The organism is Planktothrix serta PCC 8927 (assembly GCF_900010725.2).
In the GTDB taxonomy this organism is placed as follows: Bacteria; Cyanobacteriota; Cyanobacteriia; order Cyanobacteriales; family Microcoleaceae; genus Planktothrix; species Planktothrix serta.
The window spans coordinates 31319-88989 of the sequence record NZ_LR734885.1; the positions used below are offsets into that span (position 1 = coordinate 31319).

Here is a 57671-nt window from a genome sequence, read left to right on the forward strand (position 1 = left end):
AGTCCGTTAAAATTAGTATTTGTGGAGTTACCCAAATTTAATAAAACTTTGGAAGAATTGATTAATATTACGGATAAATGGCTTTATTTTTTACGCAAAGCACCAGATTTAGAAGTCGTGCCAGAATCGATGTTAATTGTACCCGAAATTGAGAAGGCTTTTGCGATCGCGGATCGGGTCAACTTAAGTTTAGAGGAAATAGACGATTTGGAGAAACGAGAACAGTTTGAACGGGAAAGAATAGGTGCTATTGAGTTGAGTAAGGCTGAAGCTCGGGCTGAAGGGTTGACTCAAGGGTTGACTCAAGGGTTGACTCAAGGGTTGACTCAAGGACGGGCTGAAGGACGGGCTGAAGGTATACAAATTGGTCAAATAAATCTGATTAAACGCCAATTAAAACGGCAATTAGGTGAACTAAATCAATCAATAGAAGATAGTTTATCACAGCTATCATCAGAGCAATTATCAGCTTTGGCTGAAGCTATTTTTGACTTTTCTAGTCTAGGTGATTTATCCAGTTGGCTAGAAACTAATTGTCCTAGTTGAACATGAATGAGGCGATCCCTAAGTCCCTACCACTAACACCATGAAATTTATTAATCCCAAAACAGACTACGCCTTTAAAAAAATATTTGGCTCCGATCAAAGTCAAGATATTTTAATTAGTTTCCTGAATGCGATCGTCTATCAGGGTGAGACTTTCATCACTTCTTTAGAAATTATTGACCCCTACGCCCCCGGCAGAATTTCTGGTTTAAAAACAACTTATTTTGATGTCAAAGCTAAATTGAATAATGGCGAAAATGTGTTAATTGAAATGCAGGCTGTAAATGTACCAGCTTTTGGCAAAAGAATTCTTTATAACACAGCAAAANGGAGTAATATCAGTATTATCAAAGCCAGTGACATCTTCACTGAAGGTCGCAGTGACGGTAAATAAACCGTTAACTGTGGCTGGGGCAGCTGAGGCTAAAGTAACAGTTGGAGCGGTAATATCTGCTGCGCGAGTTAACTGAGTAGCAGCAGTATTATTATTACCCGCAGCATCAATTGCTTGATCCGCAGGAACATCTATGGTGACAGTTCCAGTAACAGTTGGAGTTACATCAAAGGTGTAGGTTTTGGCATCAACTGTGACAAAGTTACCGACATTTCCACCAACAACGTTAATATCATTAGCGTCAAAGGTAGTGACATCTTCACTGAAGGTCGCAGTGACAGTAAATAAACCGTTAACTATGGCTGGGGCATCTGAGCCTAAAGTAACAGTTGGGGGGGTAATATCTGCTACGCGAGTTAACTGAATAGCCGCAGTATTATTATTAGTCGAAGCATCATTGGCTACACCAGCAGGAACATCTACGGTGACAGGCCCAGTAGCATTTGGAGTTACATTAAAGGTGTAGGTTTTGCCACCATCAACTGTGGCCAAGCTACCAGCTACTAATGTTCCACCACCAACGCTAATATCACCCTCGGCAAAGCCAGTGACAACTTCACTGAAGGTAGCAGTGACGGTAAATAAACCGTTAACTGGGGATGTGGCAGTTGAGTCTAAAGTAACGGTTGGTGCCAGGTCTGCTGTGCGAAGTATTTGATTACCCGCAGTATTATCATTACCCGCAGCATCAGTTGCTTTAGTCGCAGGAATATCTACGGTGACAGTTCCATCCGCAGTTGGAGTCACATCAAAAGTGTAGATTTTGGGATCAGTGGTGCTCTGGGTAAGGGTACCAACAATTCCATTTCCTACAGCAATATCAGTATTATCAAAGCCAGTGACAACTTCACTGAAGGTAGCAGTGACGGTAAATAAACCGTTAACTGTGGCTGGGGCAGCTGGGGTTAAACTAACGGTTGGGGCGGTAATATCTGCTACGCGAGTTAACTGAGTTAGTGCGGTATTATTATTACCCACAGCATCAGTTACAGCACCAATAGGAATATCTACGGTGACAGTTCCATCCGCAGTTGGAGTCACCTCAAAGGTGTAGATTTTGGGATCAGTGGCGCTCTGGGTAAAGCTACCAGCAGTAACAGTTCCATTCCCTACAGTAATATCAGTAGGAACGTCATAAAAAGAAGTACCAACATCTTCATTGAAGGTAGCAGTGACGGTAAATGGAGCGTTAACTGTGGCTGGGGCAGATGATTCTAAAGTAACGACGGATGGGGGGGTAAAATCTTTTATGCGAGTTAGTGTATTTGATGCGGTATTAGGATTACTCCCAGGAGCATCATTTGCTACACCAGCAGCAATATCTACGGTGACAGTTCCATCCGCAACAGTTGGAGCCACATTAAAGGTGTAGGTGTTTGCGGGAGCAGCTGGGGCCAAGCTACTAGGAACAACACTTCCACCAACAACGCTAATCTCATTCTCGGCCAAGCCACTGACATTTTCACTGAAGGTAGCAGTGACAGTAAATAAACCGTTAACTGTGGCTGGGGCAGATGAGTCTAAAGTAACAGTTGGGGGAAGGTCTACTGTGCGAGTTAGTGTATTACCAGGAACAGTAGTAGCATTATCATTACCCGCAGTATCAGTTACAGCATTAGCAAGAATATCTACGGTGACAGTTCCCTCCGCAGTTGGAGTCACGTCAAAGGTGTAGATTTCGGGATCAGTGGCGTTCTTGATCAGATTACTAACAGTTCCACCACCAGCACCACCAACGGTAATATCACTAATATCAAAAGAAGTACCAACATCTTCACTGAATTCAGCAGTGACGGTAAATAAACCGTTGACTGTGGCTGGGGCAGCTGATGTTAAAGTAACAATTGGGAGAACGGTATCAGCACTAACAATTAGTTGAGGTGCTACGGTATTAGTATTAAGCGCAATATCATCAGCTACACCACCAGCAATATCTACGGTGACATTTCCAACAGTATTAGCAGTTGGATCTACACTAAAGGTGTAGGTTTTGCCATCAGGTGCTGCGACAAAGCTAGCAGGTACTAATGTTCCACCAGCAAAGGTAATATCAGTATCAACAAAGCCAGTGACAACTTCACTGAAGGTAGCAGTCACGTTAAATGGAGCATTAACTATGGCTGGTGTGGCAGGATTTGTTAAGGTTAAAGCAACAGTTGGGGCATTAATATCTGCTGCCTGAATTAGCTGAGGAGCAGCAATATTACCATTACCCGCAGTATCAGAAGCTACACCCCCAGCAATATCTACAGTGACATTTCCATCCGCAGTTGGAGTCACATCAAAGGTGTAGACTGTGCCAGGAGTTGTTGTGGTAACGGTACCGACTGTTCCACCACCAACGGTAATATCAGTAGCGTCAAAAGAAGTACCAACACTTTGATCGAAGGTAGCAGTGACGGTAAATGGAGCGTTAACTAGGGGTGCGGCAGTTGTTGTTAAAGTAACAGTTGGTACGGTAATATCTGCTGCGCGAGTTAACTGAAGAGCAGCAGTATTATTATTACCCGCAGCATCAGAAGCTACACCCCCAGCAATATCTACGGTGACAGTTCCATCCGCAGTTGGAGTCACATTAAAGGTGTAGATTTTGGGATCAGTGGCGCTCTTGATAGGGTTACTAACAGTTGCACCACCACCAACGGTAATATCACCAATGGTAAAAGAAGTACCAACATCTTCACTGAATTCAGCAGTGACGGCAAATACACCGGTAACTGGGTCTGGGGCAGCTGAGGTTAAAGTAACAGTTGGTACGTTAAGATCTGCTACGCGAGTTAGTGTATTTGATGCGGTATTATTATTATTCGCAGCATCAGGTGCTGCACCAGCAGCAATATCTACGGTGACAGTTCCAGTAGTACCAGCAGTTGGAGTCACATCAAAGGTGTAGACTTTGCCACCAGCTGCTCCGCTAAAGGCACCAACAGTTCCACCAACACCACCAACGGTAATATCAGTATCGTCAAAAGAAGCACTAACATCTTCACTGAAGGTAGCAGTGACGGTAAATGCACCGTTAACTGTGGGTGTGGCAGCTGAGCTTAAAATAACAGTTGGTACGGTAATATCTGCTGCCTTAACTAACTGAGTAGCAGGAGCAGTATTATTATTACCCGTAGTATCAGTTACAGCATTAGCAAGAATATCTACGGTGACATTTCCATCCGCATTCGGAGTCACTTCAAAGGTGTAGCTATCGGAATCAATTTTGGTAAAGTTACTAACAGTTCCATTCCCTACAGCAATATCACTACTGACAAAAGAAGTACCAACATCTTCACTGAATTCAGCATTGACGGTAAATGCACCCTTAACTGGGTCTGTGGCAGTTGTTGTTAAACTAACAACAGTTGGGGCAACGTTATCATAAGTACGAGTTAGTGTATTTGATGCGTTATTATCATTAAGCGCAAGATCAGTTGCTGTAGCCGCATTAATCTTTACGGTGACTGGAGCTCCCGGCGTAGCAGCTGCAGGTGGAGTCACCAGAAAGGTGTAGATTTTGGGATCAGTGGTGCTCTGGACAAGGTTACTAGCAGTTCCACCACCAGTGACGGTAATATCAGCCTCAACAAAGCCAGTGACAACTTCGCTGAAGGTAGCAGTGACGGTAAATGCACCGTTAACTTTTAATGGGGAAGTTGATGTTAAAGTAACGCTTGGGGCGGTAGCATCTGCTACAAGATTTAGTTGAGTAGCCGCAGTATTATTATTACCCGCAATATCAATTGCAGCAGCCCCAGGAATATTTACAGTGACATTTCCATCCGCAGTTGGAATCACCTCAAAGGTGTAGAGTGTGGGAGAATTTTGGGTAAAGGTACCAACAGTTCCATTTCCTACAACAATATCAGTATCGAGAAAATTAGTAACAGGTTCATCGAAGGTAGCAGTGACGGTAAATATACCGTTAGATGGGGATGCGGTAGTTGAGGCTAAAGTAACAGTTGGGGCGGTCTTATCTACTAAACGATTTATTGTTGCAGGAGCAGCAGTATTACCATTACCCGCAAGATCAGTTGCTTTATTCGCAGCAATATTTACGATGACATTACTTCCAGTAGCAGCAGTTGGAGTCACGTCAAAGGTGTAGATTTTGGGATCAGTGGCATTCTTGATCAGGTTGCTAACAGTTCCACCAGTAACGGTAATATCACCAGCGACAAAAGAAGTACCAACATCTTCACTGAAGGTAGCAGTGACGGTAAATGGATCTTTAACTGTGGCTGGGGCAGATGAGGTTAACTCAACAGTTGGGACAACAGTATCAATAACTAGGGCTCGGCTACCACCAAGAGAGTTAGGTGCGGTTAAGGCAGGGAGCGTTAAAGTAGCATCCACAGACGAAGCATCTTGAATTGTGCCGCTGTTAAGGGTGAGGGCAGCTGTGGAGAGATATTGTAAGTCAGCAGAGGTATCTCCGGCTGCGACTGTATACTTGAAGGTGAGTACATTCCCCGGGCTACCACTAAGATAATCGGCAAATTGGTCAGTTGTGCCTGTTTCTAATTGCAGTTGGGGTGTACCAGTGACAGTGACAGGAGCATCAAAGGTGACGGTGATGTAGATATTATCACCAACTTTGAAACTACCGTTAGAGTTGGTGGCACTGACACCCGTAACGCCTGCTAGTACGCCACTATAGGTTTTGAGGCTAGTTTCTGTGAGGGCAAGTTGAGGCTTTTGGGGGGATGGGGGGATGAGTTGGCTGATGTCCCAGGTGCCGCCTTTTTCCGCATTCCCGGTGAGGTTGGGGTTGGCCGCGATATTTGCCCCGGTGAGTTGGTAAAGTTGAGTTAGGAATTGGCTACCGGAGTCCCCCGCCGCTACGTTACATCCATATAAGATGATGCTGGCATGGGTTGTGAAGGCGTTTCGCCATTGTTGCAACTGTTGGCTGTAGTCTTCTAGGTTACGGCCATTGAGTTCTGTTGTCCCTAGGTACAGGCTGCCGGGGCTACCGTGAGAGATGATGTGTAAGGCTTCGATGCCAGTATGTTGAGCTAGGATTGAGGTAATTTGCTCTATAGCATTAGGCTGGCTTTCGAGGATGTAGGTTTGCGTACCGGGTTTGATGCCTTGGGCTATATGTTGACTATCGGGTACTGTCGGGTCAATGATGGCTATTGAATTGGGGTTTTTACTAAGGCCAAAATCCCCATTTAAAAAGTTTGTTTCGGAGGTGTGGTTAATTTGAGATACAGTTCTCATTGGTTTGGTGAATCCTGCTGAAATGGTTTTTTGTTGAGTCTGTCGCCTGAACTACTTTAGGAGGTGATATTTCAGCCTCTGGACAGATGACAGTTAACACCCTTGACGTAATTAATCTACCAAAGTTCCCTTCGATTATCAGTGATTCAGAACACTCATTTACAAATGTTTACTTTTCTCTGGGTTATTTTAAAGGAATCATCAAAAAAATCGCCGCGATTTGACGTAGCCGAGGCAGCAGGTTTATGATATTATTGGTTTGCTCTGTTTGTGTCAAAGTCAAAAAAAGTAAGTGGGAATAACCATCTGCGGCGATCTGTACTATATTATTATTTCCAGGTGGCAGGATGAAATTTATTAATCCCAAAACAGACTACGCCTTTAAAAAAATATTTGGCTCCGATCAAAGTCAAGATATTTTAATTAGTTTCCTGAATGCGATCGTCTATCAGGGTGAGACTTTCATCACTTCTTTAGAAATTATTGACCCCTACGCCCCCGGCAGAATTTCTGGTTTAAAAACAACTTATTTTGATGTCAAAGCTAAATTAAATAATGGCGAAAATGTGTTAATTGAAATGCAGGCTGTAAATGTACCAGCTTTTGGCAAAAGAATTCTTTATAACACAGCCAAAATGTATGTAAATCAACTAAAATTAGGGGAAGTTTATCCAGAATTGAGAGCAGCAATAGGTGTAGCGGTGACGGATTTTATTATGTTTAATGAACATAATAAAGTGATTTCACAATTTACTCTGAAGGAAGATGAGTTACTCCTGAATTATCAACACAGTCCGTTAAAATTAGTATTTGTGGAGTTACCCAAATTTAATAAAACTTTGGAAGAATTGATTAATATTACCGATAAATGGCTTTATTTTTTACGCAAAGCACCAGATTTAGAAGTCGTGCCAGAATCGATGTTAATTGTACCCGAAATTGAGAAGGCTTTTGCGATCGCGGATCGGGTCAACTTAAGTTTAGAGGAAATAGACGATTTGGAGAAACGAGAACAGTTTGAACGGGAAAGAATAGGTGCTATTGAGTTGAGTAAGGCTGAAGCTCGGGCTGAAGGGTTGACTCAAGGGTTGACTCAAGGGTTGACTCAAGGGTTGACTCAAGGACGGGCTGAAGGTATTGAAATTGGTGAGCAAATTGGTGAGCAAAGAGGTCAAATAAATCTGATTAAACGCCTATTGCAACGGCAATTAGGTGAACTAAATCAATCAATAGAAGATAGTTTATCACAGCTAACTTCAGAGCAATTATCAGCTTTAGCTGAGGCTATTTTTGACTTTTCTAGTGTCGGTGATTTATCCAGTTGGCTAGAAACTAATTGCCCTAATTAAAATAGAATAAAATCAAGGGTTTCCTGAAACTAGAACTTCAGCGCGAGGAGTGTCAAGTGTCTTCAGATTCTATAAACCAAGAATCCACTAGCCTTGAGGCTGTGGAGTGTCAATCAAAGATAAGTGTGGATATTTTACCGATAGTTGGTAAATTGTAAAGCGGCGGGATAATCTTCCTGTTTGAGGCGTTGAATCACTAATTGTAATTCATCTTTAGATTTAGCTGAAATCCGAACAGAATCCCCTTGAATAGAAGCCTGAATTTTCTTAAACTCATCTTTAATTAACTTAGTGATTTGTTTTGAAACTTCTTGTGTTAAGCCTTTTCTGAGTTTAATTTCCTGTCTAACTCGATTACCACTGGCTGATTCTATTTTCCCATAATCAAAAATTTTCAAAGAAAGATTACGCTTCGCGGATTTCGTTTGCAAAATCGTATGAATTGCATCCAGGGTAAACTCGCTATCGGTATTAATAACAATCGCCGTTTCCCCTAATTCTAGGGTGGTCTTTGTATCCTTTAAATCATAACGGCTTTTAATTTCCCGTTCAGTTTGATCAACAGCATTAACTAATTCCTGTCGATCAAAATCACTCACAACATCAAATGAATAAGTAGAAGCCATAAAAATTGAAAATGTAAAGGTCAAAGTTCAAAAATGACTGGGAAACAAGCAAAAATTAACGCCCTTGCCACCCCTATTATATCTAAAGGAATGGCTGACGTTGACAACCCTAAACTCATGAATTGTTCCCCTTGCTAATCCAAATAGAACAGCGTCACAATTTTGCGCTGATTCTCTGCTTCTTCACAGGTGTTCAGGAGGGTGACACTATCATGATAGGCAAAGCAAATTAACTGTTGACACCGAGAAATAATCTCTTGGTTACACAGCGCACTGGCTTCAGCTAGTGATAAATCATCCCCCTTGGGATTTTCCACTAAATGGATGACCTGTTCTAACTGCTTGCGAGATTCTCTCGGCTGACGTTTCATGCTTTGCGGCAAAATCACCGTCACCAAATTGGGGTCAGCCCGCATTCCCCCTTTAATGGCCGCTGAGTTCGTCCCCGTTGAACCCGATGTAATCAGATGATTACCTTCTAAAACTAAGGCATAACTCATCATCTCGATTAAGTTCTGATGGGTTAGGGGAATATGACGGGAACCCAACAAAGCAATACGCTTGGAGCCAGTTTGTTGAATGGCTGCCAATTCTTCTAAAAATTCATCTACTTTCGGCAGATTGATAGCTTGGTTCAAGGATAATTACAAAACATAATCAGGACAATCCTGTAGATTTTAGCAAATTCAGCGACAATTATTCGGAGTGTAACTAAAGTTTTAACCGGATTCCGTCCGATTTGATCGTGATTAGACCAACAATCTCTCAAACAACCTGGGGACAACAGTTCGCTACCCCGGCGACAGAATTTCCCCCCACCCCTTTACCTGTTCTGTCTGGAAAACTCCCCCTTGGGTTAAAAGGTTCTCTCTATCGCAATGGCCCTGGACGCTTGGAACGGGGAGGGTTGCGAGTGGGACATTGGTTTGATGGTGATGGGGCGATTTTAGCCGTCCATTTCACCGATGAAGGCGCAACGGGAGTCTATCGTTATGTCAAAACCGCAGGTTATCAGCAGGAAGAACAAGCAAATCGTTTGATGTATGGGGGTTACGGAATGACGTCACCCGGAAACCTTTGGGAACGCTTTACCAAACCCCTCAAAAATGCGGCGAATACTTCGGTTTTAGCCTTACCCGATAAATTATTAGCGTTGTGGGAAGGAGCACAACCCCACGCCTTAGATTTACAAACTTTAGAGACTTGGGGACTCGATAACCTCAGCAAGTTAACTGACAATACCCCCTATTCTGCTCATCCTAAAATTGATCCTGAAACGGGAGATATTTTCAATTTTGGGCAAATTTTAGCAGGAACGCCTCAGTTAATGCTGTATCGAAGCGATCGCACGGGAAAAATTATACAACACAATCAAATTCCTATCGATGGGATTTCTGTGATTCATGATTTTGTCTTCGCAGGTCAATATTTAATTTTTGTTATTCCTCCCCTGCGGTTAAAAATCTTACCCGTTTTACTTCAGTTTAAATCTTTTAGTGATTCCTTTTTCTGGCAACCTCAAACCCCTAACCAAATTTTAATTATTGATCGCCAAACGCTTCAACTCGTAAATCGGATTGAAACAGAACCCTGGTTTCAGTGGCATTTTAGCAATGGTTATGTTGAAAATGATGGCACTGTGATTGTTGATTTTGTTCAGTATCCCGATTTTCAAACTAATCAATATTTGAAAGAAGTCGCCACTGGAAATACTCATACCCTAGCAGAATCAACTTTATGGCGGATGGTATTACAACCCCAAACGGGTAAACTTCTGCAATTAGAAGAACTCTTAGATCGCCATTGTGAATTTCCGACTGTTTCTCCTAAAGAAGTTGGAAAAAAAGCTAAATTTACCTATTTATCCCTTCATAAACCAGGGGTGAATCGTGCTATTGAAATGTTTGGGTCTATTGGACGGTTTGATCATCAAACTCAAACGTTACAAGCAGCAATTTTAGGGGATAATCGTTATCCGATGGAACCTCTTTGTGTTCAGGATATTGATAATCCTCAACAAGAATGGGTATTAACTGTTGTTTATGATGGGGATCAAAATTCCAGCGAAGTTTGGATTTTTGATTCAGAATATTTAGATGCAGAACCGATTTGTCGGTTATCATTACCCCATGTTGTTCCTAATGGATTTCATGGGACTTGGAAACCCCGCAGTTAAATCTGCATATCTTTCTTAAATTCTCCTGAATTGCTGAACTGCACGATGAAGTCAAGATTAAATTACACCCAAAACTAAAATGCGATTAATTATTACCCACACAACGCTATTAAAATTGCGTCCTGTTGATTCTTCTAGTTTAACAGAGTCTCAAAAAATCAATCTTGTGGTCGGAAGTCGCTTAATTATAGCAAATTATGAAGATCAAGATCAAGATCATTACCGAATTACATTATTAACATCTTTAGGAAGTGGTCAAGATAAAAGTATGGTTTGGTATGTGTACAAACCCCATGCTTTAATAATTCCTTCTGATCGAGAATTTGCAACAGTTAATTTATCAACCAATAGTAAACTCAATGTCCGTTCTTCTCCTGCTGTTGCTTCTAATAATGTAATTTATCAAATTCCTAATCAAATTGATGTAGAACTGATTGAATGTTGCTACAATCAGGAATTATGGTGGTTAGGAAAACCTCTAAATGATCCGAACAAAGCCTATGGATGGATATCTGCTAAATACTTAAAACTTTATACTTCAGAGGGATGTTCCGGTTGATATAGCAGTCCTAAATAGGTTGTACTATTTTATAGTAGGGGTGGCGTCCCTCCCAACCCTCTTTGCGCCTGGGTTGGGAGGGACGCCACCCCTACAAAACTTTTTCACAAATGATTTAGGATTGCTATATAGCACTATAAGATAAAAAAGGCGATCGCACTCTTAAGAGTCTGATCGCCTTTTTAATAAAACTCAAACAAACTTCCTCCTGTCTCTTAATTTTTATAAATTTGATTGATTAACCACAGCGCTCCTGCAATACCAACGAAATGAGCAACAATCGTATGAGTATTCGCCAAAACCACGAAAAAATCAACAGGTTGGATGAAATCTTGCAAGTTAACCGAGGAAGCTAAAAAACCACGAGGTTGAGAAATAGCTTTTGCTAATAAAATCCCGTTGATGGCTTCTGAAGCGATTAATGTCACCGCCATTCCGCTTAAATTACTCGTCAAGCCGAGGCGAATTTGTTTCATGGTTTCTGCACGACTGGGACGGGCCATTCCCGGTGCTTTCAGTCTGCGGGCCAAACGGGTGTAACGAAAGGCTTGAAAAATACTAAACCCTAAAATACCGAGTCCAATTAAGGCAAAGACTAAACCTCCACCCATTCCGGCTGTGGCGCCGGGTTTTGCGGCTGTTCCTGGACTCAAAACCACAATAGCAAATAACTGAATAATCACCGAAACAACGGCTAAAACTAGCTGTGTCCAAAAGCAAACCCAGCCTGTGGTACGAAGGGCAAAAGCAACCCGTTGGACGGAATTCGGAGGGGGTGAGGAGTCAGATGGATAGGACATTGTTTATACAATCAGGAGTAAAATCGTAAATAAAACCCAAGGAATTCAAGCATGAACCAACCACAACCGACAACAACCCCCAACCTTAATGAACCCAAATTTGGATTCAATCAATATTCTGAACGGTTAAACGGTCGAGCCGCCATGATTGGTTTTTTGATCACCTTGGCAATTGAGTATTTTAGTGGACAGGGTTTGTTATCCTGGCTAGGGTTGAGTTAATTTTAACTTAACTGCGAGAATCCCCACGCCTTTAGGCTGGGGAGTATGTCAAATCTATGGTAAATCAATAACAGTCAGGAAAAAGACGGATGACAACTGACTCAACTGGGGGTAAAATTCAGCAAAAGTCTGGAGATTGAGTTAAATTGGAATTAGATAAACTCTGAAGTAAAAAAGATTGGATCATCAAGCTGTCGGCTTTAGCTCCGATAAATTGTACTAAAGTTAACAATATTAAAATTTAGAGTAAAACTGTGATGAATGCTTTATGGCCGCGTGTTTTAAAGTCTGCGTATCGTCGAGAACCCATTGTTAGTTTTGTTGTAACGGTTGGAACAGTAGATGCTGTGATTGGTGGGGTGAGTTCCAGTTTATCGTTATTAAGTTTTGGACTTTCTACCGTTGGGGTCATACTGGTTTTGCGTTGGTGGATGTTACAACGCTCTAAAATTCAACAACCTGAAACGGCGCCGGAATATTCTCTCCCTCCGAGTTCTTCCCGACCTCCTCTACCTAAATTAACCACAGATAAACATCGTTCTCCCTATTCTGGGAATTGAAACTCAGGATCACGGAATATGGGTGCGGTGATTACAGATGGACGGTTAAAAATTGGTGATGTTGCCACCCGGAGTGGCTTATCGGTAAAGACGGTTCGCTATTATGAAGAAATTGGTTTATTAGCACCAACGGTTGAACGGTCAAACTCCGGGTATCGACTGTTTGATCAGTCAGTGATCAACCGTTTAGCTTTTGTCAAACGAGCTCAATCTTTGGGTTTGAGTTTAAGTGAAATTCGAGATATTTTAAATATTAGCGATCGGGGTGAACTTCCCTGTGAGGAGGTTAAACAACATTTAGCGATGAAAGTTGCAGAGATTGATCACCAAATTACAGCCTTAGAAATCTTAAAAAGCGAGTTACAACAGTTACTCAACCATTGGCAAGATCATCCATCAAAGCATCTACAGGATACCACAATTTGTCCGAATATTCAAGGGGAATGCCAATAAAAAAACAGGGAAGGCATCTGATTGATCCTTCCCGTCGCTTTGTTTTTGATTGAGTTTGTTTCTGAGGGTTTGCCGTTGTTTTTTCAGTTGTCGCGCCCTGGCAGCACCGCCTTTTCCTTTAATATTTCTCCCCTGCGATCGCGGAGACTCCCAGCGTTTTAGTTGTTGTCCCATTGTTTGCCCTTATTTACTTCGACTATATTACATTAATCATACACAAATTTTGGGGCTGATGTCAAGTGCAGAAGTTATGGGCATTAATTGATATTTGGATTTGATGCGATCAATTACATCACAACAAACCCCTGACACCTAACACCTGAAACCTGACACCTTTCTTGCTTCTTGTCTGCTTTAATTTTTCAAATCTTAATTTTTAATCTTCAATTCTTAACATTCCCTTCTTAATTCTTAATTATTTTTCTTCAATTCTTAATACTTTATTTAGGAATTTATACTCCTCAAACATGGTAAAAAAGAATCATTGTTCACTAAGTTTTAGCAAGAAAAGCAGAGATCAATGCTTGATGTGTATATCGTTTCAGCAGTTCGCACGCCCCTCGGTCGCTTTGGTGGTTCCTTAGCCAGTTTTTCTCCCGCCGATCTCGGAGCCCATGTTATGAAAGCCGCACTCGAACGGGGGGGAGTTCCCAGTGATGCCTTAGACCTCTACATTTTCGGAAACGTTCTCCGCGCCGGACACGGACAACTGATTCCTCGCCAAGCGGCCCTGAAAGCCGGAATTCCCGCCCATGTTGATGGCTACGCGGTGGATATGGTCTGTTCTTCCGGGATGATCAGCATGATGAATGCAGCCAACGCAATTCGCGCCGGGGAAGCCGATCTCGTCTTAGCTGGGGGCATAGAATCGATGTCTCAAACCGGGTTTTATCTCTCTCAACGGGCGAGATGGGGATATAAATTTCTCATGGGCGCACCCGAACAGTTAATCGATATTCTGGTGTATGACGGGTTAACTGACCCCACGACCGGAGAGGGAATGGGAGATGAAACTGAACGGGTCGCCGCCAAACATGGGTTCACAAGGCAAAATTTAGATGAAGTGGCGTTTTATTCCCACAAACGCGCCACAGAAGCCACTCAACGGGGAACCTTTAAAGCGGAAATTGCCCCGATGGAAATTGTTAGTAAAAAAGGCACACAAATTATTGATCAAGATGAGGGAATTCGCTCAGAAACTACATTAGAAAGTTTAGCTAAATTGCGTCCGGCTTTTAGTAAAGAGGGGATATTAACGGCCGGAAATAGTAGTCAACTTTCCGATGGGGCGGCATCTGTAATTTTAGCCAGTGCTGAAGCGGTGGAAAAATACGGTTTAACACCCTTAGCTAAATTAATTTCAGGAACTTGGGCTGGAGGTGAAACCTGGCGATTTACTGAGTTTCCAGTATTAGCAACTCAGAAACTTCTGACTAAATTGAATATGACGATTACTGATTTTGATTTAGTTGAAAATAATGAAGCTTTTGCCCTCAGTAGTTGCTTATTCAATCAAATGTTAGGCGTTCCTTTTGACAAAATGAATGTGAATGGGGGTGCGATCGCCCTTGGACACCCCATTGGCGCATCAGGAGCTCGAATTGTTGTCACCTTGCTGAATGCCTTAAAAGAGCAGGATAAAACCCTAGGATTAGCTGCCTTATGTCATGGAACTGGAGGCGGAACAGCTTTAGCTATTGAGCGAGTTTAACAGCATTAACCATTCAGACCAATAACTTGAATAGGAGTTGAAATTATGATTTCTTTAGGTTTAGAAGATAAAGTCATTTTTGTTACCGGAGGGGGTCGAGGAATTGGAGCAACCATCGTCTCTTTATTAACAGAATTAGGCGCAAAAGTTGCCTTTGTAGATATCAATATTCCCGATAATCATCCGGCTGCTTTTGCCGCTAAAGCCGATGTTACTAATTTAGAGGAAATGGAAGCGGTTGGCAAAGAAATTGCCGAAAAATTAGGGCCGGTTTATGGTGTAGTTGCAAACGCTGGAATTACCCGCGATAACTTTTTTGCTAAATTATCCCCGGCTGATTGGGATGCGGTGATTAATGTTAATTTAAAAGGGGTTGTGAATACGATTAAACCCTTTGTTGGTGGAATGTATGAACAAAAAGCCGGGTCAATTGTTGCCATTAGTTCGATTTCGGGCGATCGCGGCAATGCAGGTCAAACCAACTATGCTGCAACCAAAGCTGCTGTGATTGGTTTAGTCAAATCTTTAGCGAGAGAAGCGGCGCGTTATAATGTACGGGCAAATGCGATCGCTCCGGGATTTATTAATACAGAAATGACCAAGGTGATCGCCGATAATATCAAAGAAAAAATTATTGCAGAAATCCCCTTCCGTCGCTTTGGAGAACCCGAAGATATTGCTTGGGCTTGTGCTTTTCTACTCTCTCCCGTTGCTAGTAGTTATGTCACTGGAGAAGTTCTGCGAGTCAATGGCGCCCATCATACTTAAGTAGTATTACAGGAAGAGGCAATAGGCAATAGTTAAGAAGAAAAAATAGTTAATAGTTAATAAGTATCTCTTGCCTCTTTCCTCTTGCCTTCTGAAGTTCTAATTCAACTATTGAATTCATGGTGAAAAAGATGGATAAAGAAACAGCAACTTGGAATGATTTAACCGGAAATTGGGTGAATGCTTGGACAGATGCAGGAACTCAAATTTGGAAAACCTGGTTTAATCAAATGGGCGTAGCAACAGCTAACGGAAATGCTGAAACTCAACCCGATATGACCGCTTTAACAGAACGGTTTACGCAAAATCAACAATTATTAATGCGTTTTCTGAAACTGTCTTTTGAAGCTTGGCAAGATATTTTACCGAAAGTTCAAGCGGGGGATGATTGGCAAAAAACCTTAACCAATTATACCACACAAATTCGCAAACAATTAGATGATTTTTCCCAAGGAAATCAAAAAATTAATCAAGATACAACTCAACTTTGGCAATTATATTCTCAACAAATCCAAAAATTTAATCAAGTTTGGACGGCTTATATGGAGTCTTCCCTGGGCCCATTAAACCAAACTTGGACAGGAAATAGTCAGCCTTGGATCGAACTGAATAACCTCTATTGGGAGATGTTCTATCAACCCACCTTTGGGAATTTCTTGCAAAGTCCGACTCTAGGAGTAACACGAGAGTTTAATAATAAAATCCTGAAAGGATTTGATCAATGGACAAATCTTTATCGCGCCAGTAACAATTATCAAATTTTATTATCTGATATTCAAGTTAAATCCTTTGAAGCCTTAATTCAAAAATTAGTTGAGTTAGCCGAAAAAGGTGAACCTGTTACCGACTGGCGGAAATTTCAAGACCTCTGGAGTATCGTTTCTGATGATATTTTTGAGAAGACATTTATGTCAGAAGAAAATCTCAAAGTTCATGGGGATTTTCTCAATGCTTTAAATGCCTATCGCATTCAACAACAAGAATTAATGGAATCTTGGATGAAAGCGATGAATATGCCATCTCGTAGCGAAGTTGATGAAATTCACAAAACTATCTATGAACTGCGGAAAGAAGTTAAACGCTTGAAAAAAACTGTAGCAAAATATGAACAAGAGGTTGACGGTTGACAGTTGACGGTTGACTGTTAAAACTTCTGAAATTGTTTATTTTCTTAACAGGCAAAATGTCTGTTTTACACATCCTAATTAACAGGCAAGATGCCTGTTCCACAATTATGTTACCTTTTCTAACTCAATTAAGCTTAGAAGATACGACCCACGAATATGTGGAATTAACGCAAAAACTCGTAAAAGGCATGGAAAACTTAAGCCGTTTACGCGAAGAAGATATTGAAGTGGGATTTTCTACCAAGGAAGTAGTTTATAAGGAAGATAAAGTGATTTTATATCACTTTAAATCCCAAGTCGAAAAACCCTTTGCCATTCCGGTTTTAATTGTTTATGCTTTAGTTAACCGTCCGTTTATGGTTGACTTACAGGAAAATCGATCTTTGGTTGCCAATTTGTTAAAATTGGGGTTAGATGTTTATTTACTGGATTGGGGATATCCGACTCGCGCGGATCGTTGGTTAACCTTAGATGACTACTTAAATGGTTATCTCGATACCTGTGTAGATTTTATTGCCAAAACCCATCAATTAGACAAAATTAATCTGTTAGGAATTTGTCAAGGAGGAACTTTTAGTCTCTGTTATAGTTCTATGCACCCGGAGAAGGTGAAGAACTTAATTGTGATGGTGACTCCGGTTGATTTTAAGATGAAAAATACCCTGCTAAATATGCGGGGAGGTTGTACTCTAGGCTCCGATGCTTTGGATGTGGATTTAATGATTGATGCGATGGGGAATGTTCCAGGGGATTTCCTCAATCTTGAATTCTTGATGCTCAAACCCTTACAATTGGGATATCAAAAATATTTGGATTTACCGGATATTATGAGCAGTGAAGAAAAATTGCTCAATTTTATGCGGATGGAAAAATGGATTTTTGATAGTCCAGACCAAGCTGGGGAAACCTATCGACAGTTTCTTAAAGATTTCTACCAAGGCAATAAATTAATTAAAGGTGAAGTCGTAATTGGTGAACAACAGGTCAATTTAAAAGAGGTAAAAATGCCTGTTTTAAACCTGTATGCTGAGAAAGATCATTTAGTTGATCCTTCATCTTCTTTAGCCTTAAAACAGTATGTCGGAAGTAAAGATTATACCGTACAAGGCTTTCCCGTTGGGCATATTGGAATGTATGTCAGTGGCAAAGTTCAACGGGATTTACCCCCGACCATTGCGAATTGGTTAAAAGCCAGAAGCTAAGAAAATTGGGGAAAGGGTGCAAAATCTCGTACCCTCTCCCCAATCAATTCTGAAAACCCAAATGTAAGCATTAATACATTAATATTCTTTCTCTAATTTTGCTCAAGACTTGATTGAATAGGCACAGAAGCAATCATTAAAAATTCTTATCTTAAAAGTTCATCAGTAACCTTTTTTTTACAGGCGCGAGGTTAGACTAAATTCATGGTAAAAGTAGCAACTTTAAATGACCAGATGCTAATCAAAACACAATTGAGAAGCGACGATTTTATTGTTGTGAATTTTACACTGCTCGGTTTAAATGTGACCTCAAAAGAATGCTTGTATGCGAACCCTTTCTGCTCAATCTTTATCCCATTTTCCTGGGCATCATGATCATCATCTTCCGATGAGAATTGTTGCCCTCGGAGATAGTCTAATTTATGGATTTGGTGATCCTGTTGGTGGTGGCTGGGTAGAACGTTTACGTCGTCAGTGGATGTCTCCAGGTTATACAGGTCATGCCCTTTATAATCTAGGAGTGCGAGGAAATGGTGTGGCTCAGGTTTCCCAACGAGTGGAAAAAGAATGGCTGCGCCGAGGAGAATTACGAAATCGTCAGCCGGAATTAATGATTCTTTCCGTTGGAGTTAATGATTCTCCCCGGTTAGGACGAGCAAATGGACGGGGTTTTACAGAATTTGAACAATTCCACACCCAACTCAATCATTTGTTAGATTTGGCGGGAAGCTTGTGTCCGGTTTTATTTATAGGAATGGTACCTGTAGATGAAAGTAAGATGCCATTTCTCGACTGTTTTTATTATAATCACGCTGATCAATATCGTTACAAACAAGCCACAAAGTTAGCTTGTGAACAACGTCAGATTCCCTATCTGGATATTTTTGATCTGTGGTTAAGACGAGGGGAACATTGGAGACAGTTACACTTAAGCACCGATGGTCTTCATCCCAACGTCAGAGGCTATCAAGCCTTATTACACGATATTCTGAACTGGGAACCCATGTATCATCTTCATCACGCCTCTATGCCTGTTTTGGAAACCAGTGCTTGATACGGATTAAAAAAACTAATCAGGAAATGGTTAACCCTGGAAAAATTTAAGGTTCAGACCCCAAAAAAATAGATAAAATATAAGAGTAAGTGCGAAACGTTCCTGTCAAAGTCTAGGGATAAAAAACGCCACAGGCAAGATGCCTGTTCCACGCATCAGGAGTTGAAATCATGACTAACAAATTAGAATTTCAAGTATTTTTGGAATCTGCCCTGCTTTTCTTTGCTTTCCTATTGTTTTCCTTGCTTCTGTAGATGCAAGGGTAGATGTTACAGATGACAAAGGTGGCGATCGCTATTGCCAACTTTAGGATTTGTTCGTAGATAATTGTGAACCCAATCACAAGCACGATCAATCAGGTTATCCAAATCGAGATTCCACATAATTAAGGTTTTATCCCGACTTGCGGAAACCAAAACCTGACCATCGGGACTGAAACTAATCCCCATGATGCTATCTTGATGTCCGACTAAGGTTTTTAGTAATGTGCCATCGTGACAACTCCAGAGTTTAACCGTGCTATCGTAACTGGCCGAAGCAATTAACTGACTGTCAGGACTAAACGCCACACTGGTAACACTATCACTCGATCCCTTTAACAGTGTTTTGAGATAATTCCCCTCGCTATCCCACAATTTAACCGTGTTATCATATCCGGCGGAAGCGATCACTTGACCATCCGGGCTAAAACGGACACTGAGAACATAACCCTGATCAGCCGGAATGGTTTTTAATAATTTTCCCTGATGATCCCAGAGTTTAATCATCCCGTCATCACTAGAGGTGACAATAACTTGACCATTCGGACTAAACACAACACTATTAACCCAAGAATGATGTCCGATTAAAGTGTGTAATAATTCACCCTTTCGGCTCCACAATTTAACGGTTTTATCCTTACTGGCCGTCGCAATTTGTTCTCCATCAGGACTAAAATTAATACTCATAATGCTATTATCATGAGCCATCCAACTCTTAAACAGTTGAATAGACTCAACGGAAACCCGTTTTTTCTGAAGGGGTAAGGGTGCTTTTCCATTAGAAACAGACCCAGGGAAACCCCGATAGAGCCATTTAAACAAAGCACCCTGACGTTGTTGTTGATTTTCTGAGTCAGCCCTGAGTTTCCACAATTTCACCGTGCGGTCATAGCCCGCCGTCGCTAAAAGTTCCCCATCAGGACTAAAACTCACCGTCGTCACCCGATCTTGATGCCCCGTTAACGTCGTCAGTAAGGCTCCTGTACGGCTCCACAATTTCACCGTCTTATCCTGACTCGCGGAGGCAAACATCTCCCCATTGGGGCTAAAACTCACCCCTAAAACGCGATGTTGATGGCTGGTTAGGGTTTTTAGAGGAATTCGATCTAAACTCCACAGTTTCACCGCTTTGTCATAGCTGGAAGAAGCTAAAATCTTGCCATCGGGGGAAAATTGAACATTCGTGACTTTATCCCCATGTCCTTGCCATTGTTTTAATAATGTTCCTTCCACCGTCCATAAATAAATATTCTTATCGTCAGTAGAAGTGGCTAATAATTGGCTATCGGGAGAAAAACTGACCCCATACACTCTAGAGCTATCTCCCTTTAAGGTTTTTAAGAGTTGACCTCGACGAGTCCACAGTTTCAGCGTTTGATCTGCTCCTACCGTTGCAATCAGTTTACCATTCGGAGAAAAACTCACCTTATAGACGGTTTGATCGGGGTCACGGGTATGATCTAAGCTGTGGAGCACTGTTCCATCTAATTGAATTAATTTTACTGTCCCATCCGCAATTGCGATCGCCAAAACTTGACCATCGGGACTAAAAGCCACGGACGTTAAAGCCTTCCTAGTCAGATAGAGAGTTCGTAATAATTTACCCCCTCGACTCCATAATTTTAGTCGATGATCTTCAGACACCGAAGCGATCAAACGGCCATCCGGTGAAAAGGTGACAGAGGAAACGGTTTTCCGATGGCCTGAAAGCGTGAGAGGCGTTATGGACACCGAGTTTGCAGATAAGGCTTCTACAGGCCAGAGTTTAATCGTCCCATCTTGGGATGCGGAGGCCAATAATTGACTATCGGGACTGAAACTAATGTCGGTAACATTTCCGGTATGACCCACTAACGTCCGCAGCAGTTGACCATCGGGTGTCCACAATTTCACGGTTTTATCGACACTTCCAGAAGCGATGTAATTTCCATCGGGACTAAAAGAGACATCCCAGACCACATCCTGATGTCCTTCTAAACGGTTTTGTTCTCCAATTCCATATACCGACTGTTGCAATGTGGCTGCGATCCGCGTTTCCATGGTTTTCAATTCGGGACTCAGGGAAGTTGTCGCTTTTAAGTGTTGAAATTGTCGAGCCGCCCTTAAACTTTCCATTAAAGCATCGAATTTATATTGTGAGAAAAATAAGGCATCAGAAGAAGCAGTTAAAGTGGCTAAATCAGCCAGTTGCTTTTGTTGATCCGCCCGCCATTTTTGATCCGTGGCTACTTTTGTTGTAAAACCTAATAATAGAGCAACAACTATCGATACTCCTAACCATTGTTGTAAGCGTCGATTTCGTTGTAACAGTTGCTCTCGACTCATTTTTTCTAAGGCTTCTTCTGCTTTCCATTTTTCGGTTTGAGCTTGATGTAACCGTTGCTGAATCTCTTGCTGATGCTGTTTTTCTTGTATTGCATATCGTTGGCGAATGGGTAATACTAAATAATCATGTAACAGTTGATATCGATCTTCAGGTTCCTCCCGTCTCCTTAATAGCAAACCTGATTCTAAGATCACATCAATAAACGCTTCCGGCTCCTCCCTCTCTAGGATATTTACTGTTGACTGTGTAGAGACGTTGTATGCAACGTCTCTACTGACTGTTGACTGTTGACTGTTGACAATTCCCTGATTACTATTTATTCCCTGTTCCCTGTTCCCTGTTCCCTGTTCCCTTCTAATTACTATAATTAATTCGGCTTTTGTTTTAATCGGACGAGTAAATTTTTCATCCGTTAGGGCAAATAAAACTTCCCAAGCACTGTCTTCATTTTCTGGCCCACAGTCTTGAATTACCTGCTCAATGGAATGTTTAATTAATTCAGCTTTGGGGTTAATTCCTAATTGTTGATAAGTCGCTAAGGTGGTAATTCCATATTCTCCTTCTTCCTGAAGTTGAGCACCTACGACTTGTAATTCTATCGGTCGCACTTCCTGATGTTCATCGGCTAAATCTGTCACTAAGGTATTAATTAAAGCGGGTTCTAATTTTAATTTAGCCCGTTGCGTTAAGCGTTCAATTACCGTTTTTGCTTCTTTTAAGGAAAAATCTCGCAAATGATAGCGGATTTTTTTATCCAAAATGTTATTATTAATAGCTTCTAAATTCAATAAACGATCCCATTCTAAGAGATGATGTAAATAATCTTCCCTCATAGAAAAAATTATTTTTACAAAGGGTAAATTTAAACAAATTTTCAAGAAATCATAGAATATTCTTCTTTGTTCTTGAGTTTGAGAGACAAAGAAAAATTCTTCAAATTGATCAAAAATCAAAACAGTTAGTAAATTTCGTTCTGCATTTTGATCAAGTTGTTTTAACATAAAGGAAGAAAAATTGAGAATAAAATTATCTGTTTCTCTGGGAGAACTACAGGGTTGAATTTCGGTGAGGGATGACGGTTGACGGTTGACTGTTCTTACGATTTCCTGTTTTAAATTCCGTTCTAATTCCCTAGCCCAGTCCGTATAACTTTGAATTACAACGGGTAAACAATCTCTGGCACTAATCGCCGTATTCTTCAACGCCGGAACTAAACCCGCATTCACTAACGAACTTTTGCCTACGCCAGAACGCCCATGAATAATAATCAATTTGTGATCATTGCGACTTAATCGATGCAGCAAATTCTGAATATCCTGTTTCCGACAAGATGCCATCATTTCTTCCGCAATGGTGACGATATTTTGGCTTGGGTTACGGTCGGGATTAATTGCTTGTTTAGGAGGTTGGAGTTGCGCCGCTCCAATAAATGCTCGAAACCCATATTGATGTTCGATCTCTCGTTGTTTTTTCTTGGTTCTAAAGGCTTGACGATATTGACCTTGTTGATAGTAAATTTGGCGTAATTCTGCCAAAATATCCAAATACAAATGCGGATTATATTCAGGTTCTATTTGAGAAAGAGCCAATTCTAATTGCTGTTTCGCCTGTTGCCATTCTCCCTGATGTTGATAACAGCGTGCTAATAATAATAAACATTGTCCTCGACTGGTTGTTCGTTTTAAATCGGGTAAAATTGTTAAAGCCAATTGTGCTAAAGCCAGAGCGCGATTCCATTCTGACCTTCGTAACGCGACCTCCGCCAGAAACCCATAGTCTTGAGCCAATTGGCTAGGGGTTCCATAAATCAGGTGCATTTTTAACCCAGAGAGGGCTAATTTTTGTAAGAGTTCCCATAATTGTAAGCGTTGGAAAACTTCACCCAAATGGGAGAGAACTCCGGCTACTAAATCAGGTCGTCCAGCTTGTTGAAAAATTTGCTGACTCTGCTCAAAATAGGTTCTGGCTTCTTCTAATAAAGTATTTGCGATCGCCGGATTTCGAGTAGCTTGAATACAATAGGTTAAAGCAATATGAAACAGAACAATTCCTTGACGGTTGATGCTGAAGCACCCCGCTTGTTTCTGAAGACCGACTTGTTGCAGAAAAGCTAAACTTTGTTGATAATGTTGGCGAGCACTTTCGCTTTGGTCATTCCCATCACAATCTTGACCGAAAATAAACTGACGACAAGCTTCTAAATCTGAGTCTAACTCATAACCTCGATTGAGTAAATCTTGCCAATGCAGTTCCAGTTCTCGCCTGCGACTAGAACCCATAGCAAAATCACTCTTGAAACTAGGAGAGACTGAAGATTTAAACCCCTGTTGAGTTTCGGGTTCCCCATCTTTAATTTTTAGTTCTGCAAGGGTAAATAGGGTATTAGCTTGTAATTTTAAATAATCTAATAATTCACCCGTTGCTAATTCAAATTTAATGGTAGCCGCAGCCCAACTTTTAAAGTCGGGTGCTAAACGAATTAATTGTGTGGCTATATGATCAGTAATCCATAAAATTATCGGAAAATCAAATTGTTGGCGAAATTCATCCCGAACTTGATTGGTAGAACTGAGAAGTGTATCGAGATTTTCAACGGTTTCTAAACCTAAAATCATCACTGCTGAGGGAGAAGTTGTTTTAACGTATTCTGATAATATTGTATACAGCGTTGGGGTATGGGGAGATAGAATTAGAGGGTCAATGGGAATGTCAGAATCAACTTGTACAGCGTGAACAACTTGTTGTCTGAGTTGACTGGAATTGCATCGAACTAATACCAAGGAAAATTGTCCTTGAGACAAGGAAACGGAACGAACTAATCGCTTTAAACCTCTTTGATTTACGGAGGCTACGGTTTGGGGATCAAATAGTCTATCCATTATGTAGATTGCACACTGAAGGTAAATATACTATATCAACACTCAATCCTCAATTCTGTCGGGAGTTGTACTCCTTCTCACTTTGTAGGGGCGGGTTTAGGGAGATAATTACTAATCATTAAAGCTGGTCTCGGAACCCGCCCCTACGGTTTAATTGTTGATTTTTTTCAACAACAAAATGTAGGGGCGGGTTCTGTAATTATCTTCAATTCTGAGCAATAATCTAACTAAACCCGCCCATCTTAAATGCGATCGCCTAAGAATAGAGAGGGCGGGTTCAGGGAGATAATTACTGATAATTAAAGATTGTCTCGGAACCCGCCCCTACGGTTTAATTGTTGATTTTTTTCAACAACAAAATGTAGGGGCGGGTTCTGTAATTATCTTCAATTCTGAGCAATAATCTGACTAAACCCGCCCCTCTAAAATGCGATCGCCTCAGAATAGAGGGCGGGTTTAGGGAGATAATTACTAATCATTAAAGCGGGTCTCGGAACCCGCCCCTACGGTTTAATTGTTAATTATTGCTTTCTGTTAAAGCGGGATTAATTCCAAACCAACGACCATCTTGATCCCGATATTCAAAAACAAACATACTTCGCAGTAAAGTTTGACATTCATCTTCTCCGGTCACTTTTTGAGTTTTTACCACCCTTAACAATAATTCCCATTCTTCAGGGTTAATTGCTCCTAAAAGATCATCTCGATATTCTTGAATCACCTGCTCTAAACAGGAACGGGTGAAAGGGGGATCTTCTTGTTGTAAACAACTGTACATCAACATCAATAAACGTCGAATATGACCCCCACTAATTGAACACAAACGCTCCAAAGTTTTAGGACTATCAAATAAAACAGAAATTCGAGATAAACGATCTTCCGGTGGAAGATCAGGAAATGCTCGCGCTAAAACCATTTGTTGTAATTTAATCATTCCACCGGGGTGATTTGTACCATCCCGCAGACGGACAGGAACCATCGGTAATACTTTAGGTTTGACCCCAAACCGACTAGAGAGTCGATCATAGTCATTAGAAAACATTAAAGTCAAAGGAATGGTAAAAACAACATGACAATTCAAGCGTTTGAGTTGTTCACCCCGATCAACAAACAGATATTCCGGTTGAGTTCTTCCCCAAGGTTTAGGAGAGTTATCAATCCGATCTAAATTATCAACGATGACGACAATTCCTTTTTTTCCTTTCGCCTGTAAAGCTATATTAGCTTTTTCTAAAAGTTCATCATTAATCGCATCTAGGATACTACTGGTACGGGGTTCTAAATATTGCCGTAACTGTGAGCGTAATTTAGGGGAATCTTTCGTTTTTGCTGTAATTTTAGCAATTCCAACGGATAATTCAGCCTCCGCAGAAAGTTGAATCGGTGTTTGCATTAACTCCGAAATTTCTGTAAATAAATTGGCAAAATATCCAGGTTTGAGACGAATTTGTTCCCCTTCCAAACTATCACTCACCTGACGAGCAATCATTAATAAAACATCGCTGATATCCACATCCGCCATATCGAGATTTTGAGAGGATTCAAAATAAACGACATGATATCCCTGGCGCTCTAACAAATCCTTAAGACGAAACAATTCTGTAGATTTCCCACATCCAATATGACCACTAAATAATTGACAGGTGGGTTCATCATGGGAGAGTAGGGTAATCGTTCGGCTCAGTTCTCGAATAATATCGCTACCCCGAATGGATGAAAAATCGATATAATATTTTCGATCTTCGGGGTTCGCCATGTCGATGGTCTTACTGGGATTACAGGCTTTATAAAATCTGCTTAAATCAAGCTCGATCACAATTAGACTCTTGACCTCTATATCAATTTAACGGATAACTTCTATATTAGTTTAGCGATATCATCGGTGTTTCAGGATGAGGGGGATCAGGGATAGGGGGGGAGAGGGAACACATAGATATAAAAAAGTTTATCTGAATTTTCTGTGTAGAAATACGCAAATGTTTACGATTAAAAATACAATATCATTGAATTGATACGGAAATTTGTCCCCAAGATCAACCCGCCTTAACTCTCAACTGATTACAGGCAAAGCAACAGTGGATATGTTAGATTGTCTGCGAAACCATCAATGACCTAGAATCAAAAACTCAACTTCTGGCCTATGGGCAATCAGCAATGACCAATCTGGGATCTGTTTCAACGAATGAGTTAGGACGTCGCCGCCAGCAGTTACGACGTCAACGGCGCTTAAAATTAGTACAAGTGTTATACCAAGCGATGGTTGTCAGTAGCTTGGCGGGGGGTTTATTTTGGCTGATTAATCAACCGATCTGGTTGATTCGCCAACCGGAACAATTGAAAGTTGAAGGTAATCAACTGTTATCGGATCAAGCTGTTCGTTCTTTATTACCCCTGTCCTATCCTCAATCTCTGTGGAAAATTCAACCCCAGGTCTTAGAAAAAACTTTAGAATCACGAGGTCAAATTGCTTCTGCTCATGTCACTCGCCAGTTATTTCCACCTAGTTTAACAATTAATATTCAAGAGCGACAACCGATTGCTGTGGCTTATCCCCCCTCAAAAACTTCCCAGACTGGGGGAAATGACCAAATTGGCTGGTTAGATGCCACAGGGGATTGGATGCCTTTAGAGAACTATACCGAATTAGAAAAAACGAAACAATTACCTACCCTGAAAGTGATTGGAAATGTGAGTCAATATCATGCTTACTGGCCCCAAGTTTATCAAGCCATTAGTCGCAGTCCGATAAAAATCTTGGTAATCAATTGGGAAGATCCGAGTAATCTGATTCTTCAGACTGAAATGGGTACTGTTCATCTTGGCCCCTATAGTTCTAAATTCCCGGAACAGTTAAGGGTAATTGATCGGATGAGAAATGTCCCTCAACAATTAGATATCAGCCAGATCATGTATTTTGATCTGAAAAATCCCAGCCAACCTCTGGTACAGATGCGACCGGAAACTACCGCCAAACGTACCTCCTCCGAGGAAGAGTCTACGTCTAACTAACAGACGGCTTCCGGTGTAATCAATAACTGTCCCAAAAGACTTGGTTTCTCGACCAACTTACCCTATAGTATTTGTGTTTCTTTGGTTTAAAGTAATAGAACCGTTATTCATCTACTCCCCCTATTAAAATGACAGTTAAGAATAATCTGGGGTCTACCCAAGGCAATTCTGATGCTGAAGGAAAAGCGAATCCCTGGTTGACAGCCGATTCAGCTAATCCATTCCGTAGAAATGAACAAATAATAGTTAACCCTAATAACGATTCTAAAGATATGCCCCGTGAAGACTCTTGGAGTGGCGATATTATTCCGAGCAATGCTGCAAGGATCAAGGTGATTGGTGTTGGTGGCAGTGGCGGTAACGCAGTTAACCGAATGATTGAGAGCCAGGTAACAGGTGTTGAGTTTTGGTCAGTGAATACCGATGCTCAAGCTTTAATCGTATCGAAAGCCCAAAAACGTCTACAAGTTGGTCAGAAATTAACCAGAGGGTTAGGGGCAGGTGGAAACCCCGCCATTGGTCAAAAAGCGGCGGAAGAGTCACGCGATGAAATTTGCCAAGCTTTAGAAGGGGCTGATTTGGTCTTTATTACCGCCGGGTTAGGGGGCGGAACTGGAACCGGAGGCGCTCCGGTGGTTGCGGAAATCGCAAAAGAGCTCGGGGCTTTAACCGTTGGGGTGGTGACTCGTCCGTTTATGTTTGAAGGCAAACGGCGCAATTCTCAAGCAGATGAAGGAATCGCGGCATTACAATCCTGTGTTGATACGTTAATTGTGATTCCGAATAATAAGTTATTAGAAGTGATTAACGAACAAATGCCCGTACAGGAAGCCTTTCGTTATGCGGATGATGTGTTACGCCAAGGGGTACAGGGAATCTCGGATATTATTACGATTCCGGGATTAGTTAACGTGGATTTTGCCGATGTTCGGGCGGTAATGGCCGATGCCGGGTCGGCATTATTGGGGATTGGCATTGGTTCGGGGAAATCCCGCGCCCGAGAAGCCGCCGTTGCTGCCATCGCCTCTCCCTTATTAGAATCCTCCATTGATGGAGCCAAAGGGGTGGTGTTTAATATTACTGGCGGTACGGATTTAACTTTACATGAGGTGAATGCAGCAGCCGAAACCATCTATGAAGTCGTTGATCCCAACGCCAATATTATCTTTGGGGCTGTGATTGATGAACGGATGCAGGGAGAAGTAAAAATTACAGTAATTGCCACTGGCTTCTCTGGAGACAATAAACAGGGTATTCCCGTCAACCGCTCCGTGAATGTACCTATGGGCAATATTCCGGTAATTTCGGCTCCAACCAACCCCAACCAACCCCCAACCCCAACTAACCCCCCCCAACCCGGATTGGATATTCCTGACTTCCTCCGTCGGCGACGTCCTCCGAATCGTTAGAAAAGATCAGCAGAAGGGGGGAAGATAGCGGACTTCACCCCATCCATCCATCTCGAATGGAAGCGTCTTTGCGCGAGTAATTATCCGCATAAGAACGGTGACGCTGCGCGACTTTCTGATCCAGCTTAGATAGGGGCATCTCATCGGGCTCATAGGAATGCCGGGGTACAGTTTGTTGTGGAGCTTCTTGTTTTTGGAGTTCCTGATTCACTTGGGCGGCTTCTTCTGGAGATAAGGGCGTTGAGTGTCGGAGTAAGTCCCGTTGCACAGCGGCTATCGCTTGTCGGACTGCGGTTTTGATCGGAGTATAAAATTCATCACGTCCCCGTTTGAGTTGTTGTATCCAACCTTCTTTACTGGAAGCGTAAAGGGGGGGTAAACGGTTGAGGGCATAAGTTTCAACTTCAACCCGCTTAATGTATTGGGAGAGTCGGGGGGAGAGGGAAGCGAGTTGACGCTTGACTTCCTCAGTTACTAAGTCTTCCATCACATTATGATATCTGCGATTAGAACCGATAACCATAGTATTTACCGAGCCAAATTCGGTATTCAGTGTTGTCACGGGGATTCTCCTCTAGTTTCTAGTTTAACAATTTTGGACATCTGTGAGATCCCCCTAGGAAATCTAGGGGCCTGAATGGTTACTTCACAGGGGGAAGGAAGAGAAAGGCACTAGGGAGACTGTTATCGTCACCCGTGATTACTTAATAGCCATCGCGTCTGACTGCGACGAACATAGCTAAGGCAACAAATCAATGGGTTTGGGTGTCGGTGAGGGTAATTAAATCTTCAATCTGTTGGAGATTGGCATCACCTGCTAAGTAACCAATTCCTCGATGCAGGTGGAGGCGAAACTGGGTGGCGAGGGTTTCTTGATCGGTTGCTAAATGGTCATTATGGCAACGTTGCTTTAGGGCTAGGAGTAACAAATCACACATCTCCCCGCCAAAGACTTGCCACGTCATTTCAACGTTACTATCTGAGGGGATGGGAACGGGGGAAGGGATTGTTAGCTCCGCTAGAGAACGACACAAAGCCCAACGGCACAGGATATTCCAATTCTCTATTTTGGTAACTCGTTTGAGTTTTGTCAGTTGTTCCTTAGCTGTTAAGGACAGGCGAATTCGCTCTAAGGGGGGTTCCATCGTGATTTAATCGAGGATTCAGGAAATCTGTGGATTTCCTGTCTATATATAAAATTTTATACATAAATACGGAGGATTTGTTACCTAGGAGGGTTTTTTTTTACAAAATCTTCATTTAACCAGAACTTTTATGAAATTTTGGTAAAGAAACATTGCAGATTCAACCCGATCTACAGATTGATATTCTCCGTACTTGTTCAGATGTCCGCATCCGGAATCAGAATCAAACGATAGAAGAAAGGACTCAGATAGGTGGTACTGAGGCGGGGTAGAAATTATGGAACTGAATCCGGTAACAGGTTTTGGTGTGACAGCACCGACAACAACAGAGGTGTCTCCTGAAAGTTTACGCTCTCTTGTGCGTCAAATTGAAGCAGAATTATATTGTAGTGAAGTTTATAATATTGCCCTAAAAAGCTTACAAAAAATGTTAGGACAAGCGGCAAGTAAAGCCGAAATTGTGATTAAAGCGGTGGGACGAGAAGCCATTCAACAAGCTTTAAAACAAATTGCTAGGCAACAAACCGCAATTATTTGTACAACAGAATCTTCATCCCCTCATGATTCTATTTCTGTAACGGCTATTCCCTCAGACTCTTTCCCGACTCCAGCCATCAAAGATATTCCTCAAAAAACGGAATCTTCCTCTCCAGAAGTTCAAATATCTGTTGTTTCTCCCCTAGGGTTTATTGCGGGAGATCAAACCCCAACGACAACTTCTGAATCTCAACCTATTTCTGCTTCAAAGCCTCACGAACAAGTCTCGACTGCATCGAATCATACCCCCCTAGCGAAACCGAAACATCAACGTTTGAATCAAGCTGAAATTAATCAGCAAATTCATCAAAAGCAAAAAATTTATTTACGAGAAATTGGGGAAGAATTGCGAAAAGCCAGAGAATCTTATCATCTGAGTTTACAACAACTCCACTATTTTACTTTAGTTCCGCTTCATCATTTAGAAGCTTTGGAACAGGGAGAAATTGAGCGTTTACCGGAAGATATTTATATTCGAGGGTTTATTTGTCGAGCGGCGAATGCTTTAGGATTAGAAGGAGGACAAATGGCCGCATCTTTTCCTTGTTTGGAATTTAACGGACAGGTTGGACAATATGGTTCTAAAGTGGATATAGATTCAGAATTTTATCTGAATTCAGTGCATTTATATTTGGGTTATGTGGCTATTTTGGCAAGCTCTATGGGGGGTATTGCGTGGTTGTCTCAACAAAGTGTTCCTGATGTGACGATTCCTCCCGATGTTCAGAATTTATTAGATCATAAAACACCCCAATCCCATCGTCAAGAAGCACCCACACCGATACCAGGGAGACAATCAGAAGCGAATAAAATTCAGATTAGCTTAGATTTTTCTCCTCCTGAAATGATGAATGGTGCGATGGCTTAGTTCTTCCTAATTTTACCCTAGATTTTTTCAAAAATCACGGATAAATTATTAGCGGGCATGGGGATAACCTTTCCTAACCGAAAATTTTCTAATTCCGCAATAGCAATAACGTCTTCTAAATTTCTGACTCCCCATTCCGGGTTAGATAAACGTAAAGAACTATCAAAGGCTTCATTGCTGGGGGCCGTGGGTTTTCCCTGTTGTTTATAAGGGCCATATAAATATAAAATTCCTGCCGATGGCAAAATCCGATTTGCACCTGCCATTAATCCCAAGCAAGCTGACCAAGGGGAAATATGAATCATATTAATATTAATGATAGCAGTAATCGGAAATTCTTGCAAAGAAAAGGGCAATTTTAAATCAGGATTTTCGACTAACCAAGTTGATTTCTGAACATCTAATTCTAAAGGATAAAATAAATTATCTGAGGGTAAATGGGTTTGCCAAGCTAGAATACTGTCTCGTAAAATAGGGTTAATTTCTGAGGTTAGCCATTTTCTAGGTTTCAACTCAGGGGCAAAAAATACAGCGTGTTGTCCGGTTCCACTGGCTATTTCTAATACTGTTCCTGTGGCTGGAAGTACCTGTTTTAAAACAGCTAAAATCGGTTGTTGATTTCGTTCTGTTGCCGGAGCATATTGCCGAAGATCGTTGGAAATATTCATAATTATTCTGATGAGAATGATCAAAGTTGATCATTGAGTTTTTAACATTGATGATCGAGAATTAAATTCCAGATCAATCTATTTACCCTTCTTAGTTTACCATTACCGATCAAATTTAACATCCATATTCAGTAACCGATTTTAAACCGGGTGAAGATCTGATCTAGCCTTCATGAATTCATCCAGTTTCTCAATCAGAATATCAATAAACATCAAGCCTGGTTTACAAAACTTCATGAAGAAAAGCTAATTTTTTCTCATCCCTGATTCAAGAATAGGTACATCTTCCGATATAATTCCCATCATGTTCAGGGGAATAAAAATGGACGACAGAGACAAAATATTAACTCAACTCGCCGAGGAACGATGGCGAGTATCTTTGGCTTTAACATTAGCCATGATGTTTATTTACTTCGGATTTATCTTATTAGTGGCCTTCAATAAGTCCTTAATGGGGTCTTTAATTATGCCCGGTTTAAGTTGGGGCATTTTGTTAGGAGCCTTAGTCATTATTTCAGCCTGGGTATTAATTTACTTCTATGTTAGCTGGACTAATAACTATTACGATCGCAAAATTGAAGACCTGATTAAGGATTAAGCCATGTCAACTACTCTCGGACAATTTAACCCCGTCGCTATTACATTTTTCCTGCTGTTTGTTGTGGCTTCTTTAGGGATTACTTATTGGGCTTCCTCCCACACAAAAAGCGCTGCACAATTTTACACCGCCGGAGGACAAATTAGTGGATTTCAAAATGGTTTAGCCCTCGCTGGCGATTTTATGAGCGCCGCGAGTTTTTTAGGAATAGCAGGTTTAGTCGCCCTGAATGGTTTTGATGGATTAATTTACTCCATTGGCTTTTTAGTTGGGTGGCCAATTGTGATGTTTTTAATTGCTGAACCCCTGCGAAATTTAGGCACCTATACCTTTTCTGATGTAGTTGCCTATCGGATGCGTCAAACCCCGGTCAGAATTGCCTCAGCTATTGGCACTTTATCAGTAGTTAGTTTCTACTTAATTGCCCAAATGGTCGGGGCAGGTAATTTAATTAAATTACTGTTTGGGATGGAATATGAATTAGCCGTGATGATTGTCGGCGGTGTCATGTTAGCCTACGTCATTTTTGGCGGCATGATGGCAACCACCTGGGTACAAATTATCAAGGCTTTTTTGTTATTGGGGGGTGCAATATTATTAACCATTTTGGTCTTATCAAAATTTGGTTTTAATCCCTTCAATTTATTTGCCGCCGCTGCCCAAAAATATGGGCCGGAAGTGTTAGCTCCAGGGAAACAAGTTGCTAATCCTTTAGATGCCATTTCTTTAGGGATGTCTTTAATGTTTGGGACGGCTGGACTCCCGCATATTTTAATGCGTTTCTATACCGTACCCGATGCCAGAGCCGCGCGGAAATCCGTGATGTATGCCAGTTGGTTTATTGGCTTCTTTTATCTGCTAACATTTATCCTCGGTTTTGGAGCGATGACCTTATTAGGTCGGGAACAAATTCAAGCCATTGATAAAGGGGGAAATATGGCAGCCCCAATGTTAGCAGAAGTCTTGGGAGGAAACGTTTTATTAGGGTTTATTGCGGCGGTTTCTTTTGCCACCATTTTAGCAGTTGTGGCGGGATTAACCCTTTCCGGTGCGGCAGCTTTATCCCATGATTTATGGGTGAATGTGGTGCGCGGAGGTTCTGCGGATGAAACCGAACAATTAAAAGTTGCTAGGGGCGCCACGATGTTTTTAGGGGCTTTAGCAATTATTTTGGGAATCGTTTTTAAAGGACAAAATGTTGCCTATATGGTGGGTTTAGCCTTTGCGATCGCAGCTAGTGGTAATTTCCCGGCTTTATTGATGTCAATTTTATGGCGACGATTTACCACAAATGGTGCGGTTGCGAGTATGATTACCGGAACACTGACTTCTTTGTTTTTAATTTATTTGTCTCCAACCATTCAAATCGATTTACTCAAACATACAGAAGCCATTTTTCCGCTTAAAAACCCCGGTTTAATCACCATTCCGTTATCATTTGCCGTAGGAATTATTGTTTCTTTGCTAAAAAGCGATCGCCAAGCTTTTACCAAATTTGCAGAAGTTGAGCAATTGATTCATATTAGCGATTTACAATTTCCCTCTACCTTACCAGCCCAGGATATTGATGTAGAATTGTAAAAAACAACGATTGAGAAAAAGTTAGCGATCGCATTTTTTAGAAATCAATAAAAGCGTGATCGCTTTCTAATTATAGATCTTCTTCTTAGTGTCTTAGTGCCTTTGTGGTTCCACCTAAAAAAACCGGAAAACGAATTACCATTGAGGATTAGACTCGACAAACGCTGTCACAATATCGGCCGGAACAGGTTTAAGAAAGAAATACCCTTGAGCATATTCACAGCCTAGAGAACGCAATTGTGCCAGTTGATAAGCCGTTTCTACTCCTTCAGCAACAACATCTTTATTTAACGCATGAGCTAACCGAATAATCGTGCGGACAATGGCTAAATTTTCTCCCGCTTCATCTGCTTCTATTTGTCCCACAAAAGACCGATCAATTTTAAGCGTATCAATGGGAAATCGGGGTAAATAACTCAAAGAAGAAAACCCCGTCCCAAAATCATCAATACTCAACTTTAACCCTAGAGATTTTAACCGTTTCAACAGATGAATTGTGGCTTCCACATCATCCATTAACACACTTTCTGTAATTTCCAATCTTAACCCATTGGGATTAATTTTAGACGTTAAAATAATCTCTTGAATTTGTTCGATTAAATCCGGTTGAAAAAACTGTCTAGCGGATAAATTTACCCCTAAAATTAATTCAGGTTGCCAATAAAACTGTGCTTGCCATCGTTTTAATTGATTACAGGCTTCTTGAATTGCCCATTTACCAATGGGAACAATTAATCCCGTCTCTTTGGCAACCGTTAGAAACAGATCAGGAGTGATTAATCCGTCTTCGGGATGTTGCCAACGAATTAAGGCTTCAAAGCCAACAATTTGACCTGAAGTTAAGGAAATAACAGGTTGATAATATAAAACAAATTCTTGACGTTCTAAGGCTAATCTCAAGCTCGTTTCTAACTTTAATTGTTCAATACCATTAACGTGCATGGTCTGTTCAAAAACTTGAATCATCCCTTTTCCTAAGCTTCTGGCGCGATACATCGCCGTATGAGCATTTCTTAATAAATAATCTGCCCTACTTTCCGCCATTTCACTGAGAGCAATTCCAATACTTAAACTCATAAAAATATCATGATCATTTAATTTAAACGGAGAAAGCAACACATTTTGAATGCGTTCAGCGACAAAAGCAGCCTTTTGAGGAGGTTTTAAATGTTCAATTAAAATTGCAAATTCATCTCCTCCTAACCGGGCAATCATATCTTGATTTCGCAAACAAGTTTTCATTCTCTGGACAATTTCTATTAATAGTTGATTTCCGGCTTCATATCCTAAACTATCGTTAATTCGCTTAAATCGATCAATATTTAAAAACAGAACAGCACATTGAGATTGATGCCGTTTTGTGTTTAAAATTGCCCATCCCACTCGTTCTAAAAATAAGGTGCGGTTGGGAAGTTTGGTTAGGGAATCATGCAAAGAATTGTGAATTTGTTTATAAGCAATAACTCCAGTTCCCGTCAAAAATAAGGAGAAAATGGGAGCAATAATCGGAACCCAAGTGTTTAATAAAAATAGTCCGTAGCTGATTCCTAATAAACTCAAGAGTCCTACTATTAAAGCCAAACCTTGCTTGAGAGGATGAGTAATCTGCCACATTAATAACCCTCCTACTATTGCCCAAGTTCCAATCCATACTATTTCTAAATATTGTGGCAAGAACCTAAATAAACTTGAACTAGGAGCTAAAAATTGAGAGAATAAAATAGGAGAAGGTTTAATCAAGCTAGAATTAATAATCTGGCTCACCATTTGACCATGAATCAATACCCCAGGCATTTTAAAATTTTCGGTAGCTTTAATACTATAAGGGGTTAAAAACGCATCGGGAATACTAGGTGCTGTTGTTCCAATTAAAATGACTTTATTTTTAATCCAATTGGGTTGAACTTGATTGGATAAAACCTCTCCTATACTGACAATTCTGGCAATTTCTGGAGTGCGATAATTCAGTAAAATTTGATAGCCTCGATGATCAATATTAGCATACCCTCCATCTCCTGAATTCAAGGGAAAAAATATGGTTTTTCCCAGTTCCATATATTGGGGATAACGGCTATTATTTTTAGGCTCAATTCCCTGAGTTTTTAAGTAAGTTAAAGCCAGTTGTAGGGAAAAGGCAAAAACTGTTTGATCATCTTGACCACTCGCAAACAATAATTGTCGCCGAACAACGCCATCGGAGTCTAATACCAGATCATTAAATCCAATGCGTTCAGGAGAAATTCCCGGAGGAGGAGGAACACTCGGATTTTTAGGATTTCCGATTTTCGTAATCACAATTACATTATCGGCTTTTAACTGCTTTAATAATTCCTTCCCCCCCGGTTCTTGGGGTAAATCTCGATATAAATCTAAGCCAATGGCAGAGGGTTGATGTTGTTGGAGTTTAGCAAAAACCTGTGCTAAAATTTGATCAGTAAGCGGCCATTGTTTTTGAGATTGGATATCCTTTTCCGTAATAGCAACGATTAATAAGTTAGGGTCAGGTTCGGGAAGGGGTCGTAAACAAACCAAGACATCAAACATTCGTAACTCTAATGCTTCTAACCCCCCTAATTTTTGACATCCCACCACAAACAGGGTGACAATTAAACTGGTTAATAAACCCGGCGATAATCGTACCGAAGCAGGTAAAATATTCCTTTTCCCCCCTGACATCAGTAGCAACGCGCCAGAGCAAGATTTTACCCAAGATTTGAGAAAATGGAGTTTTCGAGAAAACATGAATTCAAGGTAAAATACGATCCAGGAAACCGTTTTAAGTAAATTCCCCTTCTGGGTATAATTTACGAGCGATCTTTTCTGTGACTGGAAAATCTGGGTCAGGTGTTTTCTAAAAAAACTCATCCTTTTCCGATGACACCCTGATTTCCCTCTATTTTAATTTCCTTCGGGACGAATTCTCAATTTTGTAGTTGCATTTTAGGCTAATCCGTGCTGGTATGACTAATTCACTTCCAATTCCTGTAATTGTTAATGGTGCTGGTGGAAAAATGGGCCGCGAGGTGATTAAAGCGGTGGCTAGTTCCCCTGATATGACGTTGTTGGGGGCAATTGATCACAACCCGGCCTATCTGGAACAAGATGCTGGAACTCTAGCCGGAATTGAACCCTTGGAAGTTCCGATTATGAATGATCGAGAGGGTCTGTTAGCGATGGCAGCCCAGGAAAAACAACTGGGTGTTATGGTCGATTTTACCCATCCTGATTCTGTTTATGATAATATTCGGGCAGCGATCGCCTATGGGGTGCGTCCGGTTGTGGGAACAACAGGGTTAAGTCCGGCACAAATTCAAGAGTTAGCAGAATTTGCCGATAAAGCCAGTATGGGGTGTTTGTTGATTCCCAACTTTTCAATTGGCATGGTGTTATTACAACAGGCGGCAATTGCAGCGTCTCGCTATTTTGATCACGTTGAAATTATTGAATTGCATCATAATCAAAAAGCTGATGCTCCCAGTGGAACGGCGGTACAAACAGCACAATTATTAGCAGAATTAGGGAAAACCTATAATGTTCCCTTAGTTCAAGAAACAGAAAAATTAACCGGAGCTAGAGGAGCCGAAGCCGGAGAAGGAATTCGGATTCATAGTGTCCGTTTACCGGGGTTAATTGCTCATCAAGAGGTAATATTTGGGGCTGCGGGTCAAATTTATACCCTGCGTCACGATACTAGCGATCGCTCTTGTTATATGCCCGGAGTTCTGCTTGCTATTCGTAAAGTCTTACCCCTCAAAACTTTGGTTTATGGATTGGAAAAAATATTATAACAGGGAACAGGGAACAGGGAACAGGGAACAGGGAACAGGGAATGATGATTGATTTTTTGAATGTTATAATAACTGATTTAGGGGAATAGGATCACGGGTTTAAGCGGATTACGCAGATTAACACAGATTAAAATCCGTGAAATCATCTTAACTCCGTGATCGTAATTCGTAATTCGTAATTCGTAATTAAACAAAAATGCTTGTTCCCATAACTCGTCAAACTTTTGAAAACTTAATTCCCGCCGTTGCGACAGGTGAACAGTACAAATATTGTTGGGGAAAACCCAGGGATTTTTTAAAGCGGCTATTAGTTTCTGCGGTTTGTTTAGCCGTTTGGATTTTTCTGGAATATACTGTTCAAGGAGATACCCTGAGAATCCTAATATTAATCGCCGGAATTAGCTCCTCTTTATATTGGTTATGGATGCCTGTTTGGGAAGCTAGTTGGCGCAATGCTAAATATCGAAAATATCCCTATGCGGGATTTTTACAGGGAGAAATTCTCGATTTTTATATTAGTGAGGCGGTGACGGAACAACAGGAATCTGTGAATAAACGGGGAGAACTGATTATTATTGAAAATTTAGAACGGCGAATTAATCTGGAAGTCGGAGATGCAACAGGATTTACCACCTTAATTCAAGCGCCCTTAAATCGCAATCATAAACGGTTACGTCGGGGTCAAGTTGCTCAAATGATTGTTATGTCTTATTTGGATGATTTAAGCGAAATTAATGAAGTTTCCGATATCTATATTCCTAGTCAAAATCTTTGGGTGAGTGACTATCCTTATGTCCGTCGAGATATTTTTAGAGAAATAAGTCATCGTTTCCAGTCCCGTCGTGCCTCGAAAAAAGCCCCCCCCTCTGCCAAAACTTCTGCTATTGAACGTTATGATCCGATGAACCGTTATCATCAAGTTTATGATGACCCCGAACCTTAATTTCTGTTATAGCAGGGAACAGGGAACAGGGAACAGTAAGCAGTGAATAAGTTTCAGGATTTAGAAGTGTCTTAACTATAATGCGTAGCGCTATATCTTGATATAGGATAGGAAGCAGAATTATCAATAATTCGGGTAAGAATAGAAAAAATAATCTTTTAACTCCTGAAATTATAAAATAATCTAATATGTCTAAGCGATAAATTTTAAACTTTAAAACAATAGGACTTTTACAATTCTTCATAAACCCCAAATTAATGAGAATAATTTCTATTAAGCTTACCACTTGACAAGGCTGGGAGCGAATGTTAGGATTTTCATAGATAAGCTAAAGTTGCCTGTTTTATAACTTCATCCCAGATTAAAACACATAAAGCCCATAAAACCGTTAAAAATTAACCCCAGTCTTTAAAAACAACCCCCCATAAACCGACCTAGCGAACTTTCTGAATTCCCCCCTTTCTAAACCCCCCTTGACAAAAACCCCAAAATATGATAATGGCATCAGCAGGTTAGTCTGTACAACCTCTTTGTGTCTTTGTGTCTTTGTGGTTAAATGAGTTGATTAATTCCCATTCCCTTCTCGACCATAGGCTTGCCAAGCTAGATCGACCAAAGCATCAACTAAGGCAACCGCAACAACAGCACTGCCTTTGCGTCCGTCAATGCGGACATGGGGAACCATCGAATCATTTAAACGGGACTTTGCCACATCAGCCCCGACAAAACCCGAAGGGGTGGCAATCACCAAAGCGGGTTTAATTTCATCCGCTTCTATTAAATCGACAATCGCAGAAAGGGCGGTTTGTTCCTGACCAATGACAAAAATTGCTTCTGGATAGCGCTTGGCTAAAGTTTCAATCCCCCAAGCTGAACGAGTTCTTTCCCGTTGGGGTCGGGTTACTGCCTCCATTGAACAATAGACCGGGTTGGCAAAAGTTGAAAGGATGCGGGGAGTAATCCCCACCTGTACCATAGGCACATCCACCACAATCGTTGTCCTAGCCGCTAAAGCCGCCGCCCCTCCTTGCAGAGCTTGGTCAGAAAACCGCACTAAACTCTTATATTCAAAATCCGCCGTCGCATAAATGACACGACGAACAATTTCGTATTCGGCTGGCGAAAAGACATGATCGCCAATTTCATCATCAATAATTCCTAAACTCTGGGCATCCGTAATATGCCATTCCATCGTGGCTTGCCGATTATTACATCTTAACTTCTGGGGCTAAGAATGGTTAACTTAGCACAGCCAGATTACAACTTATTCAGTGTACCAGGTTGTTGCAGTTATTACGAGAAATCAGGGTGTCGGGTGTCGGGTTTCAGCGAAAGAGTGTCTATTATTTTCCCGGCTTCCCCGGCTCCCCTACTTCCTTAAGCTTCTGGGGAGGAGGACTGATTGAATACCGGAGTTAGATAAGCCACTAAGAAACCGATGAGGAAGGCGGAAATATTGCGAAACAGGGGAAGCCATTCACTGGTGCGAGAGACAACCGGGCCTATTCCGAAGGCAATGAATAAAATTCCCCACAGAGGAGAGAAAATTAAGGCCCACTGCCAAGCAATCAGTTGTCCGGGTTTGCGAGGAATACTGGCTACCCCACAAATGACTCCACCGATAGCCGAGGTAATTAAGGTCAAAATCCATTGTTCTTCCGGGAGTCCGGGAACAACCCGACAGCCGCCTTGAACTAAACAGCCTTGAATAGTATCAATGGACTGAATCACCGATTGGTCTTCGCCATTTTCTCGAATAAAATATTGATTTCCGAAGCGAGTTTGTAACTCTACCCAGAACGTCCGAGGCAGAAACGGGTAAATCTGACGACCAACACTAAAGTTGAGGATATTACCCCCCCGTTCATCGGCTACGACTAAAACGCTTTTATCATCCAGTCCCCAATAGTCTTTGACGGCGCGACCGGGGGTTTGGTCAAATTGAGTTAATACCCTAACTTTCCAACCCGTTTCGGTTTCAAAGTTTTCTATGTCCTGGGCTAATACGTTTTCCTGGACATCGGTGAAAATTCCCGCCAGGTCAATAACGGGGGTTTGAATTTGAGGAAGTAATTCAGGATTATTAAACGCATGGGCTACGGGTGCGAACGCCCAGATAGAGAGCGTTATAGCTAATATAGCAATAGAGAGAAGCAATCTATTTAGCCAATTCTGTTGCATGGGAGATCCTATAAGTGTCTATAAGTGTGAGCAATATTGGTTTTTTGTTAACCGAGAGATCATCAGACTCTCATATTTCGTTACAATTTTTAACTTTATCATAAAGTTACCACGCAGCGACCAATACGGGCCAGAGGCGGAGGCAAAATTTCACCCGTCGCCAGCCTAATTATTAAAATAAAACCCGTAGGGGCGGGTTCTATACAATCTTTTAAATTCAACAAATAACCTTGATAAACCCGCCCCACCCCACCCAAATTTAACGTTAATAAAACCGGGTTGATATTGATTCCTATTATGGGGTTGGGCGGGTTAATTTAGGTTGATTATTATTAACAAAAATCCTGGTGAACCCGCCCCTACATTCCCTAAACCCCGTAGGGGCGGGTTCTGTACAATCTTTTAAATTCAACAAATAACCTTGATAAACCCGCCCCACCCTACCCAAATTTAACGTTAATAAAACCGGGTTGATATTGATTCCTATTATGGGGTTGGGCGGGTTGATTTAGGTTAATTATTATTAACAAAAATCCCTGCGAACCCGCCCCTACATTCCCTAAACCCCGTAGGGGCGGGTTCTGTACAATCTTTTAAATTCAACAAATAACCTTGATAAACCCGCCCCACCCCACCAAAATTTAACATTAATAAAACCGGGTTGATATTGATTCCTATTATGGGGTTGGGCGGGTTTATTTAGGTTGATTATTATTAACAAAAATCCCTGCGAACCCGCCCCTACATTACATTAACCCCGTAGGGGCGGGTTCTGTACAATCTTTTAAATTCAACAAATAATCTTGATAAACTCGCCCCACCCCACCCAAATTTAACATTAATAAAATTGGGTTGATATTGATTCCTATTATGGGGTTGGGGAGTTGGTTGGGGAGTTGGTTGGGATGTTGGTTTAACAGTTAATTGTAATGCTTCTAATACTTCTTGAGCAGTTTGAAAACGTTTTTTAGTTCCCAGTTGTAAGAGTTTATCTAAGACGTGACCCAAAGTATTATTGACTTTAACCTTTAAATGATTTCGCCATACCCAATCTCCTTCACTAACATCAAATAAATCAAAGGGTTCAATATTAGTTAATAAATGAATACAAGTTACCCCTAAACTATATAAATCACTCGCAAAAGTCGGTTTTCCCATCGCTTGTTCGGGTGCAGTATATTGGGCTGAACCAATAACTGTTCCTGTGACCGCTAACGCCGTTCTAGTGGCTGCTTTAGCTGCTCCAAAATCAACTAAAAATAATTTATTATCGCTTTTTCTTCTAATAATATTTTCTGGCTTTATATCTCGATGAATTACCTGTTTTTGATGAATAAACGCTAAAATAGGCAATAAATCTCCTAAAAGATTAATTATTTTAGCTTCTGAAAATGCCCCGGTTTGAGCTAATTCTTGAGCTAAATTTTGTCCTTCAATATATTCTTGAACCAGATATTGACGATTATCTTGGATTAAATAGGCGAATAATTCAGGAATTTGTTGATGTTTGCCTAAATGTTCTAATTGTATGGCCTCTTGTTTAAAAAGTTCTCCGGCTTTTTCTTGATTATTCGTCCCTTGAGCTTGGGGTAAAAATTGTTTAATTACACAATAGGGTTGAGACGGTTTATGCTCATCAACCGCTAAAAACGTCCGACCAAAACCCCCTTGTCCTAATATTTCTAAAGCCCGATATCGATCTGTTAACAATAATTTTGAACCGCACTTTTGACAAAAGGTTGTTTTAGAGTTAGTTTGTAAACAATCGGGGTTAAGGCATTTACTCATGTTTAAGCCTAGGGATAGATGACAATGCTGATTTAATTATAGCCGTAAGTGGTTCTGCTTGTATCAAGAAATCCCAGAAACCGGGTTTCTGTAATAACTTCTTTAATAGGTTGTAATATTTTATCGTAGGGGTTGGGTCTCCCAACCCAGACAGCAAGAGGGTTGGGAGACCCAACCCCTACAGGTTTATAAAGTTATTTTGTAAATCCAAAAGATATATATTATCTGCGAAGTTGTTGACGAAAAGTTTGAATAGTGGCTAATTGTTGAGGAGATAAAATTAATTGTTGTAAAAGTTCTAAATCTAATTCTGGAAGTAACAAACTCTGATCAGTTTTTTGATAGTGTTGGTTTTGTAAACTATAAATCAAGAGTTGGTTATTTTGCCAAAACCAAACTTCAGGAACATTTAACCGTTGATAAATTTCTAGTTTATTGACTCCCCCACTGGTTAAAATTACCTCGATAACTAAATCAGGAATTTCTTTTTCTGTTATAATACAATAACTCTCATCGGGTTCACCTCCTCCCCGTTGTTCTTCCAGACGTAGGGTAGTAGAACCTAATGGAAAATATTCTATCTTTTTTTCTTCAAAATAAACTTCTAATAAGGTTGCTATTCTTTTTTTGATCCCTTCATGACGACGACTCGGAGACACAATTTCTAATACTCCATTCCAATAGGCTAGTCGCAATGATCCTTGATCACTAAGTTTATCAATTAAAGTCTCATAATATTGCCAACTTACCCCATTCATGAGCAGGTAAATGTCTTGTTCATGTAAGTCTTGATGAGCCTGTTCTAATTCTTGAATTAACTCAGCTAACATTTTTTGTTTCCTTTTAAACTTTTCCTGTCTGTTCCCTGTTCCCTCCTATCGAAATTAACAATTAGTTTCACAAGCGCCAATACTTACCCAACTACTAGAACCATCTTTCCAATGTTCTTTTTTCCAAATCGGTGCTGTATGCTTTAAAGTATCAATAGCATATTGACAAGCTTCAAATGCTTCTCGACGGTGAGGACAACCTATTGCTATTAAAACACTAATTTCACCAATTCTTAAATGTCCTACGCGATGATGAATGACTACACGAGTTACATCTAACCATGCGGCGCGAATCTCGGTGGCAATTTTTTCAAATACCTTTATCGCCATCGGTTGATAAGCTTGATATTCTAAAGATTCTACGGGTTGACCATTGGTTTGATTTCTCACCATTCCACTCATCACCACAATGGCACCATTTCTTTGATCATCGGCTAAAGCATAAATTTCCTCTAATAAAAGAGGTGCAATTGTAATTAAAAAACTATCCTGAAACTGAGGTTGATTGACCGTTAAATTCGTCTCCCAATTATCAGAAACAATCACAACCTTAACCTCCTAAATCAACAAATTCACCTGTACGGGCGGGTTCGCTGAGATCTTTGTTAATCACTTAAATCTCGATCAACCCGCCCCTACGAATCTAACAATATTATCGGGTTGGTGACAACCGATAACGGATCATAACTTTTCAGTGTCACTAACCCGATAATGATTCTGAATTTAAGGTTGATTGCTATCAGTTAGTTGAGGTTGTTCAACGGGTTTTTGATCGGCTATTTCTAATAATTCAGGAATGGTGACAAAAGTATAACCCTGTTCTTGGAGTTTTTGGATCACAATTGGTAAAGCTTTCACCGTTTCCGAACGATTTCCGCCGCCATCGTGCATTAAAATAATTCCACCGGATTTAGCTTGTTTCAAAATATTATTAATAATTTTGTCCGATGAAGATTTCCAGTCCTGAGAATCCACTGACCACATGACATTAACATGATTTTGTTGATGTACATAATCCACTAACCCATTATCTAAAACGCCGCCTGGAGGTCGAAACATTGGAGTTTCAATTCCCGTTAATTCTTCAATTAATTTAGCGTTGCTTTCGATTTCCTCTGCGGCTGCGCCGGGACTATATTTACCGTAACGATGACTCCAGGTATGGTTTGCAACAACATGACCCTCAGCAACTACCGTTTTAGCGAGATCTTTCTGATTTTTTAAGGCAGATCCCACCCAGAAAAATGTGCCTTTAATATTATTGTCTTTTAAAATATCTAAAATTTGTTGGGTACTCTTAGGCCAGGGCCCATCATCAAAGGTGAAAGCAATCACTTTCTGATCACCCGGAATACTAACTTCTTTAATTGTTTTTCCTTGAAACTGTTCAGGAATTGCATAGTTAAAGCGTTGCGTTTCTAGTTGTGCTAAGTTTTTTTCCAGGCTATCAATTCCTTGAGTAATTGCTGTTGTCAGATTAATTTCTGAATTGGATAAAGCTTGAGCAGTTGTCCCCTGGGAGGAACCTTGAGTATTTTTACTAACACGAGGAGTAACCCTTTGGGTTTGGGAAGAAACGAAAGGAATGGTTTGTTTCGCCGCTCGCTCAACCCGCAGATTAAGAGGTAACATCACACCAATTCCAAAACTAGCCGTAGCTGCTACAAGAGCAAATAAGGCAACTTTCTGTTGTCGTAAGATAGGACTGTACTGAACCACGAAATTACTCCTTCACACCGAGATGAATTTGGGATTGAGATCGATCAAACTGCATCCAAAAGTCCAACTGATCCACCCTTGAAATCAGAGGTCAACAGACGCATATTTTCAAGAAAAAGTCAAGACCCAGATTACAAACGTAATCTTTTAAAGTTTGAGAGTTTAATAATAATACTTATCAAATCCTAGTGTATAAGGATGTCATTAGGAAGACACTTTTATTAAAACGTTAGGTTTTGGTGATATATAGCGCTACGCATTACGGTTAGGACATTTTTAAACCCTGAAACCCTTTCAATTCTTACTGTTCCCAGTTAAGCTGTTCCCTGTTCCCTGCTATATAAACCGACAACCCGTTGAATCACATCGTCAATAGTTAAATTGTCCGTTTGAATTTCAACCGCATCGCTGGCTTTTCTCAGGGGTGAAATGGCCCGATTACTATCAAGTTGATCTCGTTGGGCAATATCTTGTTCTAATTGTTCTTGAGTAACTTCTATTTTGCCTTTAGTGTGCAGTTCTAATAATCGCCGTTTTGCTCGTTCTTGTACAGATGCTGTTAAGAAAATTTTCAATTCTGCATCCGGGAATACCGTTGTCCCAATATCCCGACCTTCGGCAACAATTCCGCCTTGACGACCAAAGGCTTGTTGCTGTTTAACTAAGGCTTGACGAACGGCCCATTGAGAAGCGATGGCCGAAACATTGGCCGTCACCTCTAAAGATCGAATCGCCTCCGTCACATCCTCACCATTAATCACCGTTCGGGGTTGTTCTCCATCAGGGATTAATTCAATTTGGCATTGACTCACAATTTCCGCAATGGCGGGTTCATCGTCAATCGCAATTCCAGACTGGAGAACCAACCAAGTCACCGCTCGATACATGGCCCCGGTATCCAAATATAACAGGCCCAACGCCTGGGCAATTTTGCGGGTGACAGTGGATTTCCCGGCTCCGGCTGGCCCATCAATGGCAATAATCGGTTGACGATGACGCAAAATCAGATTATCAATTAAGCGAGTCTTACCCACACGAGCAGCGATCGCTAATAACCCCGTTGTTTCTATTGTGGTTAACGGGATTAAACTATTCGGCTCAACTAACTCAATATATTCGACTTGTACCCCAGGTTCAGTGTCTAATTCCGTTTGTACAATCTGCTTAATTTCCGTAGCGGTATGAAAACCTTTGTTGAAGCGTTCTTGACCCCGAAGCAGTGCGCGATATAAAACCGTAGCTTGTTGTTGTTCTGAAGTCGTTAAATATTGATTGCGAGAACTATAGGCCAGTCCCGATGATTCTCGTACAATGGGACAGGAAATAATCTCAATTGGCCAGTTTAAATCCTGAACCAGACGTTGAATAATCGCCACCTGTTGAGCATCTTTTTGTCCAAAATAAGCTCGATCCGGTTGGACTAAATTCAATAATTTAGTAACAACCGTAGCCACTCCTTGAAAATGTCCGGGGCGAGATCCCCCACACAACCCCGACATCATTGATCCCGGAGGAATCACCATTGTCTGCATCGAGGATTGATACATTTCCTCGATGGATGGAGCAAATACAACATCCACACCCGCCTGTTCACACTGTTGTAAATCCGCTTCTAAAGCACGGGGATATTTTTGAAAGTCCTCATTCGGCCCAAATTGGAGAGGATTGACAAAAATAGTCACCACCACCCCAGAAGTCTCGGCTTTGGCCCGTTGAATTAAGCTGAGATGCCCTAAATGTAAACCTCCCATCGTAGGAACTAAACCCACTAAATTGTCAGGGTTTTGAGTTCGGGAGGAACGAAGATAACACCGCAGGGCAGCAACGCTAGTCAACAGACGCATTAGTAATCAGTTATCAGTTATCAGTTATCAGTTATCAGTGTAGAGACAGGCTGGGGCGTGTCTGTACCAGTAATCAATAGTTAACAGTTAACGGTCAACGGTCAACTGTTAACTATCAACAGTCTATATTAACTCTTTCACTGATGACTGATAACTGATAACTGATCACTGATTAGGAGTCAGCACATCAATTTGTACTGGAGCAACTCCACTGCTAATCATGCCAATAGCTTGCGCGGCGGCCTTGGATAAATCAATCACCCGACCTCCGGCATAAGGGCCACGATCATTAATCCGCACCACAACGGATTGGCCATTATCTTGATTGGTAACTCGCACCGTTGTCCCAAAGGGTAAAGAGGGATGAGCAGCAGTTAAATCATATTGGTTAAAGGTTTCTCCATTGGCCGTTTGACCGCCATCAAAGCCTGGGCCATACCAAGAGGCCCAACCCTCAATCCGTTGAAACAAAAATCCTGTCGCTACGTCTGGGAGCGAAGGCTTAGGTAGACCTTCAATTCCACTCAGAGGGGGAGCGTTGCCAATTTGGCGTCTTAATCGATTGGTTGCTTGTAAGGCATCCGTTGCCGTGTCATTGGTGGTATCAGGCAGAATCGTTTGGGAGTCAATAGTCACCAGTTCTTCACCTGCGACTTCTATCCGGTAATGCTGATGTTGTTCATCCCATCGCACTTGAATGGTACTGGCGTCAAAGTTATTGCGAATCAGTTGATTAATTTCGGCTGCAACCGCAGTGGCACGGGAAACTGGATCGGTGGCGATAGCGGGTGGCGTTGCAGGGTTTTTTGGATTAGGTAGATAAGCTTGATCTGAATATGATCCCACTTTGATCGGTTGAAGTGTTGGGGGCGTTATAGCTTTGGGATCGAAATTCTCGTTTTTGATAAAGGTGAGAACGGGGATATTCCTAATATACAGGGTTGCCGCTTGCTGTTGATTCCATTCGTGGGCTTTGATTTTGGCAACGCTCTCTGGGACTGATGCCGTACTTGCTTGTTGGGATTGATATTCTCCAACTTTAATCACATCAATGGGTTCAGAGGCAGGAGCAGACAGATTAGAATCTTCAGAAGGAGTTGTTGTTGAAGTTGTTGATATTAGATTTAAAGGTTCTCCTTCACTCCCGGAGGGATTAGGGTTAAACGCCGAGATTGATTCAGCGTGGGTGGAGGAGCTTAAGCTCAAAACAGGCAGAAAAATAACTGCTGTAAGACCGCTCCAAATTTTATGCTTCATCAATCTTCCCCCTGGTCGAGTTCCGCGCTTATCGTTACTCCGATTAGCGGTGAGAGCAAAAAGGGATCGAGGTCTATATTGCATATCATTTGTTTCCATAAAATGAAACCGTTGCGCCTCAAGAGTGGTGATTCTCCTTGACATACCTGAATCGCACTCTTTCTGGTAGAAGCTACCGATATTGTTCTGGTTAGACCCGCCTCGGTTGGGCGTTTAATTGGGTTTGGGGATTTCTCCCCCTCCTATTTCTAGGGTCAACTAGGGCTATCTTTCAAGCCCCCAATGAACTTGTAATCAAGTCAGTGGTGGGTTGTTGACAAGTCTATTCTCAAAACTGGTGGTTATCGAGTTGAAGCTTTACACTTATTGAGATCTCGTGAATTCGGAGCATTGAAATCAGCGTTTGGTTTTTAGCGAAATCAAAAGCTGAAGGTTTCAATGCTGGGTTTAAAACCCGAATATCGAGATAGCAATTCGTCAACTCAGACTCGTTCCGCATTTACCTTTGTTTGAGGAACTGCAACAGACTAACATGAAGTTGCGAATTTGGGGATCAGTATCCCTTGGGGTTTTTGGGCGTTTATTAAGAGACTAAACTGTTCAGTTTCATAGTAAAACCCTGATCTATCAAAGGATGTAGAGATTCTTACTCAATGAAAATTTTCTAAATCGAGTTTTGATTGAATTTTCTTATAGGTGTGACAACCTGCCCCAGAATCAGGAACGAAGAATAGAAAATAATAGAGCCGAAAATTGATTCAATATCTATTGAGAGACAAACAAGGAACGAAGAAGATGGATTATCGGGAAGCTGGTGTTGATATTCAGGCGGGTCGAGATTTTGTTGACGGTATTCGGAACCTCGTACAAAAAACCTATCGACCGGAAGTATTAGGGGGATTAGGCGGATTTGGGGGATGTTTTGCCCTGCCTTCGGGTTATACCGAACCCATTCTCGTTTCTGGAACCGATGGGGTGGGCACCAAATTAAAATTAGCCACCACCCTTAACCGTCACGATACCGTTGGCATTGATTTAGTGGCGATGTGCGTCAACGATGTTCTGACTTGTGGCGCCGAACCATTATTTTTTCTGGACTATTTGGCCACGGGAAAGCTCAATTCTGAACAATTAACCCAAGTGGTGGCTGGAGTGGCAGAAGGCTGTCAACAGGCCGGATGTAGTCTACTGGGAGGAGAAACCGCCGAAATGCCGGGATTTTATCAACCTGGGGAATATGACATGGCGGGTTTTTGTGTGGGAATTGTGGAAAAAAGCCGAATGTTGAATGGCTCCCAAGTCCAAATCGGGGATATGGCGATTGGATTAGCCAGTAGTGGTGTTCACAGCAATGGCTTTAGTTTAGTTAGAAAAGTGGTGAGTGATGGCGGAGGAAGTTGGGATGAATGTCCTCAAGCCTTGGGGGGTGAATCCATCGCAGAAGTCTGTTTAACCCCGACCCGAATTTATGTTAAACCCATCTTGCAAGCGCTCCGTCAGGGCCTAGAAATTCATGGCATGGCCCATATTACCGGAGGGGGTTTACCGGAAAACTTGCCTCGCTGTTTAAGTGCGGGACAGGCGATTGAAATTCATGCCAATAGTTGGCCCGTTCTCCCGATTTTTAACTGGTTGGCTGAAGCCGGACAAATTAGTCCTAGTGCCATGTTTGATACTTTCAATATGGGGATTGGTTTTGTAGTTTTGGTTCCGCCTCAACAAGCTGAAACCACAAGAAAATGGTTTGAAACCCAAGGAATTCCCGCTTATGCTATTGGGGAAGTTGTATCAGGAACTGGCGGTTTAATCGGATTACCACTCAATTAATTGATCTCCCAATCTTATGATAAGCTATAGTGCTACGAATTACAGTTAGGACACTGTTGAATTCAGCAAACCCTTTGACTCCTTACTGTTCCCTGTTCCCTGTTCCCTGTTACCTATTAATTACCCATAATGTCAGTTGCATGGCAAATTGCCAAAACCTACGAAGATATTCTGTATCACAAAGCCGACGGTATCGCTAAAATTACGATTAACCGTCCCGAAAAACGGAATGCTTTTCGGCCTAAAACAGTTTTTGAACTCTACGATGCGTTTTGTGATGCTCGTGAAGACCTGAATATTGGTGTTGTATTATTTACCGGAGCAGGGCCGCATACCGACGGCAAATATGCCTTTTGTTCCGGCGGAGATCAAACTGTACGGGGAGATGCCGGATATATTGATGATATTGGTATCCCGCGATTAAACGTTTTAGATTTACAACGGTTAATCCGAAGTATGCCCAAAGTTGTGATTGCCTTGGTGGCAGGATATGCTATTGGAGGCGGTCATGTTTTACACTTACTTTGTGATTTAACTCTGGCGGCAGATAATGCAATCTTTGGTCAAACTGGGCCGAAAGTTGGCAGTTTTGATGGCGGGTTTGGAGCCAGTTATTTAGCTCGAATTGTCGGTCAAAAGAAAGCCAGGGAAATTTGGTATTTGTGTCGTCAATATGATGCTCAACAAGCCTTAGATATGGGGTTAGTTAATTGTGTAGTTCCAGTAGAACAATTAGAAGCCGAAGGCATTCAATGGGCTCAGGAAATTTTAGAGAAAAGTCCTATTGCTATTCGGTGTTTAAAATCTGCCTTTAATGCTGATTGTGATGGTCAAGCTGGGTTACAGGAACTAGCAGGAAATGCAACTTTATTGTATTACATGACCGAGGAAGGAACGGAAGGCAAACAGGCATTCTTGGAGAAACGACCGCCTAATTTCCGTCAATATCCTTGGCTTCCCTAGGGACAAGATCATCTTGATCGGGACGAGAAACCCCTCGTCCCCCAAACTCTTTCAACTAGGCTAACAAGGATTTTGCCTCTTCTGGCTCATGCACCCGATGGGACTCTAAGGGGATCACATCCCCTAACCGAGGTGTTTCTGGTTGTAATTGGATTAAGTTTTCAAGGGCTTCCCAAGAGGGAGCAAAGGCGGGGAGTGCCAATTGGCAAGACTTCCACCCTCCTTTAACGGAAACTTGAAGCAACTGACAATGCCCTCCCCGATGGCCTTCGGGTGTGTAACGTTGGCAATGCCGACAGACTGAGATCAAGTTTGAAGACTCCATTTTCCGTTCCCCAAGAAGATTTCCTATATCTATATTTATTGTCGGGGATCAGCAGATCCAGCTTTTTTATCGGCAAACTTAGATCCTGTCTGCTTTTGAGTTCGATTTTTATTACCTGAAAATTTAATACTTCTTTTATCTTTTCTTTAAGATTAGATACAAAATAAATTAAAAATATTACGAATTGTAAAGTTTATAAAGTGTACCTAAAACAGGATAAAATCAATGGGGATCAACGTTAAATTTGGATTAACCCCTAAATAAACTCCGTATAAATACTGTTAAACCTTGTTGTCAACTGTCCCCCGATAGAGATCAGCAGAGAACTGTTTAAACAACTTCTGAATCTTGCATATAGCGCTACGCATTCCAGTTAGGACATTTCTAAATCCTGAAACCCTTTCACTTATTACTGTTCCCTGTTCCCTGTTCCCTGTTCCCTTGCGCGTAGCGCTATGGCACAAAGACCACAAACTGACCAGCGAGTCAATTCCCCTGGCGGGGTTGGACAGTGACATTGAGGACATAAGGGGAGATGTTGCGATCGCTGTTGCATAGTATTCGCCCAACGTTGAAAGGCTGTTAAGGGTGTGAGAGCCGGACACCGATCAGCATCAACAGACTGTTCCGGGTTCGGACTCGCAACCTCAACCCGACTGGGATGATCTCGCCACATTTGAGACAACTCATCTGAAATCGCATCCGGGGAAATACCTGGATCTGCGTTGGGTTGATATCGCCACCCCCCCGTAGAAAACCGGATATCCTGAACGGGAAATAAGAGTTTTTGATTTAATCGATACAGCAGTTGCATTCGTTTTAAAGTTAACTCTTGAGACCAAGTAGCACTAGAGGTGGCAACATTCAACACCCCTCGCTGCCAACTCACCGGACGAGTCTGAAGACGAGCGCCCGTTCCCACAATTTCCGGCCAACATTCACAGAGATCTTGAAACTGTTGCTGTTCCGGGCTGAGAATCTGAGATTTAAGACAACTTAAAACATGATTCAGGGATTGCATTTTCAGGAAAATTAGCGAAATGGGTAAAAAATAGATAAACTGACTTGTTAGCCGATCTAAAAATTGTCAATAATATTGTTTTATGTTGAAGCCCTAAAACAAAAAATCCCTATTTTAAAATTAATAACAAGCGGGTAGGAGTTTAACAATGAGTCAAGCGTCTGAGATTAAGTCCCCTCAATCCTCTCAACCAGAATTAAAGCCTGAACTAAAAGCGGTTTTAGGCTGTCTGGATGTACAACTAGAACCCGAATTAACCCGTTATCGGCGTCATCGACGACGCGCGAAACAAACAACACCCGACTCAACCGGACAAACAAACCAGCAGTTTCAACAAACTCCCGATGCGGTCGCCGTCGCCCTGAATGACAGCGCAGCGTCTCAAGGAAAACTATTTGAGTCCCAAGCTCAACCCTCTGGCTGGGAAACAGTTGTTCCGGCTCAACCTGCGCCCTTGGCTGTTACGAACCCACCTTCGGGGACTAATGCTTCTAAACCCAATGGTAGTGAGCCTGGGGTTAGTTTTACTTTAAAGTCACCCGCCCCGACTTCAACGCCATCAAACGGATATTTAGAATCAACGGAAGCCCTGATCAAAAGTATAGAAGAACGAAGTAAACCATCGGAAAAACGGAGTTTAATGGCCAGTCTATTAACTCCGGTGGGAATTGCTTCAATGTTCCTATTTTTGTTATCTTGTACGGCTTTAAGCTATGTAATTTCTTCCCCGTCCGGTCGCACCAGTTTAGGATTAAATCGGTTTTTCCCCACCCCTACCCCAACTGTTAACCCTAATCCTCCGGCTCCCCCAACAACCGCCTCAACGGAAACCTCTCTCCCCCCTACAGATTCTCTCTCTCCCAACTTGGCGGCTAAGGAATTTGTGAACTTGGATTTAGATACCTTAAGCCATATTAATCCTAGTCCCAGTGCGGTATCAGCGCCCACAGTCCCGGCCCCAGTTCCCCCCAGTCCCGCTACAACCTTACCCGCACCCACAAATAACCTAACCTCTCCGACTGACCCCGGTTTGAATAATCTCAGTCAGGAACTATTACCCAAAAAACCTGTAACCCCTGTTGTCCCTGCTCCTGCTGCTGTCCCCCCGGTTACAACACAAGGAACAACAACCCCTAAACTACAACCGGGTGGCGGTGCGACCCAACGGGTAGCAACTGCACCCATTCCCCCGAAAGCAATGGAACCGATTAAATCCCAGGATGGTTATTATTATGTTGTCCTGGATTATAGTGATCAACGTTCCTTTGAACAGGCTAAAGAAGTAATTGCTGATGCTTATATTGCCGAGTTCAAAACCGGGAAAAAAATTCAAGTGGGGGCTTTAAGCGATGCCACTTCTGCCAAACGCCTACGGGATGAATTACAAGTCCAAGGCATTACCGCCTATTATGATGTTCCCAAACAGTAATCAGTTGTAGGGGTGGGGTTCCCCGAAAGCGTGTCAACTTTAAGGCTAAAAGTAGCCTGGAAAACCAAAAGTTCGTTGATTTTTTTTCTAGTCCTAGATCCCCCCTAACCCCCCTTAGAAAGGGGGGAATTAGAGTTCAAAGTCCCCCTTTTTAAGGGGGATTTAGGGGGATCAGATCTCGGCTTTAATCACGGGTTTTCGGCTTAAGTTGACGGACTTTGGGGGAAACCCCGCCCGTACCCGTCAACAGTCAACAGCTAACAGCCAACTCCTCTTAGATCATGAAGTCGCGTTAAACTTTAGACAGAAGTGATCACAGAACCGTACACCGTCAAAGGAAGAACAGCGTCATGGGATTATTTGATCGCATTAGCCGTCTTGTTAGAGCTAACTTGAATGATTTAGTTAATAAAGCCGAAGATCCAGAGAAAATTCTGGAACAGGCGATCATTGATATGCAGGAAGACCTGGTGCAGTTGCGTCAGGCCGTTGCTCAAGCGATCGCCAATCAAAAGCGCACCGAACAACAATATAATCAAGCCATGTCCCAGGCTAACCAATGGCAATCTCGCGCCGAGTTAGCTTTGCGGAAAGGGGAGGAAGATTTAGCCAGAGAAGCCTTACAGCGCAAAAAAGGCTATATGGAAACGGCTAATACAGTAAAACTGACTTTGGATCAAAGCTTGGGTCAGGTGGATGCTCTCAAACGCAATTTAATTCAGTTAGAGAGCAAAATCTCCGAAGCCAAAACCAAGAAGAATATGCTCAAAGCCCGGGCGCAAGCAGCAAAAGCCAACGAACAGTTACAAGGCATATTGGGGAATATTAATCCCAGTGGAGCATCGGCAGCTTTTGAGCGCATGGAAGAAAAAGTGTTGCAGTTAGAATCACGTTCTCAAGCGATGGGAGAATTGGGGAGTTCAGATTTGGAAAGCAAATTTGCGGCCTTGGGAGCAGGAAACGATGTGGATGATGAATTAATGGCCCTGAAAGCTCAGATTTCCGGTGCTCCGGCTCCCCAGTCTCTACCCCCCGGACAAACAACAGCTAAAAGTTCTATTCCTGTAGATGATGAGTTGGAGGCATTGAAAAAAGAATTAGATAAAATGTAAGTCAGAATTGCCAGATATTGCAGGGTTTGGGCTTTTTGTCTGGGGTCAAGGGTAACAAAATGTTATCGTCGCCATTGACTCCCAAAGTCTGATGGAAAGCCCTTGTCTGGAAATGTTGAAAAAACTCCGTTATGTTTAGCCATTCATTATAATTTCACTGTATAGTATTAACGAGTTTGATCCGGCACTTGTATCAATCAGCCAAGAGTTTGCTACAAAAATATTCCCCTAAGCAACATTGTTAAGGGAAGGTTATGTTGCAAATTAAGAACAAGGGATCAACCTAAATAGTTAAGGAGTCACCTAGGAAGTTAGGACAAAGACTGATGTTAAAACCTAAACTTGTGTTCCTCTTTTCCTGCGGTGTTCCCTGTTCCCTGTTCCCTGTTCCCTGCATAACTTAATTTTTATTCAATAATGCCCCTTAACAATGGCTAAAGTGCGTTTACTGATTCTCAGTTCATTTGCTGCTGGATTTGGGCTTTGCTCCATTATCTTTTCTGTTTTTACGATGATTTCTCAACTCAACTTCTCAACGGTATTTAGATTTATTTTAACGTTGGGATTTTGTGCTATTAATCTTTTATTTACCTTACATTATTATGGATTAATATTGAAAGAATTTAAGCTGATGAGTAAAATTAAAGCTCAACTGAAACGATTAAATTATGATTTTTAATTTAACCTAGAGCGATCGCAACCCTAACAACAGAAATAGGTTTAAGTTAAAATTAAACCTAGTTTATACGCAGGAATTCTATTATGTTAGATGCCTTTAACTCTCTGTTTGGTCGTCATCCTGAACGATATCAAGCCAACGTAGAAATTTATACTTGGCAAACCTGCCCCTTTTGTATTCGAGCTAAACTATTGTTGTGGTGGAAAGGGGTTAATTTCACAGAAAATAAAATTGATGGGGATGATGCCGCCCGAATTAAAATGGCAGAACGGGCGAATGGACGGCGCACAGTTCCCCAAATATTTATTAATAATCAACATATTGGCGGCTGTGATGATCTGTATCAATTAGATGGAGCCGGAAAATTAGAACCCCTATTAGCTGAACCTGCTTAAAATCAGTTGTTGGGCTTGAACCCACTCCTAATTAGGGCTAAAGCCCAACAACGAGCTTGTTTAAATTTTTAGCTTGATTAACTTAATATTTATTTACAAAAGTTCTAATAAGTTCACAATGTTTTTTTTGATTAACAAGATGTTAAATTGTGGCAAAAACACTATAAATTAAAAAGTAAGCGAATCAAGAAACCGGAATTTAAAAGGAGTAGCACCAAGTCCCAAGTGAACGGATTTAATATAGCACTACCAATTAAGGTGTTTGACAATACTAAACCTTGTAACAAGGGTCATAACCTACAGTTAAGCTGTTCCCTGTTCCCTGTTCCCTGTTCCCTAGCGCTATAGATATCCATCCACAGCCAACGGATTCATTAAATTTAACAATTCCTTAATTTTTGGAACCTCATCATCAAAGGTTGATCCTAATTTTGAGGGATGAAACCTCAAAAGTTGTAATTGATATTTGTGGAGAAAAACGATGCAAGAAACTGTCACAAACTGTCGGAATGTCGCAATTGTTGGCCCCTATTTAAGTGGAAAAACCACACTTTTAGAAAGTATTCTATCCGTCTCTGGAGCCACAACTCGCAAAGGAACAGCAAAAGATGGCAACAGGGTCGGAGATAGTTCCCCAGAAGCACGGGAACGGAATATGAGTGTAGAAGTGAATGCCGCTAGTATCGAATATGGCGGCATTTGCTTTACATTTTTAGACTGTCCGGGGTCTGTAGAATTTGCCCCAGAAACCTATAATGCTCTGATCGGAACTGGGTTAGCAATTGTGGTTTGTGAAGCCGATCCGGGCCGGATTTTAACCTTATCTCCCCTGTTCAAATTCTTAGATGACTGGGAAATTCCCCACCTGGTTTTTATTAATAAAATGGATCGGGTTTGTACCGATGAGGAACGCTGCGTTAACAGTTTTACCGAATTATTAAACGCCTTAAAAGTGGTTTCCACTCGTCCAATTATTCCTCAACAATATCCCATTGGTAACGGTGAACAATTGGTCGGTTTTATTGATTTAATTACCGAACAAGCCTACCATTATCATCCCGGTGCGCCCTCTGATCCCGTAACCTTTCCAGAATCTCTTAAAGAAGCTGAACACCTCGCCCGTCAAGCAATGTTAGAGGAATTAGCTAATTTTGATGATCATTTATTAGAAGAATTGTTAGAAGAAATTGAACCGCCTCAAGACGAAATTGTTAAAGATTTAAAAATGGAATTGGGGGCGGATTTAATTGTTCCAGTGTTAATTGGAGTTGCAGAACAAGATCATGGGGTAATGGCGTTGTTGGATGCTTTGGTTCGAGAAGCACCTGAACCCGGAATTACCGCCGGACGACGGGGGATCAAATCGCCAGAAGGGTTTCCTATTGCCCAAGTTCTCAAAACCTATTACACCCCTCAAGGCGGTAAACTCTCCCTGGTGCGGGTTTGGCAGGGGGAACTGGCCGAAGGCATGACCTTAAACGGAGTACGACCAGGGGGAATGTATCGGATGACCGGACAACAAACCCAGA

At 41.6% G+C, this 57671-nt stretch carries 45 protein-coding genes and 2 pseudogenes (1 of these 47 cut by a window edge); 27 read left to right on the top strand and 20 right to left on the bottom strand.

Annotated elements, in window-relative coordinates:
- Positions 1-546, top strand: a 546-nt coding sequence (locus PL8927_RS25755; protein WP_156093339.1) for a DUF4351 domain-containing protein, incomplete at its 5' end; no start/stop codon positions are given.
- Positions 547-586: 40 nt separating this feature from the next.
- A pseudogene (locus tag PL8927_RS28720) lies at positions 587-874 on the top strand (Rpn family recombination-promoting nuclease/putative transposase); the annotation flags it as partial.
- On the opposite strand, the gene PL8927_RS25765 reads toward PL8927_RS28720, so the two are convergent.
- On the bottom strand, positions 809-6154 hold the full coding sequence (locus PL8927_RS25765) for an Ig-like domain-containing protein (protein WP_083626646.1): 5346 nt from the start codon (positions 6152-6154) through the stop codon (positions 809-811). The pseudogene PL8927_RS28720 and the gene PL8927_RS25765 overlap by 66 nt on opposite strands.
- A 347-nt stretch (positions 6155-6501) precedes the next feature.
- Here PL8927_RS25765 and PL8927_RS25770 point away from each other — a divergent pair, with 347 nt between their 5' ends.
- Complete coding sequence (locus tag PL8927_RS25770) at positions 6502-7503, top strand: Rpn family recombination-promoting nuclease/putative transposase (protein WP_083626648.1); 1002 nt, start codon at positions 6502-6504, stop codon at positions 7501-7503.
- Positions 7504-7637: 134 nt separating this feature from the next.
- On the opposite strand, the gene PL8927_RS25775 is transcribed toward PL8927_RS25770, so the two are convergent.
- Positions 7638-8129: a YajQ family cyclic di-GMP-binding protein gene (locus tag PL8927_RS25775; RefSeq protein WP_083626650.1), complete on the bottom strand. Its 492-nt coding sequence runs from the start codon at positions 8127-8129 to the stop codon at positions 7638-7640.
- Positions 8130-8263: 134 nt separating this feature from the next.
- Positions 8264-8767, bottom strand: a complete 504-nt coding sequence (locus PL8927_RS25780; protein WP_083626652.1) for a DNA recombination-mediator protein A — start codon at positions 8765-8767, stop codon at positions 8264-8266.
- A gap of 107 nt (positions 8768-8874) precedes the next feature.
- Here PL8927_RS25780 and PL8927_RS25785 point away from each other — a divergent pair, with 107 nt between their 5' ends.
- Together PL8927_RS25785 and PL8927_RS25790 are read left to right on the top strand one after the other, a co-directional pair.
- Entirely contained in the window at positions 8875-10305 is a 1431-nt protein-coding gene (locus PL8927_RS25785) for a carotenoid oxygenase family protein (protein WP_231506147.1), read from the top strand.
- A gap of 79 nt (positions 10306-10384) precedes the next feature.
- The gene (locus PL8927_RS25790) at positions 10385-10864 is read left to right on the top strand and encodes an SH3 domain-containing protein (RefSeq protein ID WP_083626656.1); all 480 of its coding nucleotides are present in this window, start codon (positions 10385-10387) and stop codon (positions 10862-10864) included.
- 215 nt (positions 10865-11079) lie between these two features.
- On the opposite strand, the gene PL8927_RS25795 is transcribed toward PL8927_RS25790, so the two are convergent.
- Complete coding sequence (locus PL8927_RS25795; protein WP_083626658.1) at positions 11080-11664, bottom strand: DUF3611 family protein; 585 nt, start codon at positions 11662-11664, stop codon at positions 11080-11082.
- Between the two features lie 51 nt (positions 11665-11715).
- Here PL8927_RS25795 and PL8927_RS28195 point away from each other — a divergent pair, with 51 nt between their 5' ends.
- From PL8927_RS28195 to PL8927_RS25830, 8 genes are all read left to right on the top strand, one after another.
- Positions 11716-11886, top strand: coding sequence for a hypothetical protein (locus PL8927_RS28195; protein ID WP_197047559.1), 171 nt, complete (start codon positions 11716-11718; stop codon positions 11884-11886).
- 257 nt (positions 11887-12143) lie between these two features.
- On the top strand, positions 12144-12446 hold the full coding sequence (locus PL8927_RS25800; RefSeq protein ID WP_083626660.1) for a hypothetical protein: 303 nt from the start codon (positions 12144-12146) through the stop codon (positions 12444-12446).
- 18 nt (positions 12447-12464) lie between these two features.
- Complete coding sequence (locus PL8927_RS25805; protein WP_083626661.1) at positions 12465-12899, top strand: heavy metal-responsive transcriptional regulator; 435 nt, start codon at positions 12465-12467, stop codon at positions 12897-12899.
- Positions 12900-13419: 520 nt separating this feature from the next.
- Positions 13420-14610: an acetyl-CoA acetyltransferase PhaA gene (gene phaA, locus PL8927_RS25810; RefSeq protein ID WP_083626666.1), complete on the top strand. Its 1191-nt coding sequence runs from the start codon at positions 13420-13422 to the stop codon at positions 14608-14610.
- 45 nt (positions 14611-14655) lie between these two features.
- Positions 14656-15378, top strand: a complete 723-nt coding sequence (phaB, locus tag PL8927_RS25815; RefSeq protein ID WP_083626668.1) for an acetoacetyl-CoA reductase PhaB — start codon at positions 14656-14658, stop codon at positions 15376-15378.
- Positions 15379-15509: 131 nt separating this feature from the next.
- Entirely contained in the window at positions 15510-16505 is a 996-nt protein-coding gene (gene phaE / locus PL8927_RS25820) for a class III poly(R)-hydroxyalkanoic acid synthase subunit PhaE (protein ID WP_083626670.1), read from the top strand.
- A 107-nt stretch (positions 16506-16612) separates the two neighbouring features.
- Positions 16613-17707: a class III poly(R)-hydroxyalkanoic acid synthase subunit PhaC gene (phaC, locus tag PL8927_RS25825; RefSeq protein ID WP_083626672.1), complete on the top strand. Its 1095-nt coding sequence runs from the start codon at positions 16613-16615 to the stop codon at positions 17705-17707.
- A gap of 325 nt (positions 17708-18032) precedes the next feature.
- Positions 18033-18761: a GDSL-type esterase/lipase family protein gene (locus PL8927_RS25830; RefSeq protein WP_083626675.1), complete on the top strand. Its 729-nt coding sequence runs from the start codon at positions 18033-18035 to the stop codon at positions 18759-18761.
- A gap of 269 nt (positions 18762-19030) precedes the next feature.
- On the opposite strand, the gene PL8927_RS25835 is transcribed toward PL8927_RS25830, so the two are convergent.
- Complete coding sequence (locus tag PL8927_RS25835; protein ID WP_083626678.1) at positions 19031-24226, bottom strand: WD40 domain-containing protein; 5196 nt, start codon at positions 24224-24226, stop codon at positions 19031-19033.
- Between the two features lie 517 nt (positions 24227-24743).
- Entirely contained in the window at positions 24744-26042 is a 1299-nt protein-coding gene (locus PL8927_RS25840) for an ATP-binding protein (protein ID WP_231506148.1), read from the bottom strand.
- Between the two features lie 338 nt (positions 26043-26380).
- On the opposite strand from PL8927_RS25840, the gene PL8927_RS25845 reads away from it, so the two are divergent.
- Both PL8927_RS25845 and ftsZ read left to right on the top strand, forming a co-directional pair.
- Complete coding sequence (locus PL8927_RS25845; RefSeq protein ID WP_083626683.1) at positions 26381-27235, top strand: cell division protein FtsQ/DivIB; 855 nt, start codon at positions 26381-26383, stop codon at positions 27233-27235.
- A 128-nt stretch (positions 27236-27363) separates the two neighbouring features.
- Positions 27364-28644, top strand: coding sequence for a cell division protein FtsZ (gene ftsZ / locus PL8927_RS25850; RefSeq protein ID WP_083626685.1), 1281 nt, complete (start codon positions 27364-27366; stop codon positions 28642-28644).
- A gap of 34 nt (positions 28645-28678) precedes the next feature.
- Here ftsZ and PL8927_RS25855 read toward each other — a convergent pair whose 3' ends face one another.
- Together PL8927_RS25855 and dndE are read right to left on the bottom strand one after the other, a co-directional pair.
- Positions 28679-29206, bottom strand: a complete 528-nt coding sequence (locus PL8927_RS25855) for a late competence development ComFB family protein (protein ID WP_231506149.1) — start codon at positions 29204-29206, stop codon at positions 28679-28681.
- A gap of 190 nt (positions 29207-29396) precedes the next feature.
- Positions 29397-29789 (bottom strand): DNA sulfur modification protein DndE, encoded by a 393-nt coding sequence (gene dndE, locus PL8927_RS25860; protein ID WP_083626687.1) that lies wholly within the window; start codon positions 29787-29789, stop codon positions 29397-29399.
- 277 nt (positions 29790-30066) lie between these two features.
- On the opposite strand from dndE, the gene PL8927_RS25865 reads away from it, so the two are divergent.
- Entirely contained in the window at positions 30067-31194 is a 1128-nt protein-coding gene (locus tag PL8927_RS25865; RefSeq protein ID WP_083626689.1) for a helix-turn-helix domain-containing protein, read from the top strand.
- Positions 31195-31211: 17 nt separating this feature from the next.
- Here PL8927_RS25865 and PL8927_RS25870 read toward each other — a convergent pair whose 3' ends face one another.
- Entirely contained in the window at positions 31212-31862 is a 651-nt protein-coding gene (locus tag PL8927_RS25870) for a DUF938 domain-containing protein (RefSeq protein WP_083626692.1), read from the bottom strand.
- Between the two features lie 322 nt (positions 31863-32184).
- On the opposite strand from PL8927_RS25870, the gene PL8927_RS25875 reads away from it, so the two are divergent.
- Positions 32185-32460 carry a DUF485 domain-containing protein gene (locus tag PL8927_RS25875; RefSeq protein ID WP_083626695.1) on the top strand — a complete coding sequence of 92 codons (276 nt, stop codon included), beginning with the start codon at positions 32185-32187 and terminating at the stop codon, positions 32458-32460.
- Between the two features lie 3 nt (positions 32461-32463).
- On the top strand, positions 32464-34041 hold the full coding sequence (locus PL8927_RS25880) for a sodium:solute symporter family transporter (RefSeq protein WP_083626697.1): 1578 nt from the start codon (positions 32464-32466) through the stop codon (positions 34039-34041).
- Positions 34042-34176: 135 nt separating this feature from the next.
- Here the strand turns inward: PL8927_RS25880 and PL8927_RS25885 are convergent, their stop codons facing one another.
- On the bottom strand, positions 34177-36783 hold the full coding sequence (locus PL8927_RS25885; RefSeq protein ID WP_231506150.1) for an EAL domain-containing protein: 2607 nt from the start codon (positions 36781-36783) through the stop codon (positions 34177-34179).
- A gap of 218 nt (positions 36784-37001) precedes the next feature.
- Between PL8927_RS25885 and dapB the strand changes: the two genes are divergently transcribed.
- Positions 37002-37829 (top strand): 4-hydroxy-tetrahydrodipicolinate reductase, encoded by an 828-nt coding sequence (gene dapB / locus PL8927_RS25890; RefSeq protein ID WP_083626703.1) that lies wholly within the window; start codon positions 37002-37004, stop codon positions 37827-37829.
- 196 nt (positions 37830-38025) lie between these two features.
- The gene (locus PL8927_RS25895) at positions 38026-38772 is read left to right on the top strand and encodes a phosphate ABC transporter permease (protein WP_083626705.1); all 747 of its coding nucleotides are present in this window, start codon (positions 38026-38028) and stop codon (positions 38770-38772) included.
- A 565-nt stretch (positions 38773-39337) separates the two neighbouring features.
- On the opposite strand, the gene PL8927_RS25900 is transcribed toward PL8927_RS25895, so the two are convergent.
- The 8 genes and pseudogenes from PL8927_RS25900 to PL8927_RS25935 all read right to left on the bottom strand — a co-directional run bounded on the left by PL8927_RS25900 (position 39338) and on the right by PL8927_RS25935 (position 48391).
- Entirely contained in the window at positions 39338-39964 is a 627-nt protein-coding gene (locus PL8927_RS25900; RefSeq protein WP_083626708.1) for a precorrin-8X methylmutase, read from the bottom strand.
- A gap of 185 nt (positions 39965-40149) precedes the next feature.
- Positions 40150-40953: a TPM domain-containing protein gene (locus PL8927_RS25905; RefSeq protein ID WP_083626711.1), complete on the bottom strand. Its 804-nt coding sequence runs from the start codon at positions 40951-40953 to the stop codon at positions 40150-40152.
- Positions 40954-41829: 876 nt separating this feature from the next.
- Positions 41830-42741: pseudogene (locus PL8927_RS25910) on the bottom strand (protein kinase domain-containing protein); the annotation flags it as partial.
- Between the two features lie 221 nt (positions 42742-42962).
- Positions 42963-43571 carry a Uma2 family endonuclease gene (locus tag PL8927_RS25915; protein ID WP_083626715.1) on the bottom strand — a complete coding sequence of 203 codons (609 nt, stop codon included), beginning with the start codon at positions 43569-43571 and terminating at the stop codon, positions 42963-42965.
- A gap of 54 nt (positions 43572-43625) precedes the next feature.
- Positions 43626-44114 carry a molybdenum cofactor biosynthesis protein MoaE gene (locus PL8927_RS25920; RefSeq protein ID WP_083626759.1) on the bottom strand — a complete coding sequence of 163 codons (489 nt, stop codon included), beginning with the start codon at positions 44112-44114 and terminating at the stop codon, positions 43626-43628.
- Positions 44115-44294: 180 nt separating this feature from the next.
- Positions 44295-45290 carry a polysaccharide deacetylase family protein gene (locus PL8927_RS25925; protein ID WP_156093340.1) on the bottom strand — a complete coding sequence of 332 codons (996 nt, stop codon included), beginning with the start codon at positions 45288-45290 and terminating at the stop codon, positions 44295-44297.
- 314 nt (positions 45291-45604) lie between these two features.
- Complete coding sequence (locus PL8927_RS25930) at positions 45605-47134, bottom strand: bifunctional pantoate--beta-alanine ligase/(d)CMP kinase (protein ID WP_083626718.1); 1530 nt, start codon at positions 47132-47134, stop codon at positions 45605-45607.
- A gap of 165 nt (positions 47135-47299) precedes the next feature.
- Positions 47300-48391, bottom strand: a complete 1092-nt coding sequence (locus PL8927_RS25935) for a septal ring lytic transglycosylase RlpA family protein (protein WP_083626764.1) — start codon at positions 48389-48391, stop codon at positions 47300-47302.
- A gap of 795 nt (positions 48392-49186) precedes the next feature.
- Between PL8927_RS25935 and purM the strand changes: the two genes are divergently transcribed.
- Both purM and menB read left to right on the top strand, forming a co-directional pair.
- Positions 49187-50218, top strand: coding sequence for a phosphoribosylformylglycinamidine cyclo-ligase (gene purM / locus PL8927_RS25940; RefSeq protein ID WP_083626721.1), 1032 nt, complete (start codon positions 49187-49189; stop codon positions 50216-50218).
- A gap of 129 nt (positions 50219-50347) precedes the next feature.
- A complete protein-coding gene (menB, locus tag PL8927_RS25945) occupies positions 50348-51181 on the top strand; it encodes a 1,4-dihydroxy-2-naphthoyl-CoA synthase (RefSeq protein ID WP_083626723.1) in 834 nt (277 codons plus the stop codon).
- A 55-nt stretch (positions 51182-51236) separates the two neighbouring features.
- Here menB and PL8927_RS25950 read toward each other — a convergent pair whose 3' ends face one another.
- Complete coding sequence (locus tag PL8927_RS25950) at positions 51237-51506, bottom strand: hypothetical protein (RefSeq protein ID WP_083626726.1); 270 nt, start codon at positions 51504-51506, stop codon at positions 51237-51239.
- Positions 51507-51915: 409 nt separating this feature from the next.
- Positions 51916-52527, bottom strand: coding sequence for a DciA family protein (locus tag PL8927_RS25955; protein WP_083626729.1), 612 nt, complete (start codon positions 52525-52527; stop codon positions 51916-51918).
- 148 nt (positions 52528-52675) lie between these two features.
- Here PL8927_RS25955 and PL8927_RS25960 point away from each other — a divergent pair, with 148 nt between their 5' ends.
- From PL8927_RS25960 to PL8927_RS25980, 5 genes are all read left to right on the top strand, one after another.
- On the top strand, positions 52676-53956 hold the full coding sequence (locus PL8927_RS25960; RefSeq protein ID WP_083626732.1) for a hypothetical protein: 1281 nt from the start codon (positions 52676-52678) through the stop codon (positions 53954-53956).
- A 350-nt stretch (positions 53957-54306) separates the two neighbouring features.
- Complete coding sequence (locus tag PL8927_RS25965) at positions 54307-55068, top strand: PspA/IM30 family protein (protein WP_083626734.1); 762 nt, start codon at positions 54307-54309, stop codon at positions 55066-55068.
- A 430-nt stretch (positions 55069-55498) separates the two neighbouring features.
- Positions 55499-55747, top strand: coding sequence for a hypothetical protein (locus PL8927_RS25970; protein WP_083626737.1), 249 nt, complete (start codon positions 55499-55501; stop codon positions 55745-55747).
- A gap of 83 nt (positions 55748-55830) precedes the next feature.
- Complete coding sequence (grxC, locus tag PL8927_RS25975; protein ID WP_083626739.1) at positions 55831-56142, top strand: glutaredoxin 3; 312 nt, start codon at positions 55831-55833, stop codon at positions 56140-56142.
- 481 nt (positions 56143-56623) lie between these two features.
- Positions 56624-57671, top strand: partial view of an elongation factor G gene (locus PL8927_RS25980; RefSeq protein WP_083626742.1) — the 5' portion only. 1010 nt of this gene lie beyond the right edge of the window; only the first 1048 of its 2058 coding nucleotides appear in the window; the start codon lies at positions 56624-56626; its stop codon lies beyond the right edge, outside the window.

What these genes read in the sequence shown, in the direction of transcription:
- PL8927_RS25770 (WP_083626648.1), top strand. Translation starts at nt 6,502, where the DNA reads ATGAAATTTATTAATCCCAAAACAGACTACGCCTTTAAAAAAATATTT.
- PL8927_RS25775 (WP_083626650.1), bottom strand. Translation starts at nt 8,129, where the DNA reads ATGGCTTCTACTTATTCATTTGATGTTGTGAGTGATTTTGATCGACAG.
- PL8927_RS25790 (WP_083626656.1), top strand. Translation starts at nt 10,385, where the DNA reads ATGCGATTAATTATTACCCACACAACGCTATTAAAATTGCGTCCTGTT.
- PL8927_RS25795 (WP_083626658.1), bottom strand. Translation starts at nt 11,664, where the DNA reads ATGTCCTATCCATCTGACTCCTCACCCCCTCCGAATTCCGTCCAACGG.
- PL8927_RS28195 (WP_197047559.1), top strand. Translation starts at nt 11,716, where the DNA reads ATGAACCAACCACAACCGACAACAACCCCCAACCTTAATGAACCCAAA.
- PL8927_RS25800 (WP_083626660.1), top strand. Translation starts at nt 12,144, where the DNA reads ATGAATGCTTTATGGCCGCGTGTTTTAAAGTCTGCGTATCGTCGAGAA.
- PL8927_RS25805 (WP_083626661.1), top strand. Translation starts at nt 12,465, where the DNA reads ATGGGTGCGGTGATTACAGATGGACGGTTAAAAATTGGTGATGTTGCC.
- phaA (WP_083626666.1), top strand. Translation starts at nt 13,420, where the DNA reads ATGCTTGATGTGTATATCGTTTCAGCAGTTCGCACGCCCCTCGGTCGC.
- phaB (WP_083626668.1), top strand. Translation starts at nt 14,656, where the DNA reads ATGATTTCTTTAGGTTTAGAAGATAAAGTCATTTTTGTTACCGGAGGG.
- phaE (WP_083626670.1), top strand. Translation starts at nt 15,510, where the DNA reads ATGGATAAAGAAACAGCAACTTGGAATGATTTAACCGGAAATTGGGTG.
- phaC (WP_083626672.1), top strand. Translation starts at nt 16,613, where the DNA reads ATGTTACCTTTTCTAACTCAATTAAGCTTAGAAGATACGACCCACGAA.
- PL8927_RS25830 (WP_083626675.1), top strand. Translation starts at nt 18,033, where the DNA reads ATGCGAACCCTTTCTGCTCAATCTTTATCCCATTTTCCTGGGCATCAT.
- PL8927_RS25835 (WP_083626678.1), bottom strand. Translation starts at nt 24,226, where the DNA reads ATGGATAGACTATTTGATCCCCAAACCGTAGCCTCCGTAAATCAAAGA.
- PL8927_RS25845 (WP_083626683.1), top strand. Translation starts at nt 26,381, where the DNA reads ATGACCAATCTGGGATCTGTTTCAACGAATGAGTTAGGACGTCGCCGC.
- ftsZ (WP_083626685.1), top strand. Translation starts at nt 27,364, where the DNA reads ATGACAGTTAAGAATAATCTGGGGTCTACCCAAGGCAATTCTGATGCT.
- dndE (WP_083626687.1), bottom strand. Translation starts at nt 29,789, where the DNA reads ATGGAACCCCCCTTAGAGCGAATTCGCCTGTCCTTAACAGCTAAGGAA.
- PL8927_RS25865 (WP_083626689.1), top strand. Translation starts at nt 30,067, where the DNA reads ATGGAACTGAATCCGGTAACAGGTTTTGGTGTGACAGCACCGACAACA.
- PL8927_RS25870 (WP_083626692.1), bottom strand. Translation starts at nt 31,862, where the DNA reads ATGAATATTTCCAACGATCTTCGGCAATATGCTCCGGCAACAGAACGA.
- PL8927_RS25875 (WP_083626695.1), top strand. Translation starts at nt 32,185, where the DNA reads ATGGACGACAGAGACAAAATATTAACTCAACTCGCCGAGGAACGATGG.
- PL8927_RS25880 (WP_083626697.1), top strand. Translation starts at nt 32,464, where the DNA reads ATGTCAACTACTCTCGGACAATTTAACCCCGTCGCTATTACATTTTTC.
- PL8927_RS25885 (WP_231506150.1), bottom strand. Translation starts at nt 36,783, where the DNA reads ATGTTTTCTCGAAAACTCCATTTTCTCAAATCTTGGGTAAAATCTTGC.
- dapB (WP_083626703.1), top strand. Translation starts at nt 37,002, where the DNA reads ATGACTAATTCACTTCCAATTCCTGTAATTGTTAATGGTGCTGGTGGA.
- PL8927_RS25895 (WP_083626705.1), top strand. Translation starts at nt 38,026, where the DNA reads ATGCTTGTTCCCATAACTCGTCAAACTTTTGAAAACTTAATTCCCGCC.
- PL8927_RS25900 (WP_083626708.1), bottom strand. Translation starts at nt 39,964, where the DNA reads ATGGAATGGCATATTACGGATGCCCAGAGTTTAGGAATTATTGATGAT.
- PL8927_RS25905 (WP_083626711.1), bottom strand. Translation starts at nt 40,953, where the DNA reads ATGCAACAGAATTGGCTAAATAGATTGCTTCTCTCTATTGCTATATTA.
- PL8927_RS25915 (WP_083626715.1), bottom strand. Translation starts at nt 43,571, where the DNA reads ATGTTAGCTGAGTTAATTCAAGAATTAGAACAGGCTCATCAAGACTTA.
- PL8927_RS25930 (WP_083626718.1), bottom strand. Translation starts at nt 47,134, where the DNA reads ATGCGTCTGTTGACTAGCGTTGCTGCCCTGCGGTGTTATCTTCGTTCC.
- PL8927_RS25935 (WP_083626764.1), bottom strand. Translation starts at nt 48,391, where the DNA reads ATGAAGCATAAAATTTGGAGCGGTCTTACAGCAGTTATTTTTCTGCCT.
- purM (WP_083626721.1), top strand. Translation starts at nt 49,187, where the DNA reads ATGGATTATCGGGAAGCTGGTGTTGATATTCAGGCGGGTCGAGATTTT.
- menB (WP_083626723.1), top strand. Translation starts at nt 50,348, where the DNA reads ATGTCAGTTGCATGGCAAATTGCCAAAACCTACGAAGATATTCTGTAT.
- PL8927_RS25950 (WP_083626726.1), bottom strand. Translation starts at nt 51,506, where the DNA reads ATGGAGTCTTCAAACTTGATCTCAGTCTGTCGGCATTGCCAACGTTAC.
- PL8927_RS25955 (WP_083626729.1), bottom strand. Translation starts at nt 52,527, where the DNA reads ATGCAATCCCTGAATCATGTTTTAAGTTGTCTTAAATCTCAGATTCTC.
- PL8927_RS25960 (WP_083626732.1), top strand. Translation starts at nt 52,676, where the DNA reads ATGAGTCAAGCGTCTGAGATTAAGTCCCCTCAATCCTCTCAACCAGAA.
- PL8927_RS25965 (WP_083626734.1), top strand. Translation starts at nt 54,307, where the DNA reads ATGGGATTATTTGATCGCATTAGCCGTCTTGTTAGAGCTAACTTGAAT.
- PL8927_RS25970 (WP_083626737.1), top strand. Translation starts at nt 55,499, where the DNA reads ATGGCTAAAGTGCGTTTACTGATTCTCAGTTCATTTGCTGCTGGATTT.
- grxC (WP_083626739.1), top strand. Translation starts at nt 55,831, where the DNA reads ATGTTAGATGCCTTTAACTCTCTGTTTGGTCGTCATCCTGAACGATAT.